Raw genomic sequence first — 56,026 nt, forward strand, 5'->3', positions numbered from 1 at the left:
TGTTTGCGTGGAATCTCTTGACAGAAGTGCTCCCGTTACCGAAGGCCTGAACCTAACGACCGTCACTTTGATCGCAATCGGCACAATCATTTTAGGTGACTTGAGACCTTATAATTCCTCCACCTTTGAGTAGGATCGGTCCCAAGCATTAGAGACGGGATATGAAGAAGTGGCGGTTCAGCGCAGAACGGATCATAGCGATGATCAAAGAGCAGGAAGGCGGCGTCGCGACGGCTGAGGTTTGTCGCAAGCACGGCCTCAGCACAGCGTCGTTTTACAAATGCAAATCGAAGTTCGGCGGGCTGGATGTGTCCGATGCGCGCAAGCTTAAGGCGCTTGCAGACGAAAACGCCAAACTCAAGAAGCTGCTGGCCGAACAGATACTCGATAATGCCATGCTGAAGGATGTCGCCTCGCGAAAGGGGTAACGCCCGTTGAGAAGCGGAAAGCTGTGGGTCACCTGCGCGAAGAGCATGGGGTCAGCCAGCGGCGGGCGTGTGACGTGTTGGATGTTGATCGGTCGCGTGTGCGATATCGCAGCATCCGGCCAGATGATGCTGATCTGCGCAAAGCCATGAAAGAGGTCGCTGCTGAACGGAGGCGTTTCGGTTATCGGCGCATTCACATCATGCTGGAGCGCCAGGGCATCTGGGTGTACCAGAAGAAGTTGCAATGACTGTACCTCGAAGAAGGATTACAGGTACGCAAACGGGGCACGCGCCGCCCGGTGGTCGTGCCGCAGACCATCAATCAGCGATGGAGCCTAGACTTCGTCTCGGACGCATTCACGGATGGGCGCAGGTTTCGTGTGCTGGCTGTCGTCGATGACTTCAGCCGGGAATGTTTGGCGCTCGTTCCGGACACATCGTTATCGGGTGCGCGGCTGACACGTGAGCTGGATGAGATCATTCAGACGCGCGGGTTGCCGAATAGAATTGTCAGCGACAATGGCACGGAGATGACCAGTCCGGCTGTACTCACATGGTGCCAAAAGACAGAGGTCGACTGGCATTACATCGCTCCGGGAAAGCCAACACCGAACGCCTTTATCGAAAGTTTCAACGGCAGATTCCGAGACGAATGCTTGAACGAGACGCTGTTATCGTCGCTAGCAGACGACCGATCAGAGATCACCAAGTGGAAGGAGGGCTACAATCAAAACCGGCCGAATTCATCACTGGGCAATCTCACGCCCAACCAATTTGTGGCCAATATGACATTGCAAAAGCAGGCCGCATGAGGCCAGAAATCAATACGCGGATTCTCATAAAGACTGGAGGAAACTTGGGGCTCAGGTCATAGTGATTACTTGGCTTGGCGCTTGTAGTCAGAACTCAGCAGGCTGACCGGACGCTTACAAAATGACTTTGCAAAAACTTGGAACAGCGCTTCGATTTCAATGGCGGAAACGACTGTAGTGAGTGCCTCGTTGAGCGTATCACATTGATCCGCATCTATCTCAAATGTTTGTCCGTTTTGGAATGTTTCTGAAAGAGAATACACCGTAGACGTCTCACCATTTTATATTGTCACTTCCCATCCTTCCTGAAGCCAATTCCTTTGTGATAGGAGGGGAAGCGTAGTCTCTGCCAAGGGCAGATGGTCCACTTTGGGCTGGAAGTGCCATTTAGTATCATTTGGGCTAAGGCGACGCACTCACAATATCGCCCTGTCACCACCTCGCAGCTCACCCGGTTTTCGCCTCCCCTCCGCCTGATAGGTTTACATCCCCTTCACATCTTTGCGACTATCTAGGCCAAAGTCAGCGTGAAAGCGTTCAGTGCTTGGTCAGACGGTTGAAACTTGGGCCAAAACGCCCATTTCGGCGTATGGCAATTGGTGTCCCGTTGTGGGATACCACTCGAAGACTTTTGAAGGGGCGACAGTCATGAGCTTTGACTACGATCTATTTGTAATCGGTGGTGGTTCTGGTGGTGTGCGGGCAGCACGCGTTGCAGCAGCCGGAGGGGCCAAGGTTGGTCTGGCCGAAGAGAGCCGCTATGGCGGCACCTGTGTCATTCGCGGCTGCGTGCCCAAAAAATTCATGGTTTATGCGTCCGAATACCCGAGCATGGTCGAGGACGGCCGCGCCTATGGGTGGGATTTGAGCGAGAACGGCTTTAGCTGGGACACGTTCAGCGGCAAGTTGAATGCCGAGCTGGACCGTCTGGAAGGCATCTATCGCAAGCTTCTGGCCAATTCGGGTGTTGAAAGCTTTGACCAGCGCGGCAAGCTGGCGGATGCACATACGGTGGAACTGGCCGATGGCACCACAAAAACTGCGAAACATATTCTGGTGGCAACCGGCGGCTGGCCGGTTATTCCGGAATTTCCCGGCAGCGATCTGGCGATCACTTCGAACGAGATTTTTCACCTGGAAAAACTGCCTGAAAACATCCTGATCGTGGGCGGTGGCTATATCGCGTCTGAATTTGCCGGTATCATGAATGGTCTGGGAGTGAAGACGACGCAATTCTATCGAGGCACGCAAATCTTGCGCGGATTTGATGAGGAAGCGCGCAACGCTGTGGCCTCTGGCATGTTGGAAAACGGTGTTGATTTGCAGCTGGAAACCAATGTGGTCTCCATGGTGCAAGAGGGTGATAAGATCCGCGTCACTGACACCAAGGGCAACGACACACTGTTTGACAAGGTCATGTATGCCACGGGCCGCGCGCCGAACTCCAAGAACCTCGGCTTGGAAGAGCTGGGCATCGCGGTCGGCAGCAAGGGTGAGATCAAGGTTGATCAATACAGCCAGACCAGCGTTCCGTCTGTCTATGCTGTTGGTGATGTAACCGATCGCGTGAACCTGACACCAGTTGCGATCCGTGAAGGCATGGCTTTTGTCGAGACTGTGTTCAATGGCAACCCAACCAGCCCTGACCACGATCTGATCCCGACCGCGATCTTTACCCAGCCTGAAATGGGCACCGTGGGCCTTGGCGAAGAAGAGGCAGCCAAACAGGAAGCGATCGAAGTTTATGCGACCTCGTTCAAACCGATGCAGCAGGCCTTTGCTGGACGCGCCGACAAGGTCCTGATGAAACTGGTCGTCTCCAAGGCGACGCGAAAGGTTCTGGGCTGTCATATTGTCGCGCCGGGCGCGGGTGAAATGATTCAGCTGGCCGGTATCGCCGTAAAGATGGGCGCAACCAAAGAAGACTTTGACCGGACCGTGGCCGTGCACCCGACCATGTCTGAAGAACTGGTCACAATGAAAACACCGGTGCGTGAAACTTGAATTCTCAAAAAAAACGTTCAGGTTACACAAGACCAACCCGAACGGTTGAACTTTAAGGGATAGGAGACATATGGCGGGCAATAATGGTGGCCCTTGGGGGGGCGGAGGCTCTTCTGGGGGAGGTAACCGGGGAAATAACGGCGGAGGCGACGGTGGTCGCCGGCCTGAAGATCCTCAAATTCCCGAAATCGACGAACTGGTCAAAAAAGGCCAGGAGCAGCTGCGCGTCCTGATGGGCGGTCGCGGCGGTCAAGGTGGCGGCGGCAAACGCGGCGGCGGCGGAGCAGGGGGCGGTGCGCCTTTGTTCACCAAAGGCTCGCTGTTGTTGGGCGGTATCGCGGCTGTGTTCCTGTATGGGTATGCAAGCTTCTACACCGTCAAACCCGAGGAAAAGGGCGTTGAACTGTTCCTTGGCAGCTTCCATCGGACCACCGATGAAGGCCCGCACTTTGCCTGGTGGCCGTTCATCTCGGCCGAGGTTATCCCGACCAGTACTGAACAGATCGAAAACATCGGCACCGGCTCGCGTGGGTCTGATGCGGGTCTGATGCTGACAGGCGATGAAAACATCATTGATGTTGAATTCCAGGTGGTTTGGAACATTAATGATCCGGCACGTTTCCTGTTCAACCTGCGTGACCCACGCACCACGATCAACGCGGTGGCTGAATCTGCCATGCGTGAGATCATCGCCCAGTCTGAGCTGGCGCCGATCTTGAACCGCGATCGTGGTATCATCCGGGATCGTCTGGAAGAGCTGATCCAGGCCACATTGGACAGCTACGATTCTGGTGTGAACGTTGTCCGGGTCAACTTTGACGGTGCCGATCCGCCAGAGCCGGTAAAAGATGCCTTCCGCGAAGTGCAATCCGCAGGTCAGGAACGTGACCGGTTGGAAAAGCAGGCGGATGCCTACGCAAACCGCAAACTGGCGGGGGCCCGTGGTCAAGCCGCGCAAACCCTGGAAGAAGCCGAAGCCTATCGTGCGCAAGTTGTGAACGAAGCCTCGGGTGAAGCCAGCCGTTTCTCGGCCGTTCTGGAAGAATACCAGAAAGCCCCGGATGTAACGCGCAAGCGTCTCTATCTGGAAACCATGGAAGAGGTTCTGGGTCGGGTCGACAAGATCATCCTGGATGATAACGTAGGCGGAGGCTCCGGTATTGTGCCCTACCTGCCGCTGAATGAACTGCGCCGTTCCGGCTCGGAGGGTAACTGATGAACCGTTCTAACCTTCTGATTATTATCGTCGTTGGCGCAATGGTTGGGCTTTTGTCCTGTATCTATATCGTGGACGAGCGTGAAAAAGCGCTGGTTCTGCGCTTTGGGCGCGTGGTCAACGTCAAAGAAGAGCCTGGCCTTGCGTTCAAACTGCCGCTGGTGGATCAGGTTGTCACTTATGAAGACCGTATCCTGAGTCTCGAAGTTGGGCCGTTGGAGATCACGCCGTCGGATGATCGTCGTCTGATCGTGGATGCCTTTGCGCGCTACCGGATTGCGGATGTGGAAACCTTCCGCCAAGCGGTTGGTGGTGTAGGTGTCTCTGCGGGCGAACAGCGTCTCGACAACATCATGCGTGACCAAACGCGCGAGATTTTGGGTACTGTAAGCTCAAACGACATCCTGTCGTCAGATCGTGCGGCGCTGATGCTGCGGATCCGCAACGGTGCGATTGCACAGGCGCGCGGTCTTGGTCTTGAGGTGATCGACGTGCGCCTGAAGCGCACCGACCTGCCGCAGGCCAACCTGGAAGCGACCTTTGCCCGGATGCGGGCAGAACGCGAACGGGAAGCCGCGGATGAAATCGCACGCGGTGAAGAAGCCGCCCAGCGTGTCCGTGCCCAAGCGGACCGGACCGAGGTTGAATTGGTCTCCGAAGCCGAACGCGAAGCCGAGGTTATCCGCGGTGAAGCAGATGCGGAACGCAATGGGATCTTTGCCGAAGCCTATGGTGCGGATACGGAGTTCTTTGAGTTCTATCGCTCGCTGAACGCCTATTCCAACGCGCTGCAGCCTGGCAATTCCTCTATGGTTCTGTCACCCGACAGCGAGTTCTTCAACTACCTGAAGTCTGCGACTGGCAACGGTCAATAAGACTTCTGCGTTGAGGGGAAATTCAAACCGGCCTTGTTCTGCAAGGCCGGTTTTTTATGGCCATGGACCTGTGGTCTGGCAGGTACAGTTCGTTCCGCAATTGGGAAGGAAATGTAAACCTCAAAGAGCGCGCCTGTTAAGGGCACGGTTCGACGAATTGAACTGCGTGCGCACTGGTCAAAGCCTCCCGAAACACAGATGTCGGCTCAGAGCATGCGTAATTGGGCTGCCCTCTATTCTGAGGTCGAGCTCCCGATAGGATCACAGGATATCTGTGAACAAGGGAGATAGAAGATGGAATACTTTGCTGGAATAGACGTATCGCTACGATCCTGTGCGCTTTGCATTGTCGATGGTAAGGGAACCGTACTGCTTGAGCGAGAGCTACCATGCGAGGTCCGCGACATCACTGAGTGGCTTGGAACGTTTCCCCATCCGATTGAACGGGTCGGCTTTGAAGCGGGCACGATGAGCCAACATCTGTTTTTTGGCTTGAAGGCAGCAGGTTTTGACGTCGTTTGTATGGAGGCGCATCAGGTCAATGCGGCGCTGTCGGCGATGCGCAACAAGACAGACAAGAATGATGCGCGTCGCATCGCTCAGGTCCTCCGCACCGGTTGGTTCAGCCCGGTTCACATGAAGAGCCGCGAAGCGCATGGCGTTCGCGCTTTGCTCAGCACACGCAAGGCACTGCTCAAGAAGACGATGGACCTCGCCAATGAAGTACGTGGGCTATTAAAGATCTTTGGCATTCGTCTTCCCATGACTGTGAAGCACGGCAGCTTTGACGGTGTCGTACGGCCACTGATCGAAATGGACGAAGTTTTGGTTCATGCTTTGGTGCCGCTGCTAGATGCACGCGTCGTCCTGTATGAACACTTTTGGGAACTGGATCGCAGGGTCAAACGCGCCGCCAGCCAAGATGAGGTGTGCATGCGAATGATGACGGTTCCAGGTGTCGGGCCGATTGCCTCGCTCACCTTCAAAGCTGCAGTCGATGATCCGACGCGCTTCAAACGGTCACGGATTGTTGGTGCGCATTTTGGTCTGACACCGCGACGCTATCAGTCTGGCGAACATGACAATCCCGGCCGCATATCGAAAGCTGGAGATCGAGATGTCCGCGCAACACTGTACGCTGCCGCCAACGCTTTGCTTATGCGCACGATGGCGGGGTCCCAGATCAAATCCCAGATCAAATCATGGGGGGGCATGCGACTGATGCGGACCAAAGGCCGCCGTCGCGCTGTTGTTGCGGTCGCACGGAAACTCGCCGTCTTGCTGCATCGCATGTGGGTTGATGGCACGGAATTTCGTCAGGATCAGGTAGGAGGCAAGGCATGACTTAAAACGCCACCCATCCCATCCTGACACCCAGATCATCCGCGACCTGCTTACGTGTTAGCCCGCTGGTCAGCGCGATCCGCACTGCATCTTGGCGGAATTCGTCCGTCCGTTTCAGTCCCATAGTCAGTCTCCTTTGCTGAAATAAATGCTATCAAAGGAGCGGCATCAAACCGCGACAGGTTCAGTTCGGTTGTCTGGTGGATCAGGTCTTCTTTTTGTGCCGAAGAGAGTGAGTCTTGTGGCAGTTTGTAGTGTGCAAATGGCATTGGGATATCCTTTCAAGGCAAGGGAGGTTAGATCACGCCGCCATTGGCGCGCAGGGTCTGGCCGCTTATCCAGCGGCCATCTGGACCCGCCAGAAACGCCACGGCTCCAGCGATGTCATCAGGCGTCCCTAGACGTCCAAACGGGTTCATCTTCTTGATGTTTTCGACCAACGCTTCTGGCTTGCCAGCCATAAAGAACTCTGTCTCCACCGGGCCAGGTGCAACGGCATTCACTGTAACACCACGGGGTCCAAGCTCCTTTGCGAAGACATGCGTCATAGCTTCGACTGCCGCCTTCGTCGCTGCATAAACACCGTAGGTCGGTTGATAAAGCCCGACAACGCTGGACGACATGCTGACAATGGCTCCGCCGTCCTGCAAACGGGCTGCCGCTTCGCGCATGCCGCGAAATACACCGCCAATGTTGATGGCGCATTGCGTCTCAAAATCAGCGTCTGCTGTTTCGCCGAGCAGGCCCAGACGCATGACACCCGCGTTGTTGACCAAGGCATGCACAGGCCCGAATTCCTGCTCCGCCGCATCAAAAAGGCGGGCCATGCCGGCCGGCTTTGCAACGTCGGTATGGACGGCGATTGCCTTCCCACCCGTGGCTTTGATCCTTTCGACTGTTTGTGCGGCACCCGCTTCGTCGCGCGCATAGTTCACGACAACGGCGTGACCGCCTTGGGCGAGGCGTTGAGCAATTGCGGCCCCGATCCCCTTGCTGGCACCTGTGACGATTGCGGTTTGGGATTGCTGTGTCATGTCTTTCTCCTTTGTGTTGTCTGTGGAGATAGACAGAACTACAACCCAGATAATGACCCATGAATCGATATTAAAATTCGGAAATAGCGAACAATGATGGACCGGCTCGATACGCTCAGGCTCTTCGTGAGAGTTTTGGAACGCGGTAGCTTCACGAAAGCCGCTGCTGACCTCAACATTCCGCGCTCAACGGCCAGTGAGGCCATCCAGCGGTTGGAACGCGATTTGGGAAGCCGGTTGCTGGAACGTACTACGCGCCATATTGCACCCACGCCGGACGGGGATGCCTTCTACCGAAGATGCGTGTCGATCCTCACCGATCTGGAAGACGCCGAGGGCGCATTGCGCGGACATGAGCCGACCGGACTGCTGCGCATAGATGCGCCCGGTACGCTGACCCGCGTTTTCTTGTTGCCGCACCTTTCTGAATTTTTGGCGAGATACCCGAAGATCACCCTTCAACTGGGACAAACAGAACGATTGGTCGATTTGGTGCGTGAGGGTGTCGATTGCGTTATCCGCGCCGGAGACCCCCTCGACAGCAGCATGATATCGCGCCGCCTCGCAAGCATGCCGGAAATCACCTGCGCCAGCCCGGACTACCTTGCCAAGTTCGGCACACCAAAGACAACAGCGGACCTAAACGGGCACCATATGGTTGGCTTTCTATCGTCGCGCACCGGTGCTGCGTTGCCGCTGGAGTTTGGTGTTGGCAAACGGATCGAGACGGTCACTTTGCCAGCAACAGTAGTCGCCAACGATGCAGACACGGTCCATCATTTGGCTCGTGAAGGCTTCGGCCTCGCCCAAGCACCAAAGTACCGGTTCGCGGACGACCAGAAAACTGGCCGCCTCGTTGAAGTATTGCCAGACACGCCGCCCCCTGCAATTCCCTTGGCTGCCTATTATCCCCAGAACCGACAACTCTCTCCGCGCGTGCGGGTCTTTCTAGATTGGGTTGTCGGCATATTTGCCGGGACTGCGTTTTGAAACATGGGCTGGTCAAATCACAGTGCCGTCATTGGCGCGGACGCGGCGAAACTCCGTTCTGTCCCGCTCTGCGGACACCGGAACCGGCGTTCCGATGCTGTCGATTTATGCCAGAACACCAAGGGCGCTCCTTAGTCAACTGCGAAAATGCCGGTCTCGCCGATCTGTTGGCTTGGGATGACGCGGAAACGTGGTAATCATGGTTTCAAGGTGAGGTTGAGGGTGATGGAAGCGGTCGACCGTGGTACACGGAAACGTTTCAAGTGTTTCAAGCACTTTCACTTCGATTTGAATCTGTGCAACATTCGTTGCAGCTCGATTGGGAGACACTACATTGGATTTGCGTGTTCGCGGTCTCTGTCGCGCCTGGGAGAAAACCGGGTGAGATGGGGGAGGCATCGGACCATGGACGAATTTGGCTATGACAAGGAGTAGTTCCGTGCAGCCACAAGTATCAATTTTACCGCGTCAGGCGCGCAAGAATGCGCCCATGCGCATGTTTGCCGTGGCCGTTTTGGCCACTGCACTGATGATGGCACAGGCGATGGTCGCACAGGCGCGTCCTGAAAGCCTGGCACCTTTGGCGCAACAGGTGAGCCCGTCGGTGGTGAATATTACGACAACCACCGTTGTTGAAGGACGCACCGGTCCGCAAGGCATCGTGCCAGAAGGCTCGCCGCTGGAAGATCTGTTCCGTGATTTTCAGGACCGTGGTGACGAAGGCCGTCGCCCGCGCCGCTCTTCTGCGCTGGGGTCGGGCTTCGTTATTTCTGAAGACGGGTTCATCGTGACCAACAATCACGTGATTGAAGGCGCCGATGAGATCGAGATCGAGTTCTTTCCAGGCGAAGGTCAGCCGGCCGAGCTGTTGCCGGCCGAGGTGATCGGCACCGATCCCAACACCGACCTTGCACTGTTGAAGGTCAAGGCGCCAATGCCGCTGACCTATGTGCAGTTTGGCGACAGTGACGCGGCTTTGGTTGGCGATTGGGTTGTGGCGATGGGCAACCCGCTGGGGCAGGGGTTCTCTGTTTCGGCTGGTATCGTCTCGGCTCGCAACCGGGCGCTGTCTGGCTCCTATGATGACTACATCCAGACCGACGCTGCGATCAACCGGGGCAACTCGGGCGGTCCGCTGTTTAATATGGATGGCGAAGTGATCGGCGTGAACACTGCTATCCTGTCGCCCAATGGTGGCTCGATCGGTATTGGCTTTTCCATGGCGTCCAATGTTGTGAGCAAAGTTGTCGCGCAGCTGAAGGAATTTGGCGAAACCCGTCGCGGTTGGCTGGGTGTGCGCATTCAGGATGTCGACCAGGATGTGGCAGAGGCCATGGGTCTGGAAGTTGCCGAAGGCGCGCTGATCACCGACGTGCCGGATGGACCGGCCAAGGACGCGGGCCTGTTGTCGGGCGACGTCATCTTGACCTTTGACGGTGTTGATGTGGCCGATACCCGTGGGTTGGTACGTCAAGTTGGCAACTCGGAAGTTGGCAAAACAGTGCGCGTTGTCGTCTATCGCGAAGGCAAGACTGAAACCATTCGCGTGACCCTTGGGCGTCGTGAAGAGGCCGAGCGTCAGGCAACACCTGAGGGTGAGGCGGAACCAGAGTCGGAAGAAAGCGAAAAGCAGCTGTTGGGTATGACCGTTGGTCCGCTGGCCGAAGAGCAGCGCGAGACGCTGAATGTTCCCGAAGGGACCGATGGTCTGGTAATCATGTCCGTGGATGAAGCGGCGGAAGCCTGGGAAAAAGGTCTGCGCGCAGGTGATGTGATCACCGAGGCTGGCCAGCAAAAAGTGACCGATGTAGCCTCGCTTGAGGCGCGGATTGCCGAAGTGCAGGACGCGGGTCGCAAATCCCTGCTGCTGCTGGTGCGTCGCAATGGTGAGCCACGTTTTGTGGCGCTGAACCTGAGCGAGTGATCGTAGACTTTTGAAATTGTAGAAAAGGCCGGGGATCATCTCCCCGGTCTTTTTTATGTGCAGGACCTTTATGGGGTCAGATCATGTCGGGTTCGGCCAGCACTTCCAATTCGGCGCGGTCCAAGATTTCGACACCGCCACGGCTGATTTCCAGGATATCGTTGCGCTTCCAACCGGCCAGCGTTTTGGACACCGCCTCCCGCGTTGCGCCGACATATTCTGCCAGTTCCGATTGAGACAGCGCCAGACGGCCATCTTGCCCCTCGGGCGATAGATGCAGCAGTTTGCGGGCAAGGCGTACGGGCAGGGGCATGAACACCTGTTCGTTCAACTGGGTGCTCATCCAGCGCATGCGTTGACCGGCCAGTCGCAGCAGGTCTTCGGCAAGTTCCGGGTGTTGTTGGATCTTGGCCAGCACATCGCGGCGGCGCAGACGGCGCAAGGAACAAAGCCCTACGGCATGGGCCGAGGCGGTGCGCACGCCGGGATCAAACAGCGCAATCTCACCAAAGACGGCCCCGGCGCGCAGCCTGTCCAACGTGTGTTTGCGCCCGGTGGAGGACAGAACAGACAGTTCCAGCTCTCCTTCGATCAGGGCAAACAGTGCCTCGCCCGTGTCGCCTTGCTCAAACAAAGTATCGCCAGATGCGAGGGTGATCTCGCTGGCCTGACTGTCGAGCATATCGCGCAACCGGTCAGAGGCACCGGACAAAAAACCGGTGGTGGGCAATGAGACCATGGAAGGCTCCTTTGTGTTTTGAGCCGGTTTCAGGCTGATCCAACACCGCGCCAACGGCACTGGTCGGGGGAACTGGTCAACGTTTGACCGAAATCAAACCAAGTTTGCGGGCATTTTCAAGTGAGAGTGTCGGACTGTCGAGGCCTTGACTGCGTTGATAGGCTAATATTCCCCGTTGCGTCGCGCGATCCAGCACTCCGGTCAGGGGACCAGGGAAATGTTCGCGCGCGGCCAGAGCACGTTGCAGCGTGGCGACAAAATCGGGTGAAAAATCCGCCGGGCAGAGGGTTTCGAACCAGGCTTCACTGCGGGGGCGGACAACTTCTTGTCGCGTCACGGTGCGAAAGGTGGCGGGAGCCGTGACCTGTCCGGTGGCATCCACACGGGGCGGGGTGACCTGTTCCTGGCGGGTGACGGTTTCGATTACGGCCGGCGTAATTTCAGTATCCCAGCAGCTGCCCGCGGGCGCGCCGGGAGGCGTTTTTTGGGACGCGCTGCGCACCGATTGCCCAAGCCCTTGCGGCACACGTCCCGGACCTTCGGGCGCGCAAGCCGACAGCAGCACCGCGATGAGTGCTGGCAGCAGTGTATAGAGTCGGCGGGAAAGGTGGTAAGGCATTGGTATAAAAGTGACGTCGCGCTAGGATTGCGGGAAGGTTAGCCGAAGTCGTCGACCGGCGCAAAGGCTGGATCGTCGCTGCGCCCCTGTGGGGCCAGAAGAAGGTCGAGCATGGGGGAAATATCCTCAATCTGATGGGCGATCACATGGGTGACGGAATGGGCACGCTGCACTTGTCCGGTGACCCGCAGCAGCCGTCCGGCAATCACCGCACGGCGGAAGGTTTCATACATCTTGCGCCAGACAATGATGTTCACCACGCCGGTCTCATCCTCCAGGGTGAGAAAGATTACCCCTTTGGCGGTGCCGGGGCGCTGTCTGAGAATCACCAGCCCGGCCACGGTGACATGTATATCGTTGCGACAGCCCTTGAGTGCCGCAGCGGGCAGGCTGGCGGGGCCGGGAAAGGCAGATGGGGTGTCAGGCGTTTGCATAAGGGCGGTCATGGCATCGATGATGGTGTGTAATGTCTAGGTTCTGAGCAGAAGGCACCGCCGCCCGCGAGAACATATATAGAACATTTGAGCGGATCCGCCAAGGATACAGTGCAGGGGCAAGACAGGACAGAAATGGGACTGGTCTGACCAGCGGGGCTTGGCTACACAGTCTGCAAGTACCGAAGAAGGGAAGGCACGACCAAATGGCAAAGATTACCTACGTTGAGCACAATGGCACCGAACATGTCGTTGAAGTTGCCAGCGGGCTGACTGTGATGGAAGGCGCGCGCGACAATAACATTCCGGGCATCGAGGCTGATTGTGGCGGCGCATGTGCCTGTTCAACCTGCCATGTCTATGTCGCGCCGGAGTGGGTCGAAAAGATCCCCGCCAAGGATGACATGGAAGAAGACATGCTAGATTTCGCGTTTCAGCCAGATCCTGCGCGCTCGCGTCTGACATGCCAGATCAAAGTCAGCGACGATATGGATGGTCTGGTCGTACACATGCCTGAAAAACAAATCTGATGTGGATGGGGGCCTGTTGCTTGGCAACGGAGGCACGGCGTCGGCTGTTGCGACTTGGGCCCCCGTTGGTACGCCGTGCCACGCAGATGTTACTCGTGTTGCTGGCGACTGCAGTTTTTGTTGCGCCAGCAGTTGTATGGTCAGACGGCGTGGTATCCGCCACCTTTGGCGATCCCACCCGACGCTATAGTCATGCGATTTTAGGGGATGACATCGAGTATGGCAGCCTCACTATTGTTGGTCGGCCCGGATTGGGGCGTTCGACAGGCAGCTTGAAAACCTCCCCTGTCTGGGTTGAGAACGAATTCAAGATTACGCTGCCGTTGGATCATGTGTTCGAGGACCTTCAACCCCGCCTTGTTGATTTTGATTTCGACGGAGGCATGGAAGTTATGGTCGTCGAGACGGACGTCGCCAAAGGCGCGCAGTTGGCGATTTATGATGGGGCTGGCAAAAAGATCGCTGAGACTCCACATATCGGCCGATCCCATCGATGGCTGGCCCCGATAGGGGCGGTCGATTTCGATGGGGACGGATATGTCGAAGTGGCCTATGTCGACAGACCACATTTGGCCAAAGTGTTGCGAGTTTGGCGTTACCGCGATGGCCGATTGGAAGAGGTCGCAAACCACGCAGGTCTAACGAACCACCAAATAGGTCAGGGCTTTATCACGTCGGGTTTGCGAGATTGTGGTGACGGCGCTGAAATGGTTCTGGTAGATGCGGAGTGGTCGCGTATTGTGTCAGTGCGTCTGCTGGATGATCAGCTTGACGTGCGCGAACTAGGACAATTTGCATCCGACCCCAACCTGAAAGAAACGCTGGCCTGTCGCTAGCGTCCGGAGGTGTCGACGCGACAAGCGCCTGGGTGCGTCAGGCTAGTCCTCAACCACATGGTCGCCAGATAAATCCCCAAGTGAAGAGAACAGCGCGGCCGTATTGTTCACACCGACCTTGCGCAACAATCTGGCGCGATGCACTTCGACGGTTCTGTGGCTCAATTCTAGGCAGCGGGCTATTTCCTTGCTGGTCATGCCCTCGGTCAACAGGGAATAAACCTCGCGCTCGCGCCGGGTCAGCGGCTGATAGGGGCGGTTGGCGGACAGATCCGCAAAGCTCCAGACCGCCTGGGCCAAAGGATCATCCGGCGTGAAACTGTGCCCGCGCACCCGCGCCCAGAACAAAACACCACCCTTGCGGCGCATCACGCGTTCGTCCCAGTACAGCGCGCCGGCGCGCAGGCGCTCATCCCCGCGATTGGTGATGTTCAAAAACTCTTCCTCGGTGGGGTAGAGGAAGGCAAACAACTGCCCCAGCATTTCAGAGCGCGCGTACCCGAAGGTCTCACAAAACCGCTGATTACACTCCATAATTACGCGGTTCTCGGTGACCACGATGCCGATCGGTGCAAGGTCAAAGGCCTCTTCCAACATATAGCGTGTCGCAAGACCAATGGGGGGCTGTGTGGGATCTTTGATGTTGGTCATTGGGGCTCCGTCAAAAATATGAACTTGTGAATGAAAACAAAATCAGGAAGAGACTGCCGTCCGGTAAGTATATGCCAGTAACCGCATGAGAAAAGTTCAATAAGTGCGCGTGGATAATAAAAAGATCAAAAAGACGTCCGGTCATATACGGCGGGGCTATTTGAAACATGCGCGCATTGGAGGAGACGACGGGCAGGTTGCGGTAACGGCGTGCGAGTCGCGGCTGGCTAACGCCGACAGTTAGACCGCGCGACGCATGGTGACAGAGGTCGGTTTTGTAAATCCAGGATGGGAGCTGCGCGCGACCTCCACAAAACCCATGTGGGCAAAGGCGGCTTGATTCTCTGTGAGTTCAACCCGCACCTCCAACTCGAGAAAGCCGCAGTTATGGGCAGCTGCACGGTGCGCCACGTGGTCGACCAATTGGTGGGCAAACCCGCGCCCTCGATGGTCTTGATCAACCGCCAGCTTGCCCAGATAAAGGCTATCTCTCCGTGGGGTCAGCACAACGCAAGCCGACAGTGGGTCGCCCAAGGCCCAGATCTCTCCACGCGACGCTTGGTCCTGTAGCTGCGCCACGGTCAAACGATTGATCGACGACGGCGGGTCAATCCGCCCATCCATAAAGGCAAAGCTTGCACGCATCAGCGCCAATGCGTCGGTCAATTCGGGGGTGGTGGGAAACAGGCGATAGGGGATCATGCGGCCATAAGACAGGGAGATTTTCGGGAAAACAAGACCTCAAAACCAGCACGGTTCGATTGCGGGCCACCGCGCAGCGGGCCGTTAGGCCCGCTGCCACGCCCAACGAAAAAGGGGGCATTGCTGCCCCCTGATTTTCGGCGGGAGTGCCCCGCTGATAGTGTGACGTTTGGTGCGCTTTACAGCGCGCGCCAGCCGATGTCGCGGCGCACAAAACCCTCGGGCCAGTCGATCTGATCCACCATCGCATAGGCGCGATCACGAGCCTCTTGCAGATTGTCGCCACGCGCGGTGATATTCAGAACACGGCCACCATTGGCCAGAATTTTGCCATCGACAGCTTTTGTGCCTGCATGAAAGGCCATGTTCATACTGTCTTCGGGCAATGCCGCCAGGCCTTTGATTTCTGTGCCCTTTTCATAGGATCCAGGATAGCCGTTTGCCGCCATGACAACGGTGATCGCATGATCATCCGCCCAGTTCACCTGCGCCTCTGCCAGACGCCCTTCGGCAGTGGCTTGCAACAGATCCAAGACCTGACCACCAAGGCGCAGCATCAGAACCTGACACTCTGGATCGCCAAAGCGGACGTTGTATTCCACCAGACGCGGCTGGCCGTCTTTGATCATCAGACCCACATATAGCACGCCCTGATAGGGTATGCCGCGATCGGCCATAGCTTTCATGGTTGGTTTGACGATCTCTTCCATGGCTTTGGCTTCGATCTCGGCCGACAGGACCGGCGCGGGGGAATAGGCGCCCATGCCGCCGGTGTTGGGGCCGGTGTCGCCTTCGCCGACCCGTTTGTGGTCCTGTGCGGTCCCGATGGACAGGACCTCTTCGCCGTCTACCAGCACAAACAACGACGCTTCTTCGCCTTCCATGAATTCCTCGATGACCACTTCAGCGCCGGCACCCCCAAAAGCACCACCAAACATATCATCGATGGCGTCCAGTGCGGTCTGTTCATCCATGGCGACAATCACGCCTTTGCCCGCCGCCAGCCCGTCGGCCTTGACCACGATCGGGGCGCCGTTTTTGCGCACATGTGCCTTGGCCGCTTCGGAACTAGTGAAATGGCCATAGCCCGCAGTGGGCGCATTGGCGACGTCGCAGATTTCCTTGGTAAAGCATTTGGAGGCTTCCAGACGCGCTGCATCCTTTGAGGGGCCAAAGACCAGCAGACCCGCTTCGCGCAGACGGTCGGCAACCCCTTCGGCCAGGGGCGCTTCGGGGCCGACGATCACAAAATCAATCGCTTCCTCTTCGGCAAAGCGCGCAACTGCACCGCCGTCGAGAATATCCAGATCCGCACATTCTGCGATGGCAGCGATACCTGCATTCCCCGGCGCCACAATCAGCTTGTCGCATTTGGGGTTTTGCTTCACAGCCCAGGTCAACGCATGTTCGCGCCCGCCGCTGCCGAGGATAAGGATGTTCATTGCGCTGTCTCCGATCTGCTTGGCCTTGCTTGCGGCGTGTCATATGCTGCGCGCGAACCTAAAACAAGAACCCTTGCAAACCTGCCGAGGCCCGAGCCCCCATGTCCGACCTGTTTGATGACCCCGCCCCCGGCCAGAACGCGCCTGAATTCACGGTTTCCGAACTCTCCGGTGAGGTCAAACGCACGTTAGAGGGCTCCTTTGGCCGGATCCGCGTTAGGGGCGAGGTGGGGCGCGTGTTCAAAGCCCGCTCTGGCCATATTTATTACGACATCAAGGACGATAAATCCGTTCTTGCCTGTACCACCTGGAAGGGGCAGATCGCTGGCTTGTCGGTGGTGCCCGAAGAAGGGCTTGAGGTTGTGGTCACCGGGCGTCTCACCGCTTTTGGGGCGCAGTCCAAATACAATATGAACGTGGATGAGGTTGCCGTGGCGGGGCAGGGCGCGCTGATGGCCCTGTTGGAGAAACGTAAGAAACAGCTGGAAGCGGAGGGGCTGTTTTCTGATGCACGCAAAAAATCATTGCCCTATCTACCGCAGTTTATCGGTGTAGTGACCTCACCCTCGGGGGCGGTGATCCGCGATATTTTGCACCGGCTGCGCGATCGTTTCCCACGCAAGGTTCTGGTCTGGCCAGTGGCGGTTCAGGGACAGAACTGCGCGCGCGAAGTGGCCCATGCCATCCAAGGTTTTAACCAGATGACACCGGGTGGCGCCTTGCCGCGGCCGGATCTGATTATTGTCGCCCGTGGTGGTGGCTCGATCGAGGATCTGTGGGGTTTCAACGAAGAGGTTGTCGCCCGAACCGCCGCAGAAAGTGACATCCCGCTGATCTCTGCGGTGGGGCACGAGACTGATACGACGCTGATCGATTATGTCTCGGACAAGCGCGCGCCGACGCCGACAGCTGCGGCTGAACTTGCGGTGCCGGTGCGGCTGGATCTGCTGGGCTGGACCTCGGAACAGGGTGCGCGCCTGGCGCGGGCGGCGGGCCAAGCGGTGCAGATGCGCAGGCAGCGTTTGAACGATCTCTCCCGCGCCTTGCCGCGTCCCGATGTCTTGCTGGAAACTCCGCGTCAGCGGTTGGACCGGGTGGCGGACCGCTTGCCAAATGCGTTGATTTCCGGCGTGCAGCGGCGGCGTGTCACTTTGAGCGAGCGGGCCGCGTCCTTGCGCCCGGCAACATTGCGGGGGTTGGTTGAGGGGCGGCAGGACAAGCTGCACAACCTGTCATCACGCCTGACGCTGCGCCCCATTGAACGCGATGTCGCGCAAAAGAAAGAGCGCATTGCCGCCCTGGTCCAACGGATGGAGGCCGCGCAATCCGGACGTCTAGACCGGCAGGCCCAGCAGCTGTCAGCCACCGCCCGCCAGCTTGAGATCTTGAGCTACAAGGCGACGTTGGAGCGTGGCTATGCGGTGGTGCGTTCCGGCGAGGGTATCATCACCAGCAGCGCCGCCGCAGCCGAGGCGGGTGCCTTGCGGATTGAATTCGCAGATGGTGAATTTGATCTGGCCCAAGGCGCAGAGCAAAAGCCTTTGCAACCGGCCAAGGCTGCCAAAGCGGACGAGGGCGGGCCGGGACAGGGAAACCTGTTCTAAACCGGCGACGTGGCTGAATGGTCAGACGCCGACCTCGGGGCCGGGGCAGATGAGCTGGCGATCATTGGGGGGAACTTCCTGCAATTCGGTGCGGCCAAATTCGCTTTCTAACACCGCGCTGATGCCGTTTTCACTCAGCTCGAAATCCCAACATTGCGCAAGATCGCTGCCATCATAGAGAAAGCAGATCTGCTCTCCCTCTGGATACCAGCTGCCTTCTTGGCAGGCCCCATCCAGAAACGACCAGCGTACCCGTCGATTGCGCAGATAGGTTTCCGCGCCATAGGGCACACCGTTTGAATCGTAATAGACCGTTTTGCCTTGGGTGTAGCTGTCAAACCGTTCCGCTGTCAGCGGCTCGGCCTCGGCCGCGAGGGCCGATAATATCAGGGGAATCACAAATCCAATACGCATGGGCTTACTGTGCCAGAGTTTCCGCCCGGTTCGGTAAAATTCATTGTGAGGTCAGCGCGTTCAGCTGCCGCGCCATGATGCGGCGCCACAAAGGCGGGTGAAGCGCGATGACGGCCATGACCGGCAGAGCATAGGGTAGGGTCGGCATCTGCGGTGTTAGCTCTAACGCTGGGTAAGACGTCGTGGGGGCCGTGTGATGATGCGAATGGCGCGGTGCGTTCAACATCATGGCGGATGAATACCAATGGGGGGCGTTCCAGGAATGCTCAGGGCCGACGGGTTCCGGCTTTCCCGTGTCGCGGATCTGACGGCGCAGGCCGTAGTGTTGCACATAGTCGGCCAGAAACACCTGGGCCTGCGCGTAGAGACAGATGAACAAGACCCACAGCATGCCCTGCAACTGGGCGAACAGGGCCGCACTGACAAGTATCGCCGCCGCCCACAGGGTATGCCCGACATAAGGGTGGCTGATCCAACTGGTAGGCGCGGTTTGGCGGGCGCGGGCGGCACTTTCGGCACGGAGCCCGGCGCGAAAGGACCCGATCCAGGCGCTGATATAGAACCGATAGAACCCCATCCCACGCGGCGCTGAGTTTGGATCGTGGTCCGTTGCCACGTGAATGTGATGCACCCGCATATGGGCGCTGGCGTGATGGCCCAACAAGATGCTGCCGTAAATCGCACGTCCAAAGCGGCGCATGAAGCGCGATTTGTGGTGGATCATTTCATGGGCGGCGGGGTGCGACACCTGGCCAAGGGCCAGACCGGCAGACAGGGCCACTGGCAGCGCCTCAGCCAGGGTATGGTGCGTGATGCCCAAAAGTGTCGCGATCAAGACCGCGAAATGTGCGCATCCAACTGCGACAAGCAAGGCATCGGCCCCGCGTTCCGAAGGGGCGAGGTGACGACGGCTAAAATGGTCAAGGCAAAAGACACCCAACGTGATGCCAGCCAGCGCAGCCCACCCCCACGGCCCGCCAAAGAGCGCGGCGAGGATCACCAGCCCGAGCGGGGAGAGGCTTGCAAAGGTGAACCAGAACACAGGCGGCAGATCTCCGGGATAAATGTGCGGATGTGCGGGCTAACTTGGCCGCAGCTAGGGGCGGGAACAAGGGAAAGCTGCCACGTTTGCTCTATTATTTCTGCTTTCGTGGCCCCTTGGCTTTGCAAGTCCCGGCAATCCGCATTAGGTGGTGTGCAAACGATGGTCTGGAGTGCTCGATGGCGTTTTTCTCAAAGCTCAAGGAACGGCTGTTCAAATCTTCTTCGAAACTGGAAGAGGGGCTTGATGCGATTGTGGAAGAGGGGGCGCAGACGCCTGCGCAGGACGCGCCAGTTGAACCGGCGGCGTCTGAGGTCGAGACTGCCGCCGCGCCAGAGCCGGGTAATGTCCCTGCTGCGGCAGTCACGCCGGAACCCGAAACGCCGCCTGCCGAAGCCACGCCAGCGCCTGCACCGAAACCGGCAGAACCCGCACAGTCACCGGGTATTCTGGGACGTCTCATGGGACGCGGTGCCAAAGATGAGCCGCGCCGGGTGCTGGATGACGATATGTTGGAGCAGCTGGAAGAGTTGCTGATCAGCTCGGACATGGGCGTCGAGACCGCGCTGCGGGTGACCGCGAATATGGCCGAGGGGCGATTGGGGAGACGCCTGTCCAGCCGTGAGATTAAAGAGCTTTTGGCGCAGGAAGTGGCCCGCGTGATGGACCATGTGGCCAAGCCAATGCCGATCTATGAGAAGCGCCCGCAGGTGGTGTTGGTGGTTGGTGTGAACGGCTCTGGGAAAACCACGACCATCGGTAAATTGGCCAGCCAGTTCAAGGCGGCCGGTAAATCGGTGGTGATTGCAGCAGGTGACACATTTCGCGCGGCGGCTGTGGAGCAGTTGCAAGTCTGGGGCGACCGGGCCGGGGTGCCCGTCTTGACCGCACCCGAAGGGTCAGACCCGGCGAGCCTTGCCTTTGATGCGATGACCAAGGCCGAAGAAGACGGCGCGGATCTGTTGATGATCGACACGGCGGGACGTTTGCAAAACCGTGCGGATCTGATGGAGGAACTGGCCAAGATCGTGCGGGTGATCCGCAAGAAGGATCCAAGCGCGCCCCATAACACCCTGTTGGTTTTGGATGCCACCACCGGGCAAAACGCGTTGAACCAGGTGGATACCTTCCAAAAGCTGGCAGATGTATCAGGCCTTGTGATGACCAAATTGGACGGCACCGCCAAAGGGGGCGTTCTGGTCGCACTGGCGGATAAATTTGGCCTGCCGATCCATGCGATTGGTGTGGGCGAGCAGATCGACGACCTTGCTCCCTTTGATCCCGAAGAATTTGCAGCCGCTTTGACCGGTCTTGATCGGGGCTAATGGGTGAGCACTTGGCTGATCTCACTTGAGGGGACCGAGGCTGGTCACCAGCTGGCGCTGATCCTGGCCCTGTCAGCCGCCTTTTTGCATGCTGTGTTTGGTGCGCTGCAAAAGGGTCGCCATGATCCCTGGCTGTCACGTGGTGCGATTGATTTTTCATACGGCATCATGGCCGCCCCATTTGCGCTGTTTGTTGTGCCTTGGCCGGAACCGCATATGTGGGTGATCTTTCTTGGCGCTTGGGTCATTCATGTGGCCTATAAGCTGCTGCAGGCCTTTGCCTACACCAAGGGCAGCTACACGGTGGTCTATCCGGTTGTGCGGGGCACGGGGCCGTTGTTTGCAGTGATCGGTGCCTCTCTGATCTTTGAGGAGACCTTTACGCTGGCCCAATGGTTGGGCGTCGGGGTTTTGCTGGCAGGGATCTTTGGCCTTGCGGTCTATAACCACCTGTTTTTGGAAACCAACCGGGACACATTGGGTGTCGCCTTGGCGTTGGCTGGGCTGACGGGGCTGTTTGTGGCGCTTTATACGACCTATGACGCCTATGGCATTCGTGCGACGGCGGATCCCTTTACCTTTCTGGCGTGGTTTTTCATGATCGACGGCGCGGTGTTTCCGGTGATCGCCGCCCGACGTTGGAGCAAGATGGAGGCGCGGCCAACGCTTGCGCCTTTGATGTTGCGCGGGTTTGTCGGCGGCTTGGTCGCTTTTGCGTCCTTTGGCTCGGTGATGTTGGCCACGCGGCTTGATAAGGTTGGTGAGGCTGCGGTGCTGCGCGAGACTTCAACTGTGTTTGCAGCCCTAATCGGCTGGATTGTGTTGAAAGAGACTGTGGGGCCACGTCGCCTCATGTTGATGGCCTTGATTGCGCTGGGCGCGGTCATTGTGGAAATGGGCGGCTAAAGTGGTCGCATAAGAATTGGAATGGGACAGATGAGCGAAAAGACAATTGCCCCTTGGGTGAAACCTGCGCTGGAGTTCGGGCCGGTCCTGCTGTTTTTCATCGGCTATCTGAAGCTGAAGGATGAGGTGTTCACCATTGGTGGCACCGAATACGCTGGTTTCATCGTAGTGACAGCGTGTTTTGTGCCGTTGCTGGTGATCTGCTCTGGCATCTTGTGGAAACTCACGGGGCATCTGTCCAAGATGCAGATTGCAACCGTTGTTCTGGTGGTGGTCTTTGGCGGCCTGTCGGTTTGGTTCAACGATGATCGTTTCTTCAAGATGAAGCCCACGATGATCTACCTGCTGTTTGGGGGACTTCTGGGCGTCGGACTACTACGTGGCAAAAGCTATCTGAAAGTTGTGATGGAAGAGGCCCTGTCGATGGAAGATGCCGGTTGGATGATCATCACACGCAGGCTGTGTGCGTTTTTCCTGGTCCTTGCCGTGCTGAACGAACTGATCTGGCGGACGCAAAGTGAAGAGACCTGGGTCTATTTCAAGACCTTTGGCCTGTCAGCTGCAATGTTCCTTTTCTTTATGGCGCAAACCAAAGTGTTTCAGGCCTATGGCATTGAAAAGGATGACAGCGCGCCCACCAAAGAGGGGTGAGCTCCCGCCCACGCGGCGCACAATCTGAAGATTGTCACCTTGCGGTTGGGCGTGGCCGCGCCTTTGCCGCGGCGGATTGAACTGACGCGCCAAAGGCGCGACCGTTTTGTAAGACAGGCGCGTTTTAAACGCGCCTGTTGTGCGTTTACAGCCAATCTCAGCTCTCTGCTGCAAAGAGGTCATCCGTGACCCAAGAATCTGACCGATCCTTGCGCATATCCGCATGAAGCGCGCGACCGCGGCGCAGAGCGGGGCGATCCCAAAGCGTTTTCAACCAGCGCGCCAGATGGGGTTTGTCCTCCAGCGTCTGCTCTTGTCCTTGCCAGAGCGAGGCCCAGGGCCAGATCGCCATATCGGAAATCGTATAGTTGTCACCCGCAACAAAGGCACGGTCGGCAAGGCGCCGATCCAGCACGCCATAAAGACGTGCAACTTCGTCGCGGTAGCGGGTCTTGGCATAGGGCAGGTCGTCGGGAGCGTATTTGAGGAAATGATGCGCTTGTCCGGCCATCGGGCCAACTCCGCCCATCTGCCACATCAACCACTGATCAACCTCAACCTGTTCACTTGCGGTTTCTCCGCCAAACTGGCCAGTTTTCCGCGCCAGATACTGCAGGATTGCGCCGCTTTCAAAGACAGATATTTCACCCCCATCCGGCCCGTTTGGATCGATGATCGCAGGCATACGGTTGTTGGGAGCGATTTTCAGAAAGTCCGGGGCGAATTGGTCGCCGGCACCGATATTGATCAGATGGGTGTTATAGGGCAGGCCAAACTCCTCCAACGCGATGGAGATCTTCCATCCATTGGGCGTGGGCCAATAAAAGAGTTCAATTGCGTCTGACATGGGGTCCCCTTCTGACATGTGTCAGAGGGAGAGGATCATGACTTCTGCCATACAGGCAAGGGGGCTTGGCGTGGGATCGGGGCAAAAATGCGTGACCAGCGGCTGGCGCTTTGTGTTGGGAGCTGATTGCGCAGGCTCGTGAGCGGTGTGGCCTCGGGGGTGCGCATGAGTTTCTTGTAAAACCGCAATGTGCCCGCACGGGTATATGTCGACCAGTGGCAGACCCGGCGACGGGGATGCGGGATGGCAAAGCCGCGTGCCTCGAGTTGTTTCAATGTCTCTAGGCAGTCGATCTGGATCGTCAAAGCATTGCGCGCCGTCAGCCCCTGACCAATGGCGCGGTCACCGCGTCGGGGCGCTGGTGTCAGCAGTTCAAACAGATAGTCAAACGGGTCGTTTTCCCGGCTGGTGATATTGAACAATTCCACCGTGCGTCCGGCAGGTGTGTCCAAGGCAGCAAGCGCGCGGCTTTGATAGCTTGCACCAGTCAGAGAGATGATCCGGTCCACTGCGTTTTGCGGCAGGTGGTGCAGCGCCTCTAGCGCGATATCTGCGCCTAGAGAATGACCAATGATATGGACCGGGCGTGTGGCGGCGACCTGGTGCAGGCATGCAACCACTTTTGCCAAGGCACGTCCCGCATCGAAGGCGCGGGATTGGGCCTGCAGCAGGTTGCCGCGTGCATTCCAGCCAAAGGCAATGGCGTGCCCCTCATCCGCGTGGCCGAGCCCAAAGCCGAGCTGGCGCGGCCAAGAGGGCGCTTTCCAGGGCAAATGGTCCGGATCGAGCGAGAAGATATGGCGGTGCGGGCAATGATGCGGATTGCCGGGCTCATACTTATAGCCGTGGATCATGACGATGATCGGTCCCGCCCCCTCCTCAAGTTGAGAGAGTGCTGCGTTTACATCAGCGGGTGATCCGTGCATCTGCGGGTAATCGCCAACCGCATTAATCCGAAGAAAAGCCATCTTATACCCCAGTTATAAGATATGTTTGCGCTCTCGCGTAGAGTAGTGTCATGACGCGTGGATGACGGCTTGGTAACAGCTTGGTAACGATCAGCGGGCTTGACGCGGAACTTGTGTAAGCGTAGCAACGAAGTGTCAGCTTTTGGCTGATCGTGGTGATTTGTTACCGGATTGCGGGCCACGTTAAACTTGCCGCTAAAGAGGTCAGGACGACAAGGACTCCCTTTCGCTTGGCCGGACGGGAGTTTTTTTATGTGCGCCGCACATGCGCAGGAGAACATGAGATGAGCGACAACTGGAAAAGCCGCACCAAGCTGGTTCACGGGGGCACCCGTCGGAGCCAATATAACGAGGTGAGTGAATCGATCTTCCTCACCCAGGGCTTTGTGTATGACACCGCCGAGCAGGCCGAGGCCCGCTTTGTCGAGATTGGCGAAGATGAGTTTATCTATGCCCGCTACGGTAACCCAACGGTGGCGATGTTCGAAAAACGGATTGCGATGCTGGAAGGGGCCGAAGATGCTTTTGCCACCGCGTCTGGCATGGCGGCTGTCAGCGGCGCGCTGACCTCGCTTTTGAAAGCGGGGGACCACATTGTGTCCGCCAAGGCGCTGTTTGGCTCCTGTCTCTATATTGTTGAGAGCATTCTGGCGCGCTACGGCGTTGAGGTGACATTTGTCGATGGCACCGATCTGGACCAATGGCGCGCGGCTGTGGGTCCGGGGACCAAGGCGGTGTTCTTTGAAAGCATGTCGAACCCGACGCTGGAAGTGATTGATGTCGCGGCGGTGGCCGAGATCGCCCATGCGGTTGACGCGGTTGTTGTGGTCGACAACGTGTTTTCCACGCCGGTGTTTTCCGATGCCATCGCACAGGGTGCCGACCTGGTGATCTATTCTGCGACCAAACATATCGACGGTCAGGGACGTGCCCTGGGCGGAGTGATCCTGGGCTCCAAAGAGCTGATCCGCGGCACGGTTGAACCCTATATGAAACACACCGGCGGCGCGATGAGCCCGTTTACGGCTTGGGTCATGCTGAAAGGCTTGGAAACCATTGATCTGCGGGTCAAGGCCCAGGCTGAAAGCGCCTTGAAAATTGCCACGCACTTCGAAGGTCACCCGGCCCTGGAACGCACCATCTATCCCGGTTTGGAAAGCCACGCTCAACATGCGTTGGTGCAAAACCAGCTGGGCGGTAAGGGTGGAACGGTTTTGTCACTGGATCTCAAGGGCGGCAAAGAGGTGGCGTTTAAATTCTGCAACGCGCTGACCATTCCGGTGATATCCAACAATCTGGGCGATGCAAAATCCATCGCAACCCACCCGGCAACCACAACCCACCAACGTCTGAGCGATGAGCAAAAGGATGATCTGGGCATCACACCGGGCCTTGTGCGGTTCTCGGTTGGTTTGGAAGATGCAGACGACCTGATTGCCGATCTCACCCAGGCGCTGGAAGCAGCACAGGCCTGATTGGCCGGGTTCTGATCTGGGCGAGATACCCGAAAACAATTGGACTTGGGGGCAGTGCGCCCCCATTTTACGTTGTACGACAGGGGCAAGCACCAAGCGGGTGTCATGGATTGCGGTTCAAATGCCGTATTTCTCGCATCTCTTTTGTCTTTTCCTGCGTATGAGTCTAAACACGCAAACCTGTGCAATCCATGCTGCAACAAGGGGATTTGTCCCATGAACATCCACCCCAGCGATATGGCTGAGACCCCGGACCGCGACGCGGCCCAGGCGGCCCTTGAGGTGCTGCGCCAATGGGCGGCCAGCGCAACGGAGGTGGAAATTGCGCAGCTGGAGCCAGCCGTGGCGCGGCTACTGCCGGATCGCGCGGTTTCTAACTATCCCGATCTGTCGCGTGACTACCCCGAAGGTTTTGTTGCAGATGCAGAATACCGGGCGACCCTGCCGGATCTGCAAAATGGCCCATCGAGCCTGATCCGGGGGGCCAAGGAACAGATCCAGCATGTGGGGATCTCAAACTTTCGCCTGCCGATCCGCTTTCACACGCGCGATGGCGGTGACCTGACCCTGGAAACCTCGGTGACGGGTACCGTGTCGCTGGACGCCGACAAAAAGGGTATCAACATGTCCCGGATCATGCGGTCGTTCTACAAACACGCGGAAAAGACGTTTTCTTTTCATGTGCTTGCAGATGCGTTGGATGACTACCTAGCTGATTTGGACAGTCTGGATGCGCGTCTGCAGATGCGGTTTTCCTTCCCGGCCAAGATCAATAGCCTGCGCTCAGGTCTGAGCGGCTATCAATATTACGACATCGCGCTGGAATTGGTGGATGTCGACAGAGTGCGTCAGATGATCATTCATCTGGACTATGTCTATTCCTCAACCTGTCCATGTTCGCTGGAATTGTCGGAACATGCGCGCCAGGCACGCGGGCAATTGGCAACGCCGCATTCTCAGCGCTCGGTTGCACGGATTTCGGTGCTGGCCGACCCGAATGCCAGCATCTTGTGGTTCGAAGATCTGATTGATCACTGTCGCACTGCGGTGCCGACCGAGACCCAGGTGATGGTCAAACGCGAGGACGAACAGGCCTTTGCCGAGTTGAACGCCGCCAACCCGATTTTTGTCGAAGATGCCGCCCGGCTGTTCTGTGAAGCGCTCAAAAGCGATTCGCGGATTGCTGATTTCCGCATCGTCGCCAGCCATCAGGAAAGCCTGCACAGCCATGATGCGATCAGCGTCCTGACCCAAGGTCCGACCTTTGCCACGCGCAGTTTGGACCCGCATCAATTCTCCACCCTTATCCACAAGGGCTGATTTCGGCTCGAACTTGCCACGTATTTTATAGTGCGGCGGCTGCGGCTTGTGCACTGGATGATCGTTGCCACGGGTTTTTCGCCGCAGTGCGGCATTTTTTATGCTGTGTTGCGGCGGATTGCTGTTACCTTCTTCTTAACGCCAAACGCACAGAGGTGCCTTTGGACGCTGGAGGGTGTGAATGGATCGATCAGCTCTGTCCAAGCTGCGACAATCCAGGTGCGAAAATCGTACCTGCTCTCCTCTTTGTTTCACCATGACTGGAGGCCCCTGGGGATTGATCTCTGCCATTGGCGGGCCATTAAAGACGTAAGGAGAAGACAATGATCCGTTTTCAAATGTTCCCCGAGGATGCGAAAACGCCGCATGAATTGGCGGGGTATATGGCGGGCGCCCAAATGAAGTTCTGGCGCGGATTTACCGGGGCTGCATTGCAAGCCCCTGTTGAGCAGGTCAAATACGCTCAATCCATCGCACGCTTTTATCAAACCATGTTTGAAACAGGGCCTTTGATGCTGACGGGCCCTGCAACGGACGCGCCCAAGGCATTGATGCCCCCGGCCAAGCCTGCCGCGAAACCCGCGCCCAAGGCGCCGGCCAAAAAAGCCGCCGCGCCCAAGACCACGCCAAATGCCGCACCCAAGGCGGCACCAGCCCCTGCACCAAAAGCCGCACCCAAGGTAGAAGCCCCTAAACCGGCAGCCAAACCCGCACCAAAGGCCGCAGCGACCAAGACCGCGACAACCAAGGCAGCCTCTGCCAAGGCCGCGCCTGCGCCCAAACCGGCACCTGCAGCCAAAGCAGCACCGAAACCTGCGGCCAAACCTGCCGCGCCAAAAGCGGCCCCAAAGCCTGCGGCAACAAAGGCGGCGCCCAAGGCAACAGTTGCCAAGAAACCTGCAGCTAAACCCGCGCCAGCCAAACCCGCAGCAGCTGCAAATCCGGCTGAGACCTTTATCAGCACTCGTCGCGAAGAGGCCAAGACCGCCCCTGCAGCGACCGAGGGCACGTCGAAATCTACGCCCACGCGTCGCGCTGCACGTTCGCCGTCCACCCCCCCGGCGATGCCTGCAACAAAAGCGGACACTGGCAACAGTTCGGATTGATCCCCGGAACTCAGCTCCTGTGATTAATCAGTGGGTTGACAGAAAGAGCGCGCAGCGCCAACGCTGCGCCTCATGTTAGATCTACGTCCTATTGGATATGTCGTCGGCCTTTTGGTCGGCATTCTGGGCTGCACAATGCTGTTTCCACTGTTGGTCGATTTGATCGACGGGCAGGGGCATTGGCCTGTGTTCCTAGAAAGCGCGATTGTCACCATTCTGGCCGGCGGGCTATTGGCGCTGTCTTGTGCCAATGGCGTAGGGCAAGGGTTGGATATTCGCCAGACCTTCATGTTGACCACCGGCGTATGGGCGGCGCTGCCGATCTTTGGCGCAATCCCATTGATGCTGGGGGAGACGGATCTGCGGTTTGTCGATGCGTTTTTCGAAGCCATGTCGGGGCTGACCACCACGGGGTCAACTATCCTGTCAGGGCTTGAGTCGCTGCCGCGCGGGATCTTGTTGTGGCGGGCCATCCTGCAATGGTTGGGCGGGATCGGCATTATTGTTGTTGCGATGGTTTTCCTGCCCGAGCTGCGAGTGGGGGGCATGCAAATCTTCCGCTCTGAAGCTTTTGATACGATGGGGAAAATCCTGCCGCGCGCGCAGGCGATCGCGCGCCAGATCTCAATGATTTATGTCGGGATTACCGTTGCATGTGCCGTGGTTTATGGCGCCCTTGGGATGACCCCTTTTGATGCGATCTGTCATGCGATGACGACCACTGCGACCGGTGGTTTTGCCAATTACGACGCCTCGTTTGGCGCGTTTTCCGGGCCGGCTGAATATGCGGCCTCTGTTTTCATGATCCTCGCGGCGCTGCCATTCGTGCGGTATGTGCAGATGGTCAATGGTCAGACGAGCCCCATTTTTCAAGACGCTCAAGTGCGGGCCTTTTTGACAATTATCGTGCTGCTGGTAGCGGTCACAACTGCAGTGCTGGTCACCGTCTTTCCGCACCATCCTGAACAAGCGGTGCGCGAGGCATTGTTCAACATCACCTCGATCATCTCAGGCACCGGATACGCCAGTGTTGATTATATGAGCTGGGGCAATTTCCTGGTCATGGTGTTCTTTTTCATCGGTCTGATCGGCGGCTGTGCGGGGTCCACAGCATGTTCGGTCAAAATCTTCCGCTATCAGCTGCTTATCGCCTCGGTTCGGGTGCAAATTCAAAAGATCCGCTCCCCACACGGGGTGTTTTTTCCGCGCTATGAGGGGCGGCCGGTGGGGCAGGATGTTCTCAGCTCGGTTATTTCCTTTTTCATGTTCTTCATCCTGACACTGGGTGTTGTGGCCTGGCTCTTGGCGCTGACGGGGCTGGATTTTGTCACTGCAGTCTCGGGCGCGGCGACGGCAGTGGCCAATATTGGCCCCGGTCTGGGCGATGTGATTGGCCCGGCTGGCAATTTTGCGCCGCTCAATGACACGGCTAAGTGGATCCTGATCGTGGCCATGCTGATCGGACGTCTGGAATTGCTGGCTGTCTACGCGATGTTGACCGTCCGGTTCTGGCGTTCCTGATGACGCTGAGCCACCTTGAAAACAAGGCTTTTTCCCGATTGTATCGCTACAATTTGCATTGCTTGCGCTTGAATTGTACCGGGTTTAAAGACGCGCGATACTTTTAACTGAGAGCGCACGGGAGGTTTATCCAATGCCCGTTCTTGTGATGAAATTTGGCGGGACATCCGTCGCCAATCTGGACCGCATCCGCCGCGCCGCCAAACGCGTCGGCGTTGAGGTGGCAAAAGGCTATGACGTCATCGTCATCGTCTCGGCCATGTCCGGGAAAACGAACGAGCTGGTGGGTTGGGTTGGCGAGACGTCACCCTTGTATGATGCGCGTGAATATGACGCCGTCGTGTCCTCGGGCGAGAATGTCACCGCCGGTCTGATGGCGCTGACCCTGCAAGAGATGGGCGTTCCTGCTCGCAGCTGGCAGGGCTGGCAGGTGCCGCTCAAGACCAATTCCGCACACAGCCAGGCCCGGATCGAAGAGATCCCGACCGAAAATATCAGCACCAAATTTGGCGAAGGTATGAAAGTCGCAGTTGTTGCAGGCTTCCAGGGTATCAGCCCTGAGGGTCGCATTACAACGCTGGGCCGAGGCGGGTCTGATACCACTGCGGTGGCCTTTGCGGCGTCCTTTGATGCGGAGCGCTGTGACATCTATACCGATGTCGATGGCGTCTACACAACCGACCCCCGTATCTGCGCCAAAGCGCGTAAGCTGGACAAAATCGCGTTTGAAGAGATGCTGGAGCTTGCATCCCTGGGCGCAAAAGTCCTGCAAACACGCTCGGTTGAGCTGGCGATGCGCTTTAAGGTGAAACTGCGCGTCCTTTCAAGTTTTGAAGAACAATCCGACGAGGCCGGCACCCTGGTCTGCGACGAGGAGGAAATCATGGAATCCAATGTTGTAAACGGCGTCGCCTATTCCCGTGACGAAGCCAAAATGACCCTGATCTCGGTTGCGGACCGTCCGGGGATTGCTGCCACGATTTTCGGCTCGTTGTCCGAGTCAGGCGTGAATGTGGATATGATCATCCAGAACATTTCCGAAGATGGCCGCACGGATATGACCTTCTCTTGCCCCACGGACCAGGTGGCCCGTGCAGAGCAGGCGCTGGTTGCCATCAAGGAGCAAGGCGATCTGAATTACGCCGAGCTGGTTGCCGACACGGACGTGGCAAAGGTTTCGGTTGTGGGCATCGGCATGCGTTCGCAGTCTGGTGTTGCCGCTAAAATGTTCAAAGTTCTGTCTGACGAAGGCATCAACATTCAGGTCATCACCACATCCGAGATTAAGATCTCGGTCCTGATCGACCGTAAGTACATGGAGCTGGCAGTGCAGGCATTGCACGACGCTTTTGAGCTCGACAAGGCCTGATCCTAGCATCAGATGTTATGAACATGACCCCCGCCTGTCCAAGGCGGGGGTTTTTGTTTGTGCGCTTTCGTGGTCGCTGCAAAGTCTAGGACGGGTGACAGGGCCAGCCTGGCGGGATTTTGGTGAAACCCGGAGGGGTAGTATGGAAGTTCAGATATCCCGCAGATGCTGCAAAGCGGCGAGGAAACTGCTTGCATCCAACCTCTCTCACTCGCACATTGTACCCGGCTTTGCCCAAAGCTGTAGCATGGGCAAGGTGTGGAGGAGAAACTACAGCGTTTTCATTTGCGCATTTCACATGGGCAGCTTTATGGCCTAATAGGCTGTAAAGAATATGAATCCTGGAAAGGGTGTTTATGTCTGAGGCAACAGAATCCGAAAGTCGCAGGCTGCTTGGTCGTCTGCGTGAGGCTCTGGCTGGCGATGACGCTGGTCAGGCACGACTTGATAAGATCACCCATTTGATTGGCGACAGCATCGGCACCGAAGTGTGCTCGATCTATTTGTTCCGCGATGCAGAGACTTTGGAGCTCTGTGCAACCCAGGGCCTAAATCCGGAATCCGTGCACGAAAGCCGTCTGCGGATCGGAGAGGGGCTAGTTGGACGCGTGGCCAAGACCGGTAAGGTGGTCAATACGCCCGATGCCCCCAATGCCAAAGGCTTCCGTTACATGCCGGAAACCGGCGAGGAACGCTATTCCTCGTTCCTGGGGATACCGGTGCAGCGTCTGGGAGAGATGCTGGGTGTTCTGGTCGTACAGTCCAAAGACGCACGCGAGTTTTCGGCCGATGCGGTCTATGCGCTGGAAGTCGTCGCGATGGTTCTGGCAGAGATGACAGAGCTGGGCGCCTTTGTCGGGGAAGGCGCGGCTTTGTCGCCTTTGCACCAGAAACCGGTGATGATCAAAGGGGTCGTCGCCCAGGAAGGTATCGCCGAAGGTCATATCTGGCTGCATGAACCCCGCGTCGTGGTGACCAACCCTATTGCTGATGATCCCCATCGCGAACGGGAACGGTTGAGCGATGCGGTGGACGCGCTGCGCGTCAGCGTCGATGAGATGCTTGAGATGTCCAAGAACGGTGACAAGGAGCAGCTGCAAGTCCTTGAAGCTTACCGGATGTTCGCCAACTCCAAAGGCTGGATGCGCCGGATGGAAGAGGATATCGCGCGCGGCCTGAGCGCCGAAGCGGCGGTTGAAAAAGAACAATCCCTTGCACGGGCGCGGATGGGTCAAGTGCAGGATGCGTATTTGCGGGAACGGTTGAGCGATCTTGACGATCTGTCCAACCGCCTCCTGCGCAACCTGACCGGACAGGGCAGCGAAACCGGGGCAGAAATGCCTGCCGATCCTATTTTGGTGGCCCGTAACATCGGACCTGGCGATCTGCTGGGCTATGGTCGCGCTCTCAAAGGGATCGTGCTGGAAGAAGGGGCCGTTGGCTCCCACGCGGCGATTGTGGCGCGTGCTCTGGCCATTCCTTTGGTCGTGCAGGCCAAGCGGATCACCACAGAGGCGTTGAATGGCGACTATGTGGTTGTCGACGGCGCAGAGGCACATGTGCATCTGCGGCCAGACGACAATGTGACCGGCGCGCTGCGTGACAAAATGGCGATGCAGGCCAAGGCACAAGAACGCTATGCCTCGATCCGCACCAAACCTGCGGTGACCAAGGATGGTGAGCGGGTCAAATTGATGATGAACGCGGGCCTTCTGGCGGATCTTCCGTCGCTGGAAGGGTCAGGTGCCGAAGGGGTGGGGCTGTTCCGTACCGAATTGCAATTCCTGGCACGCAGTCAAATGCCACGCCGCGGGGATCTGGTGGCGCAATACGAGCGGGTTCTGGATGCCTCCCAAGGCAAACGCGTGGTGTTTCGGACGCTGGATATCGGGTCGGACAAGGTCCTGCCCTATATGAAACCCACTGACGAGCCGAACCCGGCAATGGGCTGGCGCGCCATTCGGGTCGGGTTGGAAAAGCCGGGGATGATGCGGATGCAGTTGCAGGCGATGTTGCGCGCTGCAAAAGGGCGTCCCCTGACCATTATGTTCCCGTTTATCGCGCAAGCTGATGAGTTTCGTCAGGCTCGGGCCGAGGTCGACAAGACCGTTGAACGGGAACGTCGCCTTGGCCACGTGTTGCCAGAGCGGCTGGAAGTGGGCGCTATGCTTGAGACACCGTCGCTCGCCTTCTCGCCGCAGAAGTTCTTTGACGAGGTCGATTTCCTGTCGATCGGTGGCAACGACCTGAAGCAGTTCTTCTTTGCCGCTGACCGCGAAAACGAACGTGTGCGTAATCGGTTTGACACGCTGAACGTCAGCTTCCTGAGCTTTATCGAGCGCATTGTTGAACGGTGCCAGATCTCCAGCACGCCGCTAAGCTTTTGTGGAGAGGACGCGGGCCGCCCGGTGGAGGCCGTCTGCCTGGCCGCGATGGGCCTGCGGTCGCTGTCGATGCGCCCTGCATCAATTGGCCCGGTTAAGTCCTTGCTGACAAAGGTCGATCTGGACGAGCTGCGTGCGATCATCGCAGGTGCCCGGCACCGGGGCGTGCAAACGGTGCGCCCCACAGTGATGGACTATCTTCGTGATCTTTAAATGCGGTTTTGGCCCTGCTGCAACCTGAAACCTATCCAAAACGCCCCGTTTTACAGGGTGTTTTTGGTTTTTGTCGCTGATGTATTTCGACTAATTTAGCGCCATTTCTTTTGGATATTGGGTATTACTTGAGGATATTCAACAATTTTGGACCAAGAACGTTCTATCCACCACTTAATCCACAGGAACAAGCAGGGCTAACCTTCAACTCTGTCGTCAATCCGCAGACGTCACCGCGGAGTTGGTGCAGGATTCGTTCAATGATAGGCAAGGTAGAAACAGGATGGACCAAGGTCATCCACAATAAGTAGAGGCATTAACACACTAGAAAGATTTGCTGTTACCAACTTACCCACAGACCGCTGAGGCGCGTTGTGGGTGGAATTTTAGGTTGGAACGGCGTCTTTCCTAAATTTTAAGGGCGCAAAGGTTAACAGGGCCTTAACGCGTGGTGTTTCCTGTGTGTGATTAGGAAAACTTGAGGCCCCAAAATGGCTTGTCTCACAAACGTCACCTGGACGCGGTAGAGGGGAGCGGTGTTTTCCTGCCGGAGTCTACCGATATGTCCCTGCCGCCGTTAAAAGAATTCCTTGCTGACAAATCCTGGACCGGCTGCGCCATCGCGCATCGTGGGGCTTGGCACGATACGGCGGAAAACTCGCTGCGGGCGGTTGATGATGCGCTGGCGGTGGGATGCCAATATGTCGAGATTGATGTGCAAGAGACCATCGACGGGGTGCCATTTTGCCTCCACGATATCTCACTGCTGCGCACCACGGCGCGCGCGGTGAATGCGGCTGCGCACCAATGGCCGCAGATTGCGGAGACGCCGTTGTTGATGGGCTTGGGCGGTGCACATGCCGGGCAGAGCGACCAGACACTGCCGAGCCTGGACGCGATGCTGGATCACTGCAAGGGGCGCGCCTATGTGGATCTGGATGTGAAACGCCCCCACCAACTGCCCCGCATTGCAGAGGCGCTGCGTCGCACGGACAGTGGCTCTCAGGTGAACCTCAAGATGTGGGTCCACGGGCGGGCCGACCTGGATTTCGCCCTGTCGATCCAGGATACGTTGGGCACGATCTTGAAACCTATTGTGTTGATCGATCGCAGCAATATCGATCACATGCTTGAGGTTATTCGCAAGCTGGACGCGCCGGTGGTCGAAGCAAATTTTGATTGTTGGGACAGCGTGCTGCGTCTGTCGGATGCCGCATGGTCCGAAGGGCGCGATATCTTTGTGAATACGTTAGATGAGGCGCGGTCGACCTTTGTGATGGACAGCGGCGCGTTGTGCGATCCGCGTGGGACGTGGGGCGCCTTGTTGGATGCGGGGGTGCGCATGTTGCAGACGGATGAGCCCGATGCGCTGTGTTCCTATCTCAAGATCCACCGCAAAGCGAACGGCTAGACATGAAATGCGCGCGGCAATCGCTTGCCACGCACCTCCGCTTTCCCAAGCGTTGTCGATCTGGCGGGATTACTTACCCTTTACGCCCGCTGCAGTGATGAGCGGTTTCCAGACGTCGATCTGTGTGCCAACAAAGCCGGTGAACGCTTCGGTCGACAGCGGCTGATGGGTGATGCCGAGATCGTTCAGAGTTGTGGCAACTTCGGGCAAGGCCAAAACGGCCAGCGTGGTCTCATGGATCTTGGCTGCGATTTCCGGATCAATGCCCGCAGGACCTGTCAGGCCGACCCAGTTTTCGATCACGATGTCAAAACCCTGTTCCTTGAACGTAGGCACGTCCGGCATGCCGGGGAAGCGTGCAGAAGCTGCAATCGCGATCGCCACTGCCTCGCCGTCTTCGATCATGTCCGAGTTCTGCGCGACCATGTCATAGAACGTGTCCAAAACACCGGCGCGGAAGTCCTGGATCGCCGGTGCGCTGCCTTGGTAGGGGATGTGCAGGGTTTCAACGTGCAGGCTTGCGTCCACCGCTTCGCCCAAGATGTGGCTGATGGAGCCAACGCCGGATGAGCCGTAGGAGATTGAGTTCGCCTTGGCTGCCTCAACAAATTCCGACACCGTGGTGATGCCGCTGTCAGGCTTCACAAACAGACCGGGCGCGGAGGCACCGATATAGGCCACATGGGTGAAGTCGTTCATTGGCGCGTAGGGCAGTTCTTCGAACTGGGTCGGTGCGATGGTGAAGGGGGCGTTGTTGGCGATCATCAACGTGGTGCCATCCGCGTCCTGATCGGCGACAAAGTCAGCCGCAACTGTGCCTGCTGCACCGGGACGGTTGTCGACGACGGCCTTTTGACCGAAGGATTCATCCAGATGTTTGGCCAGAAGGCGCGCCACCAGATCCGAGGTGCCACCGGGTGGGAAGGTAACAACGATGCGCACCGGTTCATCGGACCAAGCGCCCGGTTCTGCCAGAGCTTGGCCAGCAGGCAGGGCAAATACGGCGGCAGAGGTCAGCGCCATAAGCGCACGTCGCGTGAGTGAGAGGGTCATGAGGAGGCTCCTGTGTTGGACGAGGTTTTGTTATTGGAATGAGCGGTTTTGGGTGCGCGCGATTTGCGCAGAGTGGTCCACAGGCCATAGGCCAGGATCAAAGCAGACACTGCGAGCAGGCCGCCGCTGATGGGACGTTCCAGGAACACCATGGCGTCACCGCGTGATAGAAGAAGGGCGCGGCGCAGTTGCTCTTCCATCATCGGGCCAAGAACAAAGCCGATCAGCAGGGGCGCAGGCTCAAAGCGGTAAAGCCGCATCAGATAACCCGCGATCCCGAATAACAGCGTCATCCAGATGTCAAAGACGTTGTTGTTAAGCGAATAGACCCCGATGCAGATCAGCACGATGATCGCCGGATACATCAGCTTGTACGGGATTTGCAGCAGTCGCACCCACATGCCGATCAGCGGGATGTTCAAGACCAGCAACATGATGTTGCCCACCAGAAAGCTGGCGACCAGACCCCAGAACAGCTCGGGGTGTTCGGTCAAAATGCGGGGGCCGGGGGTGATGCCGTGGATCATCAGGGCACCGATGACCATTGCCATGCTGGCGCTGCCCGGCACACCCAGCGTCAACGTGGGAATAAACGCGGTTTGGGTGGCTGAGTTGTTGGCGGATTCCGGTACGGCCACGCCTTCTACGGCGCCTTGGCCAAATTGGTCTTTGTTTTTGGACACTTTCTTTTCAACCGCATAACCCACGGCCGCGGCGACGGTCTGGCCGGTGCCAGGTAGCGCGCCAAAGAAGGATCCGATCAGACCACCGCGCCAGATGGGGCCAAAGGAGGCACGCCATTCGCGACGGGTGGGGTAGAATTTGGTGTAGTCGATCTCTTGACGGCCACGGCCGGTTTGGTTGGCCTTAATCGATGCGATCAGCTCGCCCACCCCAAACAGCCCCATGGCGACGATCACCAGATGCACCCCGTCGCGCAGTTCGGGCACGCCAAGGGTAAAGCGCAGATCGCCAGTTGTGAGGTCGATGCCCACGGTGGACAGCATCAGCCCGGCCATCACCATGGCAATGCCGCGCAGCGCTCCGCCATTGCTGACGGCCGATGCCGCGATAAGGCCCAAGAAAATCACCGAGAAATACTCGGCCGGGCCAAATTGCAGCGCCAGTTTCGCAAGCCCAGGCGACAGAACCGCCATCACAATCATACCAATGATCCCGCCCCCAAATGAGGCGATTGAGGTGATGAACAGGGCTACGCCCGCGCGACCCTGACGGGCCATGGGATAGCCATCGATACAGGTGATGGATGAGGACGGTGTGCCCGGAATGTTCATCAGGATCGACGCGATCGAGCCGCCGTATTCCGCACCATAATAGACCCCGGCGATCATCACGATAGCCACGGTCGGCTCCAGATAAAACGACAAGGGCAGGATCATCGCAATCGCGGCCATAGAGCCGATGCCCGGCAAGACGCCGATGAACGTGCCCAGGAAGACGCCGATGAAACAATAGAGCAGGGTTTGGGGCTGTAGAACAGTGCCCAATCCGCCTGAGAAATTTGCAATAATTTCCATCGCTTAAAACGCCCGAAATGCTTTGAACGGGAGGCCAAGCGCCTCGATGAACAGAACATAGCCAAGCGCGGCCATGAAGAGGCCCAGCAGGATTTTACCCCACCACGGCAGGCTGCGATCGGGCGCCGATGCTGTGAGCACGGTCAGAAATGTTGCAGGCAACAGCCCAAAACGCTCCGTCACAAGGGCAAAGACCATCAGCGCGGAGACTATCGCGCCAAAGGACACCCAATCAGGGCGTTCGGTGATGCCGGTGGAGTGCAGATCCTGCCATAAAATCGCCGCTGCCAGGGCGAGCAGGACAAGACCGGAGAAGAACGGAAACGCCCCGGTGCCCGGACGAAACGGGCTTCCAAGCCCCAACTCAAACCCGCCGATCATGAAATAGAGGCTCAACGCCACCAGAACCGACGCGCCGGCGATCCGCTCGACCTGTTGGCCCAACGTAGCGCGCTGGCCGTCTTCCAATTCAATCTGCATCATAAGCCCCCGCGAAACAGTGAATATCCCCAAGCCGTGAATTTGAACGGCAGGTGATAGTGTTGCTGGGCATCGCCGACGCCGAAATGATACCGCACCACATTGAGGAAAGGCGCGCGGTCTTGTGAAGCGTCAGTGCCTGCGTAATAGGCAGCGACCTCGAATTCGGCGATGTATTCGCCAGATGTGATCCCGTGGCCCTGAACCGTGGGGTGATCAAACAGACCGGTTTCACCGCACTGCCCGTGGGCCAATTCAGTTTCGCCACTATCATCGACCCGCAGCAGGCGCACTGCCAACCCTTCGGCTGGCCGACCTGTTGACACGTCAACGCAATGGATTGAGATACCGCCAGCTGTCATCTGTGCCCCGCTTCGCCAAAGGCTTTGGTGACACGGGCTGCGCTGACAGATGCAATCTCGGCGACGGCCTGTTTGATCTCAGCGTCGCGGGTGCGCTTCAGGCGGTCTTCAAAGACCTGCAAAACCTCTGACACGCCGCTCATCCGATGCAGGGCCAGGATGAAGGGAAAGCCAAACCGCGTCTGATATTCAGTATTTAACTGGGTGAACCGCGCGGTCAGTGCGGCGTCCGGGGCATCCAGGCCAAGGCGCCCTTGTTCTTCCTGTGAGGCGCGGGTCATTGTTTCGGGGGTCGGAGGGGCCAATTCAGGATGGGCGCGGAACAAGGAGAAAAGATCATCCTCGGGCAGGGTTTGAATGGCGGTCTGAATGCTGCGGGCGATAGCATCAGGGGATGCGAAGGGGCGGTGTTGTGCGACCAGTTCAGCCACCTGCGGCGCGCGCTCAATAAAGGGCAGCAAAAGCTCTGCGGCCAGCGCGTCATCCGCGTGGTTGAGCCTGTCCAATTCGGTGTCTGTCAGAGGTGTGGTCACAAAGAGGTCCTGTGGATTGATGTCTTAATCAAAGCCTAACCACGCAGCGCATTGCCATCTATGATGAAATAAGCAATTCTGCGTTCTCAAAAAGAGAATGGAACATTACATATGTCGCTTCATCTGGTGCCCCGTCAGCTGCGTTATGTCTTGGCGGTCGCGGAACATGGCTCGGTTCAGGGGGCCTCACGCGCACTTGGCATTGCGGCCTCGGCCATTGATCGCCAGATCAAATCCATCGAGGAGGCCAGCCAGTCGCCACTGTTTGAACGCTTGCCGCGCGGAATGAAACCCACCGCCGCTGGGGAGGCCGTGATTGTCATGGCCCGACGCTGGCAGGCGGATGCGGAACGTTTGGAAGGTGGGTTGAAAGAGATGCGCGGCCAGGAACATGGCACCGTGCGCTTGGCGGCGATGGACAGCCTGGCCAATGGCATCCTGCCCGAGTTGGTCGCGTGGATCCAAACGGAACACCCCAGGATCCATCTGGACATCGATATCATGACCCCGGCCCAAGCTGGGCAGGCGCTGGATGTGGGGACCGTCGATCTGGTCTTGGCGTTCAACCTGCCCAATGGGCGCTTTCAACACCGCATATGGGAGCGGGAGCTGCCCTTTGGATGCGTGGTACGCCCGTCGCACGCCTTGGCTGCGCGTTCACCTGTGACCTTGGCCATGTTGTCGGGGGTGGCAACCGCCTCTCAAAGCGCGCTGTTGCCAATCCGCAAATATCTGGACAGCCGCCACGGTTGGCTGTTTGCGGAAAATGCACCGGTTCTGGTGACCAATTCCTTACAGCTGTTGAAGCAATCGGTGCTGGCTGGCGACGTAGCGATTTTAACCTCTCAACTGGATGTCTTGCCCGAGCTGGAGGCCGGGGTCTTGGCTTTCCTGCCCCTGGATGAGGCAAGCCTGCGACCGCAGAACATTGTGCTGTCTGTCGACACGCGCCGCCCGCTGGTTCGCGCAACGCGGGTTGTTGCGGATCGGCTGAGCACGGTTCTGCCGGAGCGTCTGGACAAGCTGCGCAGCGACTAATGCGCTACCGTGCTTTATAAAGATATTAGGAAGTCCGCATTAGCGTAACTCCGAGATTTGTGGAGGTACCATGGCCCATATTTTGATTGTAGACGATGAACCCTTGCTGCGTGAAGAACTTCAAGAATCCCTCGAGCTGGAAGACTATGAGGTTTCGACCGCGGAATCTGGGCCAGACGCGCTAGAGTTGTGTGATGTTATGGCGTTCGATGTTGTCGTGACGGATCTAAAGATGCCCAAAATGGGGGGATTGGAGCTGATCCGGAAACTAAAGGAAACGGGCTTTGGTGGGCAGCTTATCGTGGTCAGCGGGCACGGCGCTGAAAGCAATCGAGCGGACGCAATGGCCAGCGGTGCCGTTGCGTGTTTTGCGAAACCACTTGATATTGAAGAGTTAATTGAAAAACTGGACGCAATTCTTTAACAGTCGACGCCCCAGTTTTCGCCATCCCTCCTTGGATTAGGCCGCAATATCCTTTGGAATAGGCGGCCAAAACGCTTTGGGATATGACTCTGGATTAGGGTTTGTTGCCGCGCATCTCTATCCGCCATTGTGACCTCACAAATTTGGTTATGAGGAGTGCGTTCAATGGCTGATATTTCCACAAAAGATTGCAAAGCAAACCTAACCGTTCTGCTGGTCGACGATGACAAGGAAGCACTGGAAGAGCTTCAGGATATTGTTGAGCTGGAAGGTTGGACTGCAATTATCGCGGGCAATGTTGATATGGCGCTGGAGGTGCTGGAATGGTACCCCTACATCGGCGTCGTGGTAACTGATGTTCACTTCATCGACCAGTCCGGCGACACGTCCAGCGGCTTCCAGCTGGTCTCTCGTGCCCAGGCTCGGTTCCCAGATCGCGACCTGTCCTACATTGTGACCAGCGGCGATCCCTGGGCCTTTAACGGCTCGGCGCAGGCGGGGGCGGTTGATTTCCTCAGCAAACCCTTGGAGCCGGATGCGTTGATCGACTCGATCAAGGCTTTTGCCGGCAAGGGCGCGGCACTGACGGACAATCCCGACCGTGATGACAATCTGCTGGAGAAGGTCCAGCAAACCGCGCAGACCCTGCATGACAAAACCACCCAGATCGAGGGTGTGGTGACGGGAGCAGTGGTATGAAGCGCCTTGTTCTTGCCGCGTTCTGCGCTGGTGTCACATGCGCCCCGGCTGCTCAGGCCACAACGGCCGATGCCCCGTCATCGGATGTTTTGACATTTGGCATCGTGCCGCAACAATCTGCCAGCCGTTTGGCCCGAATGTGGGGCCCGTTGTTGGCAGAGCTGAGCACACGAACCGGGGTCACATTCCGGTTCAGAACCACCAAAGACATCCCGTCGTTTGAGGCCTGCCTGGCCGCGGGCGCCTATGACATGGCTTATATGAACCCGATGCACTACACGATTTTTGCCGAAGAAAGCGCCTATCGTGCGGTAGCGCGCCAGTCCCATAAACGGTTGAAAGGGGTCATCGTCGCGCGCAAAGGGGCGGATCTGGATGCGTTGGAGGTCTTGGATGGATCCCAGATCGCCTTCCCATCGCCCGGTGCCTTTGGCGCCAGTATCCTGACCCGCGCGACGCTCAGCGATCGCGATATCGCGTTCGAACCGGCCTATGTTAAATCCCATGACAGTGTCTATCGCGCGGTGGCGGCGGGGCTGATGCCTGCGGGCGGCGGGGTCACGCGGACCTTTAACGCGGTAGACCCGGAAATCCGCGCGCAGTTGGAGGTGGTTTACGAAACCGAGGGCTTCACCCCGCATGCCATTGCCGTCCATGACGGCGTAGGCGCAACATTCTCAACCGAAATCCAAGACGCCTTGATGGCGATTGCCGCGGAAAAACCTGAGCTGGTCAAAGGGGTCGGCATGAAAGGGTTTGAGGCCGCCCATGATGCGGATTGGGACGATGTACGTGCCCTCGAAATGACCCGCGAAGAGACCGGGATTTCACAAGCGGGGGATGCTGTATGTCCTTCCGATTGAAAACTATTTTAGGGATTGCCATGATCGAATTGACGGTCATGGCGCTGTTGATTGCGATCAACCAATTTGCGCTGGGCGGATCTGCGACGGCGCAGCTGTATCAACGTGCTGAATCCACCGCGCGGGTGTTTTCAAATGCGGTGTCTGATGCGGTGATCGCAACGGATCTTGCGACGCTGGATGCGACGATTGAAACTGCGCTTGGCAGTGAAGAGCTCACCTATCTGCGGGTGCGGAGCCCCGACGGGATTGTCTTGTCCGAAGGCGGTGCCGCTGATGCCCTGGCCGTGCCATTTCAACGTGACGCATCATTTGACACGGCTCGCACGGATCATGTGATCGACATCGACCTGGCGATCACAGTCGAAGGCACGACCTTTGGCGTTATTGAATTGGGCCTGTCCACGCTTGCCGTCGAGGAAGAGATCGCAGCCGCCTTGCGCTGGAACGTGATTGTGGCGATGATCGGAATGTCGCTGGTTGCGGTCTTTGGCTACGGGCTCGGCTCTATCCTGACCCATCAGTTGAGCGGGCTGCGCCAGGGCGCGCGCGAGATTGCGACGGGAAATCTGGAGTGTCAGATCCGGGTGCGTGGTGGTGACGAGCTGGCGGATACCGCGCTGTGTTTCAATGAAATGGCCCGCACCCTGTCACAGGATCGCGCGGTTCTGCAGAGCCAACGCAATACGCTCCTGGCCAAGAAAGAACGGGTCGGGGTGATTGTCGACTGTATGCGGCAGATCTCGAAAAACGAAGACGGGGTAACGGTGCCGGACACGGATCGCAGCGATGAAATCGGCGATATGGCACGCGCAACTGTGGTCTTCCAAAATGCGATGCAAGCGGTCGAACAGGCGCGTCATGAACAACAGCGTCTGATCTCCGCTTTTGATCAGTTGGATGAACAGGTGGCGATTTTTGGCACCACAGGCGAGGTCTTGTTCCTGAACCGAGCCTTCCGGGCCTTTAACCAGCCCATCCTGGAAACATTGCCCGAAGACTTCACGTTGGAGCTTTTCTTGCAGGCAGGCTGTGCAGCGGATGCCTTCCCGGACGCTGGCACCAATCAAGCGGTCTGGATCAAAGATCAGCTCGCCCGAGAACACGGCACGCCGCAAGAGATCAAGCGCGCACCGGATCGGATCCTGCTGACCGTGCAAACGGATGTCGATGGCGTCGGCGTGGTCTGGTCCGCACAAGACGTGACAGAGCTGCGCCACAACGAACACCAACTGATCCAAGCGTCAAAAATGGCAACACTGGGTGAGATGGCGACGGGCATCGCACATGAGTTGAATCAGCCCTTGGGCGTGATCCGCATGGCCGCATCAAACTGTGTGAAACGGATCGAAAAGGACAAATTCGACGCGGAGTATTTCAAGGCCAAATTGCTCAGGATGGGAGAGCAGACAGAACGCGCCTCCCAAATCATCAACCACATGAGGGTCTTTGGGCGCAAAGCGGAAGGCACGATGGAGCCCTTTGATCTGCGGGCATCGCTTACCGAAATGGTGACATTGGCGCGGGCCCAGCTGCAGACACTGGATGTCTCGCTCAAACTGTCGCTACCAGAGGCGGGGGATGGCACTGTGATGGGTGAAAAGGTGATTTTTGAGCAGGTGCTATTAAACCTCTTTAGCAATGCACGCGACGCGATTGACGCTCAGGAGGGGCGCGGTGGCACGGTTCAGGTCGAGGCTAAGTTCGACACGCCGGACGGTCATGTTCTGCGCATCATGGACAGCGGCGGCGGCATTCCGGATAGTGTCTTGGACAAACTGTTTGAGCCGTTTTTCACCACCAAGGAGCCGGGCAAAGGCACCGGGCTGGGCCTGTCGATCAGCTTTGGCACGATCCGCGATATGGGCGGCTTGATTACTGCTCATAACGCAGGGGAGGGTGCGTGTTTCACAATCACCTTGCCTGCAGCACAGGTTGCGTTGGGGGATGAGACGCCCGCCATTGCGGCAGAATGAGACATGGGGGCCAATTGGCCCCCACGACGTTTTAAGACCGCCAGACCGCCACGCTATCCCTGCGGACGGACGCTGTTTGGCAGCCATGTCGCAAGTTCCGGCCAGGCCACCAGGATCACCACCATCAGCAGCATCAGCCCCACCATAGGAATGGCGGTTTTTGCGATGTAGGAAATCTCGTGCCGGGTCATGCCTTGCAGCACAAAGAGGTTGAACCCAATAGGCGGCGTGACCTGCGCGGTTTCAATCACCACCACCAGGAAAATCCCAAACCAAATCACATCAATCCCGGCGGTCCGGATCATCGGCTCCACAATCGCCATGGTCAGGACAACCGAGGACAGACCGTCCATGAACATGCCGAGAATAAGGTAGAAGACGGTGAGCACCGCAATCAGCGCAACCGGTGACAGGTTGTAGCTTTCGATCAAAGTGGCCATCGCGCGCGGTAGGCCGGTAAAGCCCATCGACAGCGACAGGAACTCAGCCCCCATCAGGATCAAGGCGATCATCGCAGATGTCTTGGTCGCGCCCATCAAGCTGACAGAGAAGGATTTCCAGTTCAGCGAACCTTGCAACAGCGACAGCCCCAATGCGCCCAGAACGCCAACAGCGGCGGCTTCGGTTGCGGTGGCAAGGCCCATGTACATCGACCCGATCACCACAAAGACCAGCCCCAAAACGGGCACCAGAAACCGGCTTTCGGAGAGCATCGCGCCAAAGGACATGCGCGGTTCCGGGGCCGGACGCGCGCCTTTGCCAAAGTAGTGCCACCCAATGATGTACGTGGCAAACAACCCAGCCAGCACGAGGCCAGGCAGAACGCCGGCCATGAACAGTTTGGTGATGCTTTCGTTCACCGTCACGCCGTAAACGATCAACGTAAGCGACGGCGGGATCATTAGGCCCAGTGTCGCGGCACCGGCCAATGTGCCAATGATCATATATTCCGGATAGCCGCGTTCGCGCAGGGCCGGGATCGACATTTTGCCCACCATATTGAGCGTTGCAGCAGAAGAGCCAGAAACCGCAGCAAAAATGGTGCAGCCGGCGATATTGGTGTGCAGCAGGCCTCCGGGTAGGAACCGCATCCACGGTGCAAGGCCGCGAAACAGATCTTCGGAGAGACGGGTGCGATAGAGGATCTCTCCCATCCAGATAAACAGCGGCAGCGCGGTCAGGGTCCAGGACGAAGCTCCAGACCATATTGTGGTGACCATGGCGTCGCCCGCGGGGCGGGAGGTGAACAGCTCCATCCCTACCCAGGCGACGCCCATCAACGCCATGCCGATCCACACCGAACCGCCCAACAGGGCAAAGAGTGTGAAGATAAAGATTGCAGTTGCATAAAGCTCGGTCATTCGACGCCTTCCTGCTGGATGTGGACTTCGCAGGTTGCAAGAAGGCGGGTCAGATGGTCCCAGACGGCAACAGCCAGCAAAACGGTGCCGATTGACATCGGAATTTGCGGCAGCCAGATCGGCGTGTAGACCCAATCCGATCCGCTCTCAGCCCAGAGCCTCCCCCAGTTCCACGGCCAGGTGCCAAACATAGAGACGGACGTCAGCAGCCATTCCGGCACAAAATCCTGCCCCTGGGTGCGGTCGTTGATCAGTTCCGACAGGAAATTGGTCTTAATCGCGTAGCGGGCAAAATACGTGGCGACACAGGCGGACAACAACATGGCCACCGCATCCAGCCAGAACCGGTGGCCGTTTTTGCCATTCAACAAGATCGACACACGAATATGCGCCCCTTGGGTCAAAGCATAGGCCAGCGCAAAGAACGAGGTCGCAGCCATCGCATAGCCGGAATATTCGGTGGATCCCGGAAAGGTGAGCGAGGACCAGCGCGCCACCATTTGTGCAACGATCAGCAGCAAAATACTGACCATGAAAAAGGACGCCACGACGCCAGCCGCCACATAGACCTTGTCGAGGACGCGCCAGATTGGACGCAACAGCCCCACCATCATCGGACCTTGAAACAGGCACAATGCGGCGAGGCAGGTTGGAAAAACAAACAGCCAGACCCACAATGGTAGGCCCAGCACAAGATGCCAGTCTCGCATGATATTCTCCGCAAAAAGGTCCTGCACCTTGGGCAGCGCAGGACCAAAAGGATGAGGTTACTTGGCGGCGAATGCGTCCAGAATGGCCTGTCCGTCGTCACCAACGGTTTCAAGCCATTCGGCGGTCATTTTGGCACCGATGGTTTCCAGCTCCGCCTTGAAGCCGTCTTCTGCGTCTTCCACGGTCATGCCATTGGCTTCTAGCTGTTCGAAATACCAATTGGCAAGCTCTTCCGATTTGGCAAGGCAGGCGGCGCCCGTTTCATCTGCGGCCTTTTGCAGACCGGCTTTGGCAGCGTCGTCCAGCCCGTCCCAGATGCCTTTGTTGACCATCACATAGTTGCGCGGCAGCCAGGCGTTGACCTTGTAGTAATGGGTCAGATGTTCCCAAACCTTGCGGTCATATCCGGTTGACCCGGATGAGATAAAGGCCTCCGCCACGCCGGTTGCCAGCGCCTGGCTCAACTCGGCCGCCTCAATCTGCACGGGGATCATGCCCAGCTGTTCGGCAAAGGTCGCCGTAGCGGTGTTGTAGGAGCGGAATTTTATGCCTTGGGTGTCGTCAGATGAGCCCACTTCTTTTTTGAAATAAAACCCCTGGCCCGGCCATGGGCAGGAATAGAGCGTGACTAGGTTTTGTTCGGCCAGCACTTCGTTGACGGGACCTTTGGCGGCCTGCCACAGGGCTTCGTTGTCGGCATAGGTCGTGGCGACAAAGGGCAGGTTGTCCCAGCCCAGAATGGGGGACTCGTTGGCGTGGGCCGACATGAAACGCTCACCGATTGGGACCTGACCTGTCTGCAAAGCGCGCTTTATCTCAGCGCCGCCATAGAGCGAGCCGCCCGGATGCACAGTGATGTCCACGGCGCCATCGGTGTAGTCGCGGACCTTATCGGCAAAAGCCACGGCCATTTCGGAATGGTAATTGCTGGCGGAATAGGCGGTGGGCATGTCCCATTTTTCGGCGATGGCAGATGTCGCGCCGAGCGCGAGCAGTAAGCTGACGGTTGATACGGATTTCATTGGTGGCACTCCTGTTGGTTTTATCGGTTTTTCTTATGCACGCTTGGTAAAGCGCATTGGGTCAAAGGGGCTGAGGTCCGCATTTGGCGTATCCCCTCCGATCAAATCAGCTATGAGGCGACCTGTTTTCGGGCCACCGGTCAAGCCGATATGATGATGTCCAAAGGCCGTAAAAACGCCAGAGCCGCGAATTTCACCAACCAGTGGGAGACTGTCTGTGGGGGCAGGGCGGAAGCCCAGCCATTCTTTTTCGGACTCTGCAGTGAGGCCGGGAAACATCCGACGGACGCTTTTGCGCAGCAGATCCAGAGGGGCACGGGATTTCGTCTCGCTCAAGCCGCCAAACTCCACAACGCCCGCACAGCGCAGACCGGCTGCCATGGGGGTGGCGACAAATTTCCCTTCAGCCAGCATCATCGGGGCATTGGGCGTCTGGCTCGGGCCTTTGAACAGGATGTGATAACCGCGCTCGGCTTCTAGCGGCACCTGCACACCCAGTTTTTGCATCAATGGCTTCGACCAAACCCCCGCCGCCAGAACTGTATGGGTGCAGGGAAAGGCGCCCTGATCGGTCTCAACCGCTGTGATCTTGTCGCCGGTATAGGTGAAATCCTTCACCTCGGCCTGAACGCGTTTTCCGCCCATCTCTTCAAAGACCTGCACCAGATCCTGCACATAGTTGGCAGGATCCGTCACATAGCCGTGGTCTTTGTTCACAGCCAGAAGCCCCGCGTCCTGGCCGAGGATGGGTTCGCGGGCGCGCACCTCTGCGCCTTCGACAATCTCGGGCTCAAACCCTGCGTCGCGGCGCAGATCCCAGGCAAATCGGTCGGCCTCAAAGGCGGCGCGGTCGCGGTACACATAGCTGTAGTCGCTGGTTTTGACCCATTTCGCGGCTGGCGTTCCTGCGGACAGGGCGAGGTGCTGATCCACGCTGTCGCCCAGAAGCGCGTTCAAACCGTGGGAGATCCGGGTCGTGTCCTTTGCATTGGCATTTGCCATGTAACGCGCGAGCCAGGGCAGAAGGCGCGGCAGGTGGCGCCAGCGCATGAACAGTGGAAAATTCCGGTTCAACAGATATCCCGGTGCTTTGGCCATCAGACCCGGACCGGTGACCGGAACCACAGAACAGCGCGCCAGGATACCGCCATTGCCAAAGGACGCGCCGTGGCCGGGCGTGTTCTTGTCGATCAATGTCACGTCCAGCCCTTTGCGCCGCAGCCACAGCGCGCTTGCTGCACCCACGATCCCGGCACCAATGACGACCACAGAAGGCTTGTTCATATTCGCTCCACACATTCGACTGCGGCTAGAGTGGAGAGCGCTTGGCATCATTTCAAATACAAAAATTTGCCAAAGACATCACGAAAAATTATAAAACCGCCATGAAGCCCAGATTTCGTCAGCTCCAAGCCTTTCACGCCATTATGGATAGCGGCACTGTGACCGGTGCCGCTGAAAAACTGGGCATTTCCCAGCCCGGAATTTCCAATCTCCTGTCTCAATTGGAAGCCAGCAGCGCCATCAAACTGTTTGAACGGCTGCATGGGCGTCTGATCCCAACGCCCGAGGCGGATATTCTGTTTGAGGAAGTCGACACTTTGGTGCGGGGTTTGGAACGCACAAGTCAGACGCTGAATGATTTGCAAAGCAACCGGTTGGGACAGTTGCAGGTGGCCTCGCAGCATTCGATCTCATTTGGGTTCATGCCGCGCCTGATCGCTGAATTTGCAGCCGAACGGCCTGACGTGACGATTTCGTTCCAGTCGCAGTATTCCGGCAAGGTTCAGGAATGGGTTGCTGCGGGATTGTTTGAAATCGGGATCTGCGAAGCACCGCTGTTTCACGAAAACCTCGACGCTGTTTTGTTGCAGTTTGAGACCTACATCGCCGTGCCCAATGGGCATCCGTTGGCACAGCACGAGGTGCTGACGCCACGGTTGCTACGCGACACCCCTTTTGTTGTGATGGGACCGCAACATCCGACGCAGCGACGCCTGCGGCAGGCCTTTGATGACGCGGGCATCCCGCTCAGGGCGCGGGTGCATTCGCATTTGTTCAAGAACCTTCTGAGTTTTGTAAAGCAAGGCATGGGGGTCGCGCTGGTGGATCAATTCGCCTCCGAAGATGATCAGGAGCTTGGCGTGACTATGTGCAGGTTTGCGCCCCAGATTCCGATGGAGATGGCCGTGGTGACCTCAAAATCCCGGCAAATGTCGCGGGTGGGGCAAGATTTCCATGATCTGCTGATCAAGACGTTGCGCGCGCGTGCGACCGCAGCACCGTCACGCTAAGGGTTGGCGACCTGCGGCAGGGTGCGGGTCATTTGCCACGGGTTTCCCGGATCGAGACGCCGAATTCCGCACGAAAGGAACGTGATAGGGAAACACCGGAAGAGAACCCACAGCGCAATGCAATCTGTTCCTGGCTCAGCTGCGTATCCTCGGCCAGTGTGCGGGCGCGTTTCAGGCGAAACAGGTGGCAATACTTCCCCGGTGTCAGCCCCAATTCAGCCTGAAACAGCCCGTTTAACGACCGCTCCGACAGCGACGACCGCGCGGCCAATTCAAACGTGGTGAGCGGCTGTTCGATATCTTCCGCCATGACATCCAGTGCGGCCAGCAATTTGGCAGAGCCTTGCTCGCGCAGTCGTACCGCGCCGCGGCCGATCTCGCTCTGCCGCTCTGGGTCGTAGATGAACATGGTGGAGGCATCAAAGGCTGCGGCCGCACCAAAATGGCCCTGGATGAGGGACAGGATCATATCTAAGGCCGTGCTTGCCCCGCCGCATATCATGAACCGGCCAGAGCGGAAAAAGCGGGCTGTTGTCACCTCGACCTCGGCAAACGTGTCCAACTCCTGCCAATGGAGCGTTGCCTTGTGCCCGTCCAACAGACCAGCGGAGGCGAGCACCCACGTGGCGGCGTCAATCGCCAGCATCATCGTGGCCTTTCGCTTCGCCTCCATCGCAGTGCACGTTGCGAAAGCGTGATCCACGTTCCTTCAGCGCTCCAAGTGCCAAATTCATTTTCGACGTCTGCACCGCGCCGGTCGACGGGGAGCATTTCGATCGAGGTCGGAGGCGGTAGGGCGCCCGTTACAAAACTTTCACTTTTAAATCCCCATAATTCATATATTCATGAATTATGGAACAATATGTCTCAAATCGCCTGTCTACACTCGGCCACCCGCAACGGTTGGCTCTGTTTCGCCTGTTGATGCGTCGCTATCCGGATCGCGTGCCCGCGACCGAATTGGCGCAGGCGCTTGGGTTGAAACCAAACACGCTGTCGACCTATGTGAATGCGCTCAAACAGTCCGGTTTGATTGCGCAAGAACGGGTCGGAACCTCGCTGCGCTATAGCATCGACATGGATGCCGCGCGCGAAACCTTTGACTACCTTCTGCACGACTGTTGCAGAGGACGTCCCGAAATTTGTGCCCCCTTTATCAACCCCGCCTCAAATGGAGAAATTCCAATGAACAGCGGTATGTACAATGTTCTTTTCATCTGCACCGGTAACTCTGCGCGCTCAATCTTTGCAGAAACGATCCTGCGTGACCTCGCAGGTGATCGTTTTGTCGCCTATTCGGCCGGCACCCAGCCCCGCTCGGAACTGAACCCGTTTGCGATCGAAGTTCTGCAGCAAAAGGGCCACGATGTCGCGGCGCTGCGGTCCAAAAACGTGTCCGAATTCCAAGGCGTGGATGTGCCGGAATTTGATTTCGTCTTTACCGTATGTAATCAGGCCGCAAACGAAGATTGCCCCTCCTGGCATGGTCAGCCGATCAGCGCTCATTGGGGCCTGCCTGATCCGGTCAAAGTCGAAGGGTCCGACGCCGAAAAGAGCCTGGCGTTTCAACAAACCTACGGCGCTTTGCGCAACCGGATGATCGCCTTTACTGCCCTGCCACTTACATCGCTCGACCGTCTGTCCCTGCAAAAAGCAGTCGATGAAATCGGTCAATCCAGCGAAGAAGGATAATTTAAATGACTGTTTATGCTCTCAACGGCCTTGGCCGTATCGGCAAGCTCGCCCTAAAACCACTGCTGGCCCAAGGGGCCAAGATCGCATGGATCAACGACGCGGTGGGTGACCCTGAGATGCACGCGCATCTGCTGGAATTTGACACGATCCACGGGCGTTGGGACGCTGATTTCTCTTTTGAAAGCGACAGCGTCACCATCGACGGCGTTCAGCTACCGTTCATCGGCACACGTGACATTTCCGAGCTGCCGCTGGAGGGTGTGGATGTTGTCATCGACTGTACCGGTGTTTTCAAAACCGAAACCAAGATCCAGCCTTACTTTGACGCAGGTGCCAAAAAAGTGGTGGTCTCTGCGCCGGTCAAAGACGGGGAAACCGCCAATATCGTCATTGGCGTCAACCAAGAAACCTATGAGCCCGCGCGCCACAATATCGTCACGGCAGCAAGCTGCACAACCAACTGCCTTGCGCCGGTTGTGAAGGTGATCCACGAAAACCTGAAGATCAAACATGGCTCCATCACAACGATCCATGATGTGACCAACACACAGACCATCGTGGACCGTCCGGCCAAAGATCTGCGCCGCGCGCGCTCGGCTCTGAACTCCCTGATCCCCACCACAACTGGCAGCGCGACAGCGATCACTTTGATCTACCCCGAGCTCAAAGGCCGTCTGAATGGTCACGCGGTGCGGGTTCCCTTGCTGAATGCCTCGCTGACCGACTGTGTGTTTGAGGTCGAACGCGAGACCACCGCCGAAGAAGTCAACGCCATGTTCAAAGAAGCCTCTGAAGGGGCGTTGAAAAATATCCTGGGCTATGAGGAACGCCCGCTGGTCTCCACGGATTACACCAATGATCAGCGTTCCGGCATTGTGGATGCGCCATCGACCATGGTTGTGAACGGCACCCAGGTCAAAGTCTATGCGTGGTATGACAATGAAATGGGCTATGCGCACCGTCTGGTCGACGTCGCCCTTATGGTCGGAGCCTCCCTATGACGGATCAGGCAACGCGGCCTGAAGGCATGTCAGCCTATATTGCTGTCACCGCTGCCTATTGGGCCTTTATGCTGACAGATGGTGCGCTGCGCATGCTGGTGCTGTTGCACTTTCACACCTTGGGCTTTTCCCCGGTGCAGCTGGCCTATCTGTTCGTGCTGTATGAAATTGCCGGGGTCATCACCAATCTTTGTGCCGGTTGGATTGCTGCGCGGTTTGGTCTGACGTCGACGCTTTATGCGGGGCTGGGTCTGCAGGTTGTGGCGCTTTTGGCGTTGGCGCAGCTTGATCCCAGCTGGACGGTCACTGTCTCAGTCCTGTTTGTGATGCTGGTACAAGGCGCAAGCGGAGTGGCCAAGGATCTGGCAAAGATGTCGTCCAAGTCGGCCGTCAAACTGCTGGCACCATCAGAGGACGCAGGCCTTTTCCGTTGGGTGGCCATCCTGACCGGCTCCAAAAACATGGTAAAAGGGCTCGGCTTCCTGTTGGGGGCCGCTCTACTTGCGCTGTTCGGCTTTGTCTGGGCGGTGCTTGGCATGGCGGCGATCCTGGGTGTGATCCTGCTGGCGGTGCTTTTTGCGATGCCTCCGGGTCTGCCCAAGGGGCGCAAAGGGGCCAAGTTCTCTGAGGTCTTTTCCAAGTCCGCAAATGTGAACTGGCTGAGCGCCGCGCGGGTGTTCTTGTTCGGCGCGCGCGACATCTGGTTTGTTGTTGGTATCCCGATCTATTTCTACGCGGTGCTGTCTGATGGCACCGAGGAAGGCAACCGGGGCGCGTTCTTTCTGATCGGCACCTTTATGGCGGTTTGGGTGATTCTGTATGGGTTGGTCCAGGCCAATGCACCCCGCATTTTGCGGGCCAAGGACCGGACGGACGACGCGTTGATTTCGGTGGCACGTGGATGGGCCTGGGCCTTGGCTGTGGTGCCGGCTGTACTGACTGCTGCCGCTTTGGTCGCAGGCGCGCCACATCTGTGGCTGACAGTCAGCGTGGTGGTTGGTTTGTTGGCGTTTGGTGCAATCTTTGCGGTCAACTCGTCACTGCACTCCTACCTGATCCTGTCTTTTACGCAGGCGGAACGGGTGACGATGGATGTGGGCTTTTACTATATGGCGAATGCGGCAGGGCGTCTGGTTGGCACCTTGCTGTCCGGTCTGACCTATCAGATCGGCGGTCTGCCCCTGATGCTGGGCGTTGCGGCTGTCATGGTTGCGACCTCGGCTCTGGCGGTTGGGTATCTGAAACCGGGACCCAACGGCGCAGATAAATCCCAGCCAACACAGGCCTGATATGATTGATGGAAAGCCTGCGATCACCGCGCAGGCTTTCCATCGCGCGCCATCGAACTGGCACCGGACGCAGAGCCTTTGCCGGTTTAATACGTGCTCTCAGGCGATCATACGGCTTGCACGGGACAGCTGAGAGGCCAGCGCCTTTAGCGCCTCAATTGCTTCGGCTTCGGTGTTTTCTGACATGTCTTCTTCGTAGAGCGTCACAGAGACAGCCATGTTCGACGGCCCGGAAGACGAAGAAATCGCCGCGCCAAAGGAAACCATTGAAGGGCGCAGGCCCTTGCTTTCTTGCGCATATCCGGCCTGGCGGGCGTCGTCCAAAATACCCAGTAGCTGCCCACGATACTTGGGTTGTGACTTGGTAAGCTGTGGCAGGTCTTCGGACGGGTAGAGGGCGCAAACCTCTTCATTGCTGAGATCGGCCAGCATCGCGCGGCCCGAAGCAATACAGCAAGCAGGCACCCGCGTGCCGGTGCGAAACGTATATCCAACTGGATGCGGAGAATTGCGAACTGCAACAAAATAGGCCTCAGCGTTTTCCCGTACGGTCAGCGTGACCCCATTGCTGCATAGGATTTCTGACCGAGCACACAGGCGGTAGAACTCTTCGACGATGTCGTATTCGGCGATTTTCGAGCTGGCCAGATCTAGGATCCGATGGGTCAGCCCAAAAGTTCCGTCGCTCGCTTTTTCAAAATATCCTTCCGAGACCAGCGTCGCGCAGATGGCATGTGCAGAGCTGAGCGGCAAGCCCACTTCGGCTACGATCTTGGACAGGTTTGGTGCCTCAACACTGGTAGCCACAAACTCCAGAACCTTGAGACCGCGGACCAGTGCGGGGACGTTTTTCTTTGTCGCAGGCGCAGTTTGGTTTGGAGACGTTACGTTCAAAATGTCACCGAAATTCTTTCAATATATCGAAGGTCAATACCATAGGGCTGTCGTGGCCAGAAGTGTCAAGCTATTCGGTGGACTCGGGCGCGAATTGTTGCTCCAATAATGTACCCAATTCCAGCCATTTCATCGCTTTGCGGGCCCCTTTCAACCGGAAGGGGATTTTAGCCACGTGAAATCCATGCGTTAGATCAGGTCAAGTTTTCGGATGTCGCAACCCTTATCTGGCCGCGTTCAATTGTGTAGACCTTGTCCACTAGACGTTGGGAGTGTGTGTAATCCGACTCAGAGATCAACACGGCAAGGTTCTCCGCTTTCAGATCCGACACGACTTCCATCAGTCGCTGTGCGAGGGCGGGGGCGACACCTTCAAAAGGTTCATCCAGCAACAACAGTTGACTGCCCGCAACCAAGGAACGCGCCAAAGCCACCAATTTTTGCTGCCCGCCGGACAGTGTCATAGCGCGTCGATCGGCAAAGCGGCCGATTTCAGGCATCAGCTCGTAAACCCATTTCACCCGTTTGCGGTCGCGTTCTTTGGTAGCCCACAAGGGCACCATGATGTTCTCTTCGACTGTGAAATGCGGGACCAAACGGCGGTCTTCAGGCAGGTAGCCGATGCCCAGGCCGGATCTTTCGTGCGCCTTGGCATGTGTCAAATCCTGACCGTTGAACCGGATTGCATCGCCGGTCACCGGTAAAGCCCCCATTATGGCACGCATCAAGGTTGTTTTCCCCGCGCCGTTGCGTCCGATCAGCCCACAAGTTTGCCCCGCATCCAGATAGAGGTCTACCGATTTCAAAATCGGCGTGCGCTGAATGGAAACGCTGATGTCTGTGATGGTCAACATGAGTCAGCCCTTTGCCTGTTCACGGATATCGGCGACATCCGGCGTTGCTTTGCGGTGGAATTCGCTGCCGATGACAAATTCCCGGACCTTGGCGTCATCAAGCACGCCTGCGGTGTCGCCATCGGCCAGGATTGTTCCTTCGTAAAAAGCGATGCAACGGGGTGCGAATGCCTCGATCAGTTCCATGTCATGTTCGATGAACAAGACGGCAGTGTCTGTGGCTTGCAAGGCGTCGATCAACGTCGCCATAAAGCTCATCTTTTCCTCGGCGCTGACCCCGCTGGTGGGTTCATCCAGAAACAACAGGCTCGGCTCTGGTACTGTAGCCATGGCGATGTCGACCAGCTTGCGTACGCCCTGCGCGAGGGTGGTGATCAGCTTGTCCGCATGTTCTTCGATTTTGAACCGCGCTAGGATCTGCATCGCCTTGTCGGTCAATGCCTCATCCACAGCAGGGGTCAGCCATCCTTTTCTTCCGCGATTTGCGATGGTGAGTGCGATCAAGAGATTGTCCAGAACGGTCAGCTCTGGAAACAGCTGCGGAATTTGAAAGGACCGGCAAATCCCCATTTGCGTGATTTCCCGCGTTGGCAGGCCCGCAATGTCTTTCCCTTGAAACAGGATCTCACCGGATGACGGCGTCAGATAGCCGGTGACCATGTTTACAAAAGTCGTCTTGCCTGCGCCATTGGAACCGATCACGCCAATGACTTCGGCCGCATCGATGCTAATGTTGATATTATGCGCGGCGACAACGGCATCGAAGGTTTTTTCCAACCCTTTCGTTTCAAGAATAACGCTCA

General features: G+C 57.6%; 55 protein-coding genes, 1 pseudogene and 1 riboswitch (2 of these 57 running past the window's edge). Of the genes and pseudogenes, 29 read left to right on the forward strand and 27 right to left on the reverse strand.

Annotation, left to right across the window (positions count from 1 at the left end):
* The first annotated feature begins 161 nt into the window (after positions 1–161).
* A pseudogene (locus KMP13_RS12945) lies at positions 162–1,240 on the forward strand (IS3 family transposase).
* 65 nt (positions 1,241–1,305) lie between these two features.
* Here KMP13_RS12945 and KMP13_RS12950 read toward each other — a convergent pair.
* Complete coding sequence (locus KMP13_RS12950) at positions 1,306–1,503, reverse strand: hypothetical protein (protein ID WP_215266264.1); 198 nt, start codon at positions 1,501–1,503, stop codon at positions 1,306–1,308.
* 385 nt (positions 1,504–1,888) lie between these two features.
* Between KMP13_RS12950 and gor the strand changes: the two genes are divergently transcribed.
* From gor to KMP13_RS12970, 4 genes are all read left to right on the forward strand, one after another.
* Positions 1,889–3,244 carry a glutathione-disulfide reductase gene (gene gor, locus KMP13_RS12955; RefSeq protein WP_215266265.1) on the forward strand — a complete coding sequence of 452 codons (1,356 nt, stop codon included), beginning with the start codon at positions 1,889–1,891 and terminating at the stop codon, positions 3,242–3,244.
* 70 nt (positions 3,245–3,314) lie between these two features.
* The gene (hflK, locus tag KMP13_RS12960; RefSeq protein ID WP_215266266.1) at positions 3,315–4,460 is read left to right on the forward strand and encodes an FtsH protease activity modulator HflK; all 1,146 of its coding nucleotides are present in this window, start codon (positions 3,315–3,317) and stop codon (positions 4,458–4,460) included.
* Positions 4,460–5,335, forward strand: a complete 876-nt coding sequence (gene hflC / locus KMP13_RS12965; protein WP_215266267.1) for a protease modulator HflC — start codon at positions 4,460–4,462, stop codon at positions 5,333–5,335. Before hflK ends, hflC begins: the two co-directional genes overlap by 1 nt.
* Before the next feature lie 294 nt (positions 5,336–5,629).
* Positions 5,630–6,679 carry an IS110 family transposase gene (locus KMP13_RS12970; protein WP_215266268.1) on the forward strand — a complete coding sequence of 350 codons (1,050 nt, stop codon included), beginning with the start codon at positions 5,630–5,632 and terminating at the stop codon, positions 6,677–6,679.
* Position 6,680: 1 nt separating this feature from the next.
* Here KMP13_RS12970 and KMP13_RS20815 read toward each other — a convergent pair whose 3' ends face one another.
* Entirely contained in the window at positions 6,681–6,803 is a 123-nt protein-coding gene (locus tag KMP13_RS20815) for a hypothetical protein (protein ID WP_285895544.1), read from the reverse strand.
* A 172-nt stretch (positions 6,804–6,975) separates the two neighbouring features.
* A complete protein-coding gene (locus tag KMP13_RS12975; protein ID WP_215266269.1) occupies positions 6,976–7,713 on the reverse strand; it encodes an SDR family oxidoreductase in 738 nt (245 codons plus the stop codon).
* 93 nt (positions 7,714–7,806) lie between these two features.
* Between KMP13_RS12975 and KMP13_RS12980 the strand changes: the two genes are divergently transcribed.
* Complete coding sequence (locus tag KMP13_RS12980; RefSeq protein WP_215266270.1) at positions 7,807–8,703, forward strand: LysR family transcriptional regulator; 897 nt, start codon at positions 7,807–7,809, stop codon at positions 8,701–8,703.
* A 490-nt stretch (positions 8,704–9,193) separates the two neighbouring features.
* The gene (locus KMP13_RS12985) at positions 9,194–10,627 is read left to right on the forward strand and encodes a Do family serine endopeptidase (RefSeq protein WP_251363846.1); all 1,434 of its coding nucleotides are present in this window, start codon (positions 9,194–9,196) and stop codon (positions 10,625–10,627) included.
* 76 nt (positions 10,628–10,703) lie between these two features.
* On the opposite strand, the gene KMP13_RS12990 is transcribed toward KMP13_RS12985, so the two are convergent.
* The 3 genes from KMP13_RS12990 to KMP13_RS13000 form a co-directional block, all read right to left on the reverse strand.
* Positions 10,704–11,366 carry a Crp/Fnr family transcriptional regulator gene (locus KMP13_RS12990; RefSeq protein WP_215266272.1) on the reverse strand — a complete coding sequence of 221 codons (663 nt, stop codon included), beginning with the start codon at positions 11,364–11,366 and terminating at the stop codon, positions 10,704–10,706.
* A 76-nt stretch (positions 11,367–11,442) separates the two neighbouring features.
* Positions 11,443–11,931 carry a peptidoglycan-binding domain-containing protein gene (locus tag KMP13_RS12995; protein WP_353055713.1) on the reverse strand — a complete coding sequence of 163 codons (489 nt, stop codon included), beginning with the start codon at positions 11,929–11,931 and terminating at the stop codon, positions 11,443–11,445.
* Positions 11,932–12,023: 92 nt separating this feature from the next.
* Entirely contained in the window at positions 12,024–12,419 is a 396-nt protein-coding gene (locus tag KMP13_RS13000) for an OB-fold nucleic acid binding domain-containing protein (protein WP_251363844.1), read from the reverse strand.
* A gap of 206 nt (positions 12,420–12,625) precedes the next feature.
* Between KMP13_RS13000 and KMP13_RS13005 the strand changes: the two genes are divergently transcribed.
* The gene (locus tag KMP13_RS13005; protein WP_215266275.1) at positions 12,626–12,949 is read left to right on the forward strand and encodes a 2Fe-2S iron-sulfur cluster-binding protein; all 324 of its coding nucleotides are present in this window, start codon (positions 12,626–12,628) and stop codon (positions 12,947–12,949) included.
* 86 nt (positions 12,950–13,035) lie between these two features.
* On the forward strand, positions 13,036–13,785 hold the full coding sequence (locus tag KMP13_RS13010) for an FG-GAP repeat domain-containing protein (RefSeq protein ID WP_215266276.1): 750 nt from the start codon (positions 13,036–13,038) through the stop codon (positions 13,783–13,785).
* Between the two features lie 42 nt (positions 13,786–13,827).
* Here KMP13_RS13010 and KMP13_RS13015 read toward each other — a convergent pair whose 3' ends face one another.
* The 3 genes from KMP13_RS13015 to purD all read right to left on the reverse strand — a co-directional run bounded on the left by KMP13_RS13015 (position 13,828) and on the right by purD (position 16,580).
* Complete coding sequence (locus KMP13_RS13015; RefSeq protein ID WP_435370360.1) at positions 13,828–14,382, reverse strand: LuxR C-terminal-related transcriptional regulator; 555 nt, start codon at positions 14,380–14,382, stop codon at positions 13,828–13,830.
* 294 nt (positions 14,383–14,676) lie between these two features.
* Positions 14,677–15,138, reverse strand: coding sequence for a GNAT family N-acetyltransferase (locus KMP13_RS13020; protein ID WP_215266278.1), 462 nt, complete (start codon positions 15,136–15,138; stop codon positions 14,677–14,679).
* A gap of 179 nt (positions 15,139–15,317) precedes the next feature.
* Positions 15,318–16,580, reverse strand: a complete 1,263-nt coding sequence (gene purD, locus KMP13_RS13025; RefSeq protein ID WP_215266279.1) for a phosphoribosylamine--glycine ligase — start codon at positions 16,578–16,580, stop codon at positions 15,318–15,320.
* Between the two features lie 101 nt (positions 16,581–16,681).
* Between purD and xseA the strand changes: the two genes are divergently transcribed.
* A complete protein-coding gene (xseA, locus tag KMP13_RS13030; RefSeq protein ID WP_215266280.1) occupies positions 16,682–18,184 on the forward strand; it encodes an exodeoxyribonuclease VII large subunit in 1,503 nt (500 codons plus the stop codon).
* 21 nt (positions 18,185–18,205) lie between these two features.
* Here xseA and KMP13_RS13035 read toward each other — a convergent pair whose 3' ends face one another.
* The gene (locus tag KMP13_RS13035) at positions 18,206–18,598 is read right to left on the reverse strand and encodes a hypothetical protein (protein WP_215266281.1); all 393 of its coding nucleotides are present in this window, start codon (positions 18,596–18,598) and stop codon (positions 18,206–18,208) included.
* Between the two features lie 40 nt (positions 18,599–18,638).
* Positions 18,639–19,640 (reverse strand): alkane 1-monooxygenase, encoded by a 1,002-nt coding sequence (locus KMP13_RS13040; RefSeq protein ID WP_215266282.1) that lies wholly within the window; start codon positions 19,638–19,640, stop codon positions 18,639–18,641.
* A 179-nt stretch (positions 19,641–19,819) separates the two neighbouring features.
* Here KMP13_RS13040 and ftsY point away from each other — a divergent pair, with 179 nt between their 5' ends.
* Genes ftsY through KMP13_RS13055 form a run of 3 tightly spaced genes read left to right on the forward strand, consistent with a single transcriptional unit; the run spans position 19,820 to position 22,522 of the window.
* Positions 19,820–20,965, forward strand: coding sequence for a signal recognition particle-docking protein FtsY (gene ftsY / locus KMP13_RS13045; RefSeq protein WP_215266283.1), 1,146 nt, complete (start codon positions 19,820–19,822; stop codon positions 20,963–20,965).
* A gap of 3 nt (positions 20,966–20,968) precedes the next feature.
* Positions 20,969–21,871, forward strand: a complete 903-nt coding sequence (locus KMP13_RS13050; RefSeq protein WP_215266284.1) for an EamA family transporter — start codon at positions 20,969–20,971, stop codon at positions 21,869–21,871.
* A 30-nt stretch (positions 21,872–21,901) separates the two neighbouring features.
* Entirely contained in the window at positions 21,902–22,522 is a 621-nt protein-coding gene (locus tag KMP13_RS13055) for an inner membrane-spanning protein YciB (protein WP_215266285.1), read from the forward strand.
* A gap of 157 nt (positions 22,523–22,679) precedes the next feature.
* On the opposite strand, the gene KMP13_RS13060 is transcribed toward KMP13_RS13055, so the two are convergent.
* Both KMP13_RS13060 and KMP13_RS13065 read right to left on the reverse strand, forming a co-directional pair.
* Entirely contained in the window at positions 22,680–23,369 is a 690-nt protein-coding gene (locus KMP13_RS13060; protein WP_215266286.1) for a glutathione S-transferase N-terminal domain-containing protein, read from the reverse strand.
* A 35-nt stretch (positions 23,370–23,404) separates the two neighbouring features.
* The gene (locus KMP13_RS13065) at positions 23,405–24,337 is read right to left on the reverse strand and encodes an alpha/beta hydrolase (protein ID WP_215266287.1); all 933 of its coding nucleotides are present in this window, start codon (positions 24,335–24,337) and stop codon (positions 23,405–23,407) included.
* Positions 24,338–24,479: 142 nt separating this feature from the next.
* Positions 24,480–24,557: riboswitch (SAM riboswitch) on the forward strand.
* Positions 24,558–24,621: 64 nt separating this feature from the next.
* On the opposite strand from KMP13_RS13065, the gene metZ reads away from it, so the two are divergent.
* From metZ to KMP13_RS13100, 7 genes are all read left to right on the forward strand, one after another.
* A complete protein-coding gene (gene metZ / locus KMP13_RS13070; RefSeq protein ID WP_215266288.1) occupies positions 24,622–25,812 on the forward strand; it encodes an O-succinylhomoserine sulfhydrylase in 1,191 nt (396 codons plus the stop codon).
* Positions 25,813–26,028: 216 nt separating this feature from the next.
* Positions 26,029–27,132: a GTP cyclohydrolase FolE2 gene (gene folE2 / locus KMP13_RS13075; protein ID WP_215266289.1), complete on the forward strand. Its 1,104-nt coding sequence runs from the start codon at positions 26,029–26,031 to the stop codon at positions 27,130–27,132.
* A gap of 323 nt (positions 27,133–27,455) precedes the next feature.
* A complete protein-coding gene (locus KMP13_RS13080) occupies positions 27,456–28,238 on the forward strand; it encodes a hypothetical protein (RefSeq protein ID WP_215266290.1) in 783 nt (260 codons plus the stop codon).
* A gap of 72 nt (positions 28,239–28,310) precedes the next feature.
* Positions 28,311–29,759, forward strand: a complete 1,449-nt coding sequence (locus KMP13_RS13085; RefSeq protein ID WP_215266291.1) for a TrkH family potassium uptake protein — start codon at positions 28,311–28,313, stop codon at positions 29,757–29,759.
* Between the two features lie 133 nt (positions 29,760–29,892).
* Positions 29,893–31,128 (forward strand): aspartate kinase, encoded by a 1,236-nt coding sequence (locus tag KMP13_RS13090; protein ID WP_215266292.1) that lies wholly within the window; start codon positions 29,893–29,895, stop codon positions 31,126–31,128.
* A 356-nt stretch (positions 31,129–31,484) separates the two neighbouring features.
* Positions 31,485–33,725 (forward strand): phosphoenolpyruvate--protein phosphotransferase, encoded by a 2,241-nt coding sequence (gene ptsP, locus KMP13_RS13095; protein ID WP_215266293.1) that lies wholly within the window; start codon positions 31,485–31,487, stop codon positions 33,723–33,725.
* Positions 33,726–34,287: 562 nt separating this feature from the next.
* On the forward strand, positions 34,288–35,136 hold the full coding sequence (locus KMP13_RS13100; RefSeq protein WP_215266294.1) for a glycerophosphodiester phosphodiesterase family protein: 849 nt from the start codon (positions 34,288–34,290) through the stop codon (positions 35,134–35,136).
* A 69-nt stretch (positions 35,137–35,205) separates the two neighbouring features.
* On the opposite strand, the gene KMP13_RS13105 is transcribed toward KMP13_RS13100, so the two are convergent.
* Genes KMP13_RS13105 through uraD form a run of 5 tightly spaced genes read right to left on the reverse strand, consistent with a single transcriptional unit; the run spans position 35,206 to position 39,102 of the window.
* A complete protein-coding gene (locus tag KMP13_RS13105) occupies positions 35,206–36,189 on the reverse strand; it encodes a Bug family tripartite tricarboxylate transporter substrate binding protein (protein WP_215266295.1) in 984 nt (327 codons plus the stop codon).
* Positions 36,186–37,727, reverse strand: a complete 1,542-nt coding sequence (locus KMP13_RS13110; RefSeq protein WP_215266296.1) for a tripartite tricarboxylate transporter permease — start codon at positions 37,725–37,727, stop codon at positions 36,186–36,188. Before KMP13_RS13110 ends, KMP13_RS13105 begins: the two co-directional genes overlap by 4 nt.
* 3 nt (positions 37,728–37,730) lie before the next feature.
* A complete protein-coding gene (locus KMP13_RS13115; protein ID WP_215266297.1) occupies positions 37,731–38,207 on the reverse strand; it encodes a tripartite tricarboxylate transporter TctB family protein in 477 nt (158 codons plus the stop codon).
* Entirely contained in the window at positions 38,207–38,569 is a 363-nt protein-coding gene (locus tag KMP13_RS13120) for a hydroxyisourate hydrolase (RefSeq protein ID WP_215266298.1), read from the reverse strand. The genes KMP13_RS13115 and KMP13_RS13120 overlap by 1 nt, the downstream gene beginning before the upstream one ends.
* Positions 38,566–39,102: a 2-oxo-4-hydroxy-4-carboxy-5-ureidoimidazoline decarboxylase gene (gene uraD / locus KMP13_RS13125; RefSeq protein WP_215266299.1), complete on the reverse strand. Its 537-nt coding sequence runs from the start codon at positions 39,100–39,102 to the stop codon at positions 38,566–38,568. Before uraD ends, KMP13_RS13120 begins: the two co-directional genes overlap by 4 nt.
* Before the next feature lie 111 nt (positions 39,103–39,213).
* Here uraD and KMP13_RS13130 point away from each other — a divergent pair, with 111 nt between their 5' ends.
* From KMP13_RS13130 to KMP13_RS13150, 5 genes are all read left to right on the forward strand, one after another.
* Positions 39,214–40,140 (forward strand): LysR family transcriptional regulator, encoded by a 927-nt coding sequence (locus KMP13_RS13130; RefSeq protein ID WP_215266300.1) that lies wholly within the window; start codon positions 39,214–39,216, stop codon positions 40,138–40,140.
* 70 nt (positions 40,141–40,210) lie between these two features.
* Complete coding sequence (locus tag KMP13_RS13135) at positions 40,211–40,564, forward strand: response regulator (RefSeq protein WP_215266301.1); 354 nt, start codon at positions 40,211–40,213, stop codon at positions 40,562–40,564.
* Between the two features lie 165 nt (positions 40,565–40,729).
* Positions 40,730–41,263 (forward strand): response regulator, encoded by a 534-nt coding sequence (locus KMP13_RS13140; RefSeq protein ID WP_215266302.1) that lies wholly within the window; start codon positions 40,730–40,732, stop codon positions 41,261–41,263.
* On the forward strand, positions 41,260–42,126 hold the full coding sequence (locus KMP13_RS13145; RefSeq protein WP_215266303.1) for a phosphate/phosphite/phosphonate ABC transporter substrate-binding protein: 867 nt from the start codon (positions 41,260–41,262) through the stop codon (positions 42,124–42,126). Before KMP13_RS13140 ends, KMP13_RS13145 begins: the two co-directional genes overlap by 4 nt.
* Before the next feature lie 20 nt (positions 42,127–42,146).
* Positions 42,147–44,102, forward strand: coding sequence for an ATP-binding protein (locus tag KMP13_RS13150; protein ID WP_215266304.1), 1,956 nt, complete (start codon positions 42,147–42,149; stop codon positions 44,100–44,102).
* 53 nt (positions 44,103–44,155) lie between these two features.
* Here the strand turns inward: KMP13_RS13150 and KMP13_RS13155 are convergent, their stop codons facing one another.
* The 4 genes from KMP13_RS13155 to KMP13_RS13170 are packed head-to-tail and all read right to left on the reverse strand — an operon-like array spanning position 44,156 to position 48,480.
* Entirely contained in the window at positions 44,156–45,463 is a 1,308-nt protein-coding gene (locus KMP13_RS13155) for a TRAP transporter large permease (RefSeq protein WP_215266305.1), read from the reverse strand.
* Entirely contained in the window at positions 45,460–46,173 is a 714-nt protein-coding gene (locus KMP13_RS13160; RefSeq protein ID WP_215266306.1) for a TRAP transporter small permease, read from the reverse strand. Before KMP13_RS13160 ends, KMP13_RS13155 begins: the two co-directional genes overlap by 4 nt.
* Before the next feature lie 57 nt (positions 46,174–46,230).
* On the reverse strand, positions 46,231–47,196 hold the full coding sequence (locus tag KMP13_RS13165; RefSeq protein WP_215266307.1) for a TRAP transporter substrate-binding protein: 966 nt from the start codon (positions 47,194–47,196) through the stop codon (positions 46,231–46,233).
* 33 nt (positions 47,197–47,229) lie between these two features.
* Positions 47,230–48,480: an NAD(P)/FAD-dependent oxidoreductase gene (locus KMP13_RS13170; RefSeq protein WP_215266308.1), complete on the reverse strand. Its 1,251-nt coding sequence runs from the start codon at positions 48,478–48,480 to the stop codon at positions 47,230–47,232.
* Positions 48,481–48,581: 101 nt separating this feature from the next.
* On the opposite strand from KMP13_RS13170, the gene KMP13_RS13175 reads away from it, so the two are divergent.
* Complete coding sequence (locus tag KMP13_RS13175; protein WP_215266309.1) at positions 48,582–49,490, forward strand: LysR family transcriptional regulator; 909 nt, start codon at positions 48,582–48,584, stop codon at positions 49,488–49,490.
* A gap of 28 nt (positions 49,491–49,518) precedes the next feature.
* Here KMP13_RS13175 and KMP13_RS13180 read toward each other — a convergent pair whose 3' ends face one another.
* Entirely contained in the window at positions 49,519–50,163 is a 645-nt protein-coding gene (locus tag KMP13_RS13180) for a GlxA family transcriptional regulator (protein ID WP_215266310.1), read from the reverse strand.
* Positions 50,164–50,342: 179 nt separating this feature from the next.
* Between KMP13_RS13180 and KMP13_RS13185 the strand changes: the two genes are divergently transcribed.
* Genes KMP13_RS13185 through arsJ form a run of 3 tightly spaced genes read left to right on the forward strand, consistent with a single transcriptional unit; the run spans position 50,343 to position 53,475 of the window.
* On the forward strand, positions 50,343–51,182 hold the full coding sequence (locus KMP13_RS13185) for a helix-turn-helix domain-containing protein (RefSeq protein ID WP_215266311.1): 840 nt from the start codon (positions 50,343–50,345) through the stop codon (positions 51,180–51,182).
* A gap of 5 nt (positions 51,183–51,187) precedes the next feature.
* A complete protein-coding gene (locus tag KMP13_RS13190) occupies positions 51,188–52,186 on the forward strand; it encodes an ArsJ-associated glyceraldehyde-3-phosphate dehydrogenase (protein ID WP_215266312.1) in 999 nt (332 codons plus the stop codon).
* Positions 52,183–53,475, forward strand: coding sequence for an organoarsenical effux MFS transporter ArsJ (gene arsJ, locus KMP13_RS13195; RefSeq protein WP_215266313.1), 1,293 nt, complete (start codon positions 52,183–52,185; stop codon positions 53,473–53,475). The genes KMP13_RS13190 and arsJ overlap by 4 nt, the downstream gene beginning before the upstream one ends.
* A 99-nt stretch (positions 53,476–53,574) precedes the next feature.
* On the opposite strand, the gene KMP13_RS13200 is transcribed toward arsJ, so the two are convergent.
* Positions 53,575–54,369: an IclR family transcriptional regulator gene (locus tag KMP13_RS13200; protein WP_215266314.1), complete on the reverse strand. Its 795-nt coding sequence runs from the start codon at positions 54,367–54,369 to the stop codon at positions 53,575–53,577.
* A 194-nt stretch (positions 54,370–54,563) separates the two neighbouring features.
* Complete coding sequence (locus KMP13_RS13205) at positions 54,564–55,223, reverse strand: ABC transporter ATP-binding protein (RefSeq protein WP_215266315.1); 660 nt, start codon at positions 55,221–55,223, stop codon at positions 54,564–54,566.
* Positions 55,224–55,226: 3 nt separating this feature from the next.
* On the reverse strand, positions 55,227–56,026 hold the 3' portion of the coding sequence (locus tag KMP13_RS13210) for an ABC transporter ATP-binding protein (RefSeq protein ID WP_215266316.1). Its footprint extends 1 nt past the window's final position; only the last 800 of its 801 coding nucleotides appear in the window; only part of the start codon is in view: it crosses the right edge, with 2 bases visible at positions 56,025–56,026; the stop codon is at positions 55,227–55,229.
* Positions 56,024–56,026: the final stretch of a branched-chain amino acid ABC transporter permease gene (locus KMP13_RS13215; protein WP_215266317.1), read on the reverse strand. It continues 960 nt past the right edge of the window; only the last 3 of its 963 coding nucleotides appear in the window; its start codon lies off the right edge, out of view; it ends in the stop codon at positions 56,024–56,026. The genes KMP13_RS13210 and KMP13_RS13215 overlap by 4 nt, the downstream gene beginning before the upstream one ends.

This window comes from Epibacterium ulvae (assembly GCF_018678075.1).
Classification (GTDB): Bacteria; Pseudomonadota; Alphaproteobacteria; order Rhodobacterales; family Rhodobacteraceae; genus Epibacterium; species Epibacterium ulvae_A.

Bases quoted from the DNA above. Each gene is read 5' to 3' on its own strand.
- ftsY (WP_215266283.1), top strand. From the start codon at position 19,820: ATGGCGTTTTTCTCAAAGCTCAAGGAACGGCTGTTCAAATCTTCTTCG.
- KMP13_RS13130 (WP_215266300.1), top strand. From the start codon at position 39,214: ATGTCGCTTCATCTGGTGCCCCGTCAGCTGCGTTATGTCTTGGCGGTC.
- KMP13_RS13135 (WP_215266301.1), top strand. From the start codon at position 40,211: ATGGCCCATATTTTGATTGTAGACGATGAACCCTTGCTGCGTGAAGAA.
- KMP13_RS13005 (WP_215266275.1), top strand. From the start codon at position 12,626: ATGGCAAAGATTACCTACGTTGAGCACAATGGCACCGAACATGTCGTT.
- ptsP (WP_215266293.1), top strand. From the start codon at position 31,485: ATGTCTGAGGCAACAGAATCCGAAAGTCGCAGGCTGCTTGGTCGTCTG.
- folE2 (WP_215266289.1), top strand. From the start codon at position 26,029: ATGAACATCCACCCCAGCGATATGGCTGAGACCCCGGACCGCGACGCG.
- KMP13_RS12975 (WP_215266269.1), bottom strand. From the start codon at position 7,713: ATGACACAGCAATCCCAAACCGCAATCGTCACAGGTGCCAGCAAGGGG.
- KMP13_RS12985 (WP_251363846.1), top strand. From the start codon at position 9,194: ATGCGCATGTTTGCCGTGGCCGTTTTGGCCACTGCACTGATGATGGCA.
- KMP13_RS13165 (WP_215266307.1), bottom strand. From the start codon at position 47,196: ATGAAATCCGTATCAACCGTCAGCTTACTGCTCGCGCTCGGCGCGACA.
- KMP13_RS13140 (WP_215266302.1), top strand. From the start codon at position 40,730: ATGGCTGATATTTCCACAAAAGATTGCAAAGCAAACCTAACCGTTCTG.
- KMP13_RS12990 (WP_215266272.1), bottom strand. From the start codon at position 11,366: ATGGTCTCATTGCCCACCACCGGTTTTTTGTCCGGTGCCTCTGACCGG.
- KMP13_RS13205 (WP_215266315.1), bottom strand. From the start codon at position 55,223: ATGTTGACCATCACAGACATCAGCGTTTCCATTCAGCGCACGCCGATT.
- hflK (WP_215266266.1), top strand. From the start codon at position 3,315: ATGGCGGGCAATAATGGTGGCCCTTGGGGGGGCGGAGGCTCTTCTGGG.
- KMP13_RS13120 (WP_215266298.1), bottom strand. From the start codon at position 38,569: ATGACAGCTGGCGGTATCTCAATCCATTGCGTTGACGTGTCAACAGGT.
- KMP13_RS13060 (WP_215266286.1), bottom strand. From the start codon at position 23,369: ATGTCAGACGCAATTGAACTCTTTTATTGGCCCACGCCCAATGGATGG.
- metZ (WP_215266288.1), top strand. From the start codon at position 24,622: ATGAGCGACAACTGGAAAAGCCGCACCAAGCTGGTTCACGGGGGCACC.
- KMP13_RS13170 (WP_215266308.1), bottom strand. From the start codon at position 48,480: ATGAACAAGCCTTCTGTGGTCGTCATTGGTGCCGGGATCGTGGGTGCA.
- hflC (WP_215266267.1), top strand. From the start codon at position 4,460: ATGAACCGTTCTAACCTTCTGATTATTATCGTCGTTGGCGCAATGGTT.
- KMP13_RS20815 (WP_285895544.1), bottom strand. From the start codon at position 6,803: ATGGGACTGAAACGGACGGACGAATTCCGCCAAGATGCAGTGCGGATC.
- KMP13_RS13055 (WP_215266285.1), top strand. From the start codon at position 21,902: ATGAGCGAAAAGACAATTGCCCCTTGGGTGAAACCTGCGCTGGAGTTC.
- KMP13_RS13110 (WP_215266296.1), bottom strand. From the start codon at position 37,727: ATGGAAATTATTGCAAATTTCTCAGGCGGATTGGGCACTGTTCTACAG.
- KMP13_RS12980 (WP_215266270.1), top strand. From the start codon at position 7,807: ATGATGGACCGGCTCGATACGCTCAGGCTCTTCGTGAGAGTTTTGGAA.
- KMP13_RS13035 (WP_215266281.1), bottom strand. From the start codon at position 18,598: ATGCGTATTGGATTTGTGATTCCCCTGATATTATCGGCCCTCGCGGCC.
- KMP13_RS12970 (WP_215266268.1), top strand. From the start codon at position 5,630: ATGGAATACTTTGCTGGAATAGACGTATCGCTACGATCCTGTGCGCTT.
- KMP13_RS13100 (WP_215266294.1), top strand. From the start codon at position 34,288: ATGTCCCTGCCGCCGTTAAAAGAATTCCTTGCTGACAAATCCTGGACC.
- gor (WP_215266265.1), top strand. From the start codon at position 1,889: ATGAGCTTTGACTACGATCTATTTGTAATCGGTGGTGGTTCTGGTGGT.
- purD (WP_215266279.1), bottom strand. From the start codon at position 16,580: ATGAACATCCTTATCCTCGGCAGCGGCGGGCGCGAACATGCGTTGACC.
- KMP13_RS13150 (WP_215266304.1), top strand. From the start codon at position 42,147: ATGATCGAATTGACGGTCATGGCGCTGTTGATTGCGATCAACCAATTT.
- KMP13_RS13185 (WP_215266311.1), top strand. From the start codon at position 50,343: ATGGAACAATATGTCTCAAATCGCCTGTCTACACTCGGCCACCCGCAA.
- KMP13_RS13015 (WP_435370360.1), bottom strand. From the start codon at position 14,382: ATGTTGGAAGAGGCCTTTGACCTTGCACCGATCGGCATCGTGGTCACC.
- KMP13_RS13000 (WP_251363844.1), bottom strand. From the start codon at position 12,419: ATGCAAACGCCTGACACCCCATCTGCCTTTCCCGGCCCCGCCAGCCTG.
- KMP13_RS13065 (WP_215266287.1), bottom strand. From the start codon at position 24,337: ATGGCTTTTCTTCGGATTAATGCGGTTGGCGATTACCCGCAGATGCAC.
- KMP13_RS13080 (WP_215266290.1), top strand. From the start codon at position 27,456: ATGATCCGTTTTCAAATGTTCCCCGAGGATGCGAAAACGCCGCATGAA.
- KMP13_RS13085 (WP_215266291.1), top strand. From the start codon at position 28,311: ATGTTAGATCTACGTCCTATTGGATATGTCGTCGGCCTTTTGGTCGGC.
- KMP13_RS13190 (WP_215266312.1), top strand. From the start codon at position 51,188: ATGACTGTTTATGCTCTCAACGGCCTTGGCCGTATCGGCAAGCTCGCC.
- KMP13_RS13155 (WP_215266305.1), bottom strand. From the start codon at position 45,463: ATGACCGAGCTTTATGCAACTGCAATCTTTATCTTCACACTCTTTGCC.
- KMP13_RS13175 (WP_215266309.1), top strand. From the start codon at position 48,582: ATGAAGCCCAGATTTCGTCAGCTCCAAGCCTTTCACGCCATTATGGAT.
- KMP13_RS13105 (WP_215266295.1), bottom strand. From the start codon at position 36,189: ATGACCCTCTCACTCACGCGACGTGCGCTTATGGCGCTGACCTCTGCC.
- KMP13_RS13180 (WP_215266310.1), bottom strand. From the start codon at position 50,163: ATGGAGGCGAAGCGAAAGGCCACGATGATGCTGGCGATTGACGCCGCC.
- KMP13_RS13010 (WP_215266276.1), top strand. From the start codon at position 13,036: ATGTTACTCGTGTTGCTGGCGACTGCAGTTTTTGTTGCGCCAGCAGTT.
- KMP13_RS13020 (WP_215266278.1), bottom strand. From the start codon at position 15,138: ATGATCCCCTATCGCCTGTTTCCCACCACCCCCGAATTGACCGACGCA.
- KMP13_RS13115 (WP_215266297.1), bottom strand. From the start codon at position 38,207: ATGCAGATTGAATTGGAAGACGGCCAGCGCGCTACGTTGGGCCAACAG.
- arsJ (WP_215266313.1), top strand. From the start codon at position 52,183: ATGACGGATCAGGCAACGCGGCCTGAAGGCATGTCAGCCTATATTGCT.
- KMP13_RS13160 (WP_215266306.1), bottom strand. From the start codon at position 46,173: ATGCGAGACTGGCATCTTGTGCTGGGCCTACCATTGTGGGTCTGGCTG.
- xseA (WP_215266280.1), top strand. From the start codon at position 16,682: ATGTCCGACCTGTTTGATGACCCCGCCCCCGGCCAGAACGCGCCTGAA.
- KMP13_RS13145 (WP_215266303.1), top strand. From the start codon at position 41,260: ATGAAGCGCCTTGTTCTTGCCGCGTTCTGCGCTGGTGTCACATGCGCC.
- KMP13_RS13090 (WP_215266292.1), top strand. From the start codon at position 29,893: ATGCCCGTTCTTGTGATGAAATTTGGCGGGACATCCGTCGCCAATCTG.